This is a genomic window from Lentibacillus sp. L22, assembly GCF_040812445.1.
Lineage (GTDB): Bacteria > Bacillota > Bacilli > Bacillales > Amphibacillaceae > Lentibacillus_C > Lentibacillus_C daqui.
In genome coordinates, this window is record NZ_JBFNXI010000015.1 from 1 (window position 1) to 57671 (window position 57671).

At 40.0% G+C, this 57671-nt stretch carries 52 protein-coding genes and 1 pseudogene (1 of these 53 running past the window's edge); 18 read left to right on the forward strand and 35 right to left on the reverse strand.

Going from position 1 to position 57671, the window contains the following annotated elements:
- On the reverse strand, positions 1 to 594 hold a 594-nt coding region (locus tag ABRT01_RS08895; protein ID WP_367746851.1), incomplete at its 3' end, for an IS607 family transposase.
- 62 nt (positions 595 to 656) lie between these two features.
- Positions 657 to 1019: a nitrilase-related carbon-nitrogen hydrolase gene (locus ABRT01_RS08900; protein ID WP_367746852.1), complete on the reverse strand. Its 363-nt coding sequence runs from the start codon at positions 1017 to 1019 to the stop codon at positions 657 to 659.
- Between the two features lie 302 nt (positions 1020 to 1321).
- Here ABRT01_RS08900 and ABRT01_RS08905 point away from each other — a divergent pair, with 302 nt between their 5' ends.
- From ABRT01_RS08905 to ABRT01_RS08925, 5 genes are all read left to right on the forward strand, one after another.
- A complete protein-coding gene (locus ABRT01_RS08905) occupies positions 1322 to 1624 on the forward strand; it encodes a heterocycloanthracin/sonorensin family bacteriocin (protein WP_367746853.1) in 303 nt (100 codons plus the stop codon).
- A 198-nt stretch (positions 1625 to 1822) separates the two neighbouring features.
- Entirely contained in the window at positions 1823 to 3778 is a 1956-nt protein-coding gene (locus ABRT01_RS08910; RefSeq protein WP_367746854.1) for a putative thiazole-containing bacteriocin maturation protein, read from the forward strand.
- Positions 3778 to 5718 (forward strand): TOMM precursor leader peptide-binding protein, encoded by a 1941-nt coding sequence (locus ABRT01_RS08915; RefSeq protein ID WP_367746855.1) that lies wholly within the window; start codon positions 3778 to 3780, stop codon positions 5716 to 5718. The genes ABRT01_RS08910 and ABRT01_RS08915 overlap by 1 nt, the downstream gene beginning before the upstream one ends.
- A 22-nt stretch (positions 5719 to 5740) precedes the next feature.
- Entirely contained in the window at positions 5741 to 7324 is a 1584-nt protein-coding gene (locus tag ABRT01_RS08920) for a SagB family peptide dehydrogenase (protein WP_367746856.1), read from the forward strand.
- Between the two features lie 86 nt (positions 7325 to 7410).
- Complete coding sequence (locus ABRT01_RS08925; protein ID WP_269411477.1) at positions 7411 to 7536, forward strand: hypothetical protein; 126 nt, start codon at positions 7411 to 7413, stop codon at positions 7534 to 7536.
- Here the strand turns inward: ABRT01_RS08925 and ABRT01_RS08930 are convergent.
- The 14 genes from ABRT01_RS08930 to pcrB form a co-directional block, all read right to left on the reverse strand.
- A complete protein-coding gene (locus ABRT01_RS08930; RefSeq protein ID WP_269411476.1) occupies positions 7533 to 8441 on the reverse strand; it encodes a DMT family transporter in 909 nt (302 codons plus the stop codon). The two genes, ABRT01_RS08925 and ABRT01_RS08930, sit on opposite strands and share 4 nt — an antisense overlap.
- A 683-nt stretch (positions 8442 to 9124) precedes the next feature.
- A complete protein-coding gene (locus ABRT01_RS08935) occupies positions 9125 to 9703 on the reverse strand; it encodes a Uma2 family endonuclease (RefSeq protein WP_269411475.1) in 579 nt (192 codons plus the stop codon).
- 173 nt (positions 9704 to 9876) lie between these two features.
- A complete protein-coding gene (locus tag ABRT01_RS08940) occupies positions 9877 to 10311 on the reverse strand; it encodes a VOC family protein (RefSeq protein ID WP_269411474.1) in 435 nt (144 codons plus the stop codon).
- 679 nt (positions 10312 to 10990) lie between these two features.
- Positions 10991 to 12367 carry a 23S rRNA (uracil(1939)-C(5))-methyltransferase RlmD gene (rlmD, locus tag ABRT01_RS08945; protein ID WP_269411472.1) on the reverse strand — a complete coding sequence of 459 codons (1377 nt, stop codon included), beginning with the start codon at positions 12365 to 12367 and terminating at the stop codon, positions 10991 to 10993.
- 166 nt (positions 12368 to 12533) lie between these two features.
- Positions 12534 to 13439, reverse strand: a complete 906-nt coding sequence (locus tag ABRT01_RS08950) for a diacylglycerol kinase (RefSeq protein ID WP_269411471.1) — start codon at positions 13437 to 13439, stop codon at positions 12534 to 12536.
- Positions 13440 to 13759: 320 nt separating this feature from the next.
- The gene (gatB, locus tag ABRT01_RS08955) at positions 13760 to 15190 is read right to left on the reverse strand and encodes an Asp-tRNA(Asn)/Glu-tRNA(Gln) amidotransferase subunit GatB (protein WP_269411470.1); all 1431 of its coding nucleotides are present in this window, start codon (positions 15188 to 15190) and stop codon (positions 13760 to 13762) included.
- Positions 15187 to 16662 carry an Asp-tRNA(Asn)/Glu-tRNA(Gln) amidotransferase subunit GatA gene (gene gatA / locus ABRT01_RS08960; RefSeq protein WP_269411469.1) on the reverse strand — a complete coding sequence of 492 codons (1476 nt, stop codon included), beginning with the start codon at positions 16660 to 16662 and terminating at the stop codon, positions 15187 to 15189. Before gatA ends, gatB begins: the two co-directional genes overlap by 4 nt.
- Before the next feature lie 12 nt (positions 16663 to 16674).
- Positions 16675 to 16965, reverse strand: a complete 291-nt coding sequence (gene gatC / locus ABRT01_RS08965; RefSeq protein WP_269411468.1) for an Asp-tRNA(Asn)/Glu-tRNA(Gln) amidotransferase subunit GatC — start codon at positions 16963 to 16965, stop codon at positions 16675 to 16677.
- A gap of 291 nt (positions 16966 to 17256) precedes the next feature.
- Entirely contained in the window at positions 17257 to 17397 is a 141-nt protein-coding gene (locus ABRT01_RS08970) for a hypothetical protein (protein WP_269411467.1), read from the reverse strand.
- A gap of 13 nt (positions 17398 to 17410) precedes the next feature.
- Positions 17411 to 18676 carry a helix-turn-helix domain-containing protein gene (locus tag ABRT01_RS08975; RefSeq protein WP_269411466.1) on the reverse strand — a complete coding sequence of 422 codons (1266 nt, stop codon included), beginning with the start codon at positions 18674 to 18676 and terminating at the stop codon, positions 17411 to 17413.
- 434 nt (positions 18677 to 19110) lie between these two features.
- Positions 19111 to 20247: a CamS family sex pheromone protein gene (locus ABRT01_RS08980; RefSeq protein WP_367746871.1), complete on the reverse strand. Its 1137-nt coding sequence runs from the start codon at positions 20245 to 20247 to the stop codon at positions 19111 to 19113.
- A gap of 105 nt (positions 20248 to 20352) precedes the next feature.
- Positions 20353 to 22353, reverse strand: a complete 2001-nt coding sequence (gene ligA / locus ABRT01_RS08985) for an NAD-dependent DNA ligase LigA (RefSeq protein WP_269411464.1) — start codon at positions 22351 to 22353, stop codon at positions 20353 to 20355.
- A gap of 15 nt (positions 22354 to 22368) precedes the next feature.
- On the reverse strand, positions 22369 to 24591 hold the full coding sequence (gene pcrA, locus ABRT01_RS08990; RefSeq protein ID WP_269411463.1) for a DNA helicase PcrA: 2223 nt from the start codon (positions 24589 to 24591) through the stop codon (positions 22369 to 22371).
- A 101-nt stretch (positions 24592 to 24692) separates the two neighbouring features.
- Positions 24693 to 25367, reverse strand: a complete 675-nt coding sequence (pcrB, locus tag ABRT01_RS08995; protein WP_269412468.1) for a heptaprenylglyceryl phosphate synthase — start codon at positions 25365 to 25367, stop codon at positions 24693 to 24695.
- 330 nt (positions 25368 to 25697) lie between these two features.
- On the opposite strand from pcrB, the gene ABRT01_RS09000 reads away from it, so the two are divergent.
- Together ABRT01_RS09000 and ABRT01_RS09005 are read left to right on the forward strand one after the other, a co-directional pair.
- Positions 25698 to 26039, forward strand: coding sequence for a response regulator transcription factor (locus tag ABRT01_RS09000; RefSeq protein ID WP_367746857.1), 342 nt, complete (start codon positions 25698 to 25700; stop codon positions 26037 to 26039).
- A gap of 115 nt (positions 26040 to 26154) precedes the next feature.
- The gene (locus ABRT01_RS09005) at positions 26155 to 26379 is read left to right on the forward strand and encodes a winged helix-turn-helix domain-containing protein (protein WP_367746858.1); all 225 of its coding nucleotides are present in this window, start codon (positions 26155 to 26157) and stop codon (positions 26377 to 26379) included.
- A 137-nt stretch (positions 26380 to 26516) separates the two neighbouring features.
- Here ABRT01_RS09005 and ABRT01_RS09010 read toward each other — a convergent pair whose 3' ends face one another.
- Entirely contained in the window at positions 26517 to 26828 is a 312-nt protein-coding gene (locus tag ABRT01_RS09010) for a hypothetical protein (RefSeq protein WP_269411462.1), read from the reverse strand.
- A gap of 380 nt (positions 26829 to 27208) precedes the next feature.
- Positions 27209 to 28072 (reverse strand): annotated as a pseudogene (rocF, locus tag ABRT01_RS09015) (arginase).
- A gap of 379 nt (positions 28073 to 28451) precedes the next feature.
- Here rocF and ABRT01_RS09020 point away from each other — a divergent pair.
- From ABRT01_RS09020 to ABRT01_RS09060, 9 genes are all read left to right on the forward strand, one after another.
- A complete protein-coding gene (locus ABRT01_RS09020) occupies positions 28452 to 29774 on the forward strand; it encodes an aspartate aminotransferase family protein (protein WP_269411461.1) in 1323 nt (440 codons plus the stop codon).
- A gap of 41 nt (positions 29775 to 29815) precedes the next feature.
- The gene (nhaC, locus tag ABRT01_RS09025; RefSeq protein WP_269411460.1) at positions 29816 to 31303 is read left to right on the forward strand and encodes a Na+/H+ antiporter NhaC; all 1488 of its coding nucleotides are present in this window, start codon (positions 29816 to 29818) and stop codon (positions 31301 to 31303) included.
- Between the two features lie 13 nt (positions 31304 to 31316).
- The gene (locus ABRT01_RS09030) at positions 31317 to 32135 is read left to right on the forward strand and encodes a histidinol-phosphatase HisJ family protein (protein WP_269411459.1); all 819 of its coding nucleotides are present in this window, start codon (positions 31317 to 31319) and stop codon (positions 32133 to 32135) included.
- Between the two features lie 302 nt (positions 32136 to 32437).
- A complete protein-coding gene (locus ABRT01_RS09035; protein ID WP_269411458.1) occupies positions 32438 to 33850 on the forward strand; it encodes a YfcC family protein in 1413 nt (470 codons plus the stop codon).
- A gap of 56 nt (positions 33851 to 33906) precedes the next feature.
- Positions 33907 to 35058 (forward strand): M20 metallopeptidase family protein, encoded by a 1152-nt coding sequence (locus ABRT01_RS09040; RefSeq protein ID WP_269411457.1) that lies wholly within the window; start codon positions 33907 to 33909, stop codon positions 35056 to 35058.
- Positions 35059 to 35076: 18 nt separating this feature from the next.
- Positions 35077 to 35664 (forward strand): threonine ammonia-lyase, encoded by a 588-nt coding sequence (locus ABRT01_RS09045; protein ID WP_367746859.1) that lies wholly within the window; start codon positions 35077 to 35079, stop codon positions 35662 to 35664.
- Positions 35594 to 36064: a pyridoxal-phosphate dependent enzyme gene (locus tag ABRT01_RS09050; RefSeq protein ID WP_367746860.1), complete on the forward strand. Its 471-nt coding sequence runs from the start codon at positions 35594 to 35596 to the stop codon at positions 36062 to 36064. The genes ABRT01_RS09045 and ABRT01_RS09050 overlap by 71 nt, the downstream gene beginning before the upstream one ends.
- Complete coding sequence (locus ABRT01_RS09055) at positions 36054 to 37163, forward strand: mandelate racemase/muconate lactonizing enzyme family protein (RefSeq protein ID WP_269411455.1); 1110 nt, start codon at positions 36054 to 36056, stop codon at positions 37161 to 37163. The genes ABRT01_RS09050 and ABRT01_RS09055 overlap by 11 nt, the downstream gene beginning before the upstream one ends.
- 26 nt (positions 37164 to 37189) lie before the next feature.
- Positions 37190 to 38323, forward strand: coding sequence for an aminotransferase (locus tag ABRT01_RS09060; RefSeq protein ID WP_269411454.1), 1134 nt, complete (start codon positions 37190 to 37192; stop codon positions 38321 to 38323).
- A 331-nt stretch (positions 38324 to 38654) separates the two neighbouring features.
- On the opposite strand, the gene ABRT01_RS09065 is transcribed toward ABRT01_RS09060, so the two are convergent.
- Positions 38655 to 39530 (reverse strand): LysR family transcriptional regulator, encoded by an 876-nt coding sequence (locus ABRT01_RS09065; RefSeq protein ID WP_269411453.1) that lies wholly within the window; start codon positions 39528 to 39530, stop codon positions 38655 to 38657.
- Between the two features lie 273 nt (positions 39531 to 39803).
- Entirely contained in the window at positions 39804 to 40043 is a 240-nt protein-coding gene (locus ABRT01_RS09070) for a hypothetical protein (RefSeq protein ID WP_269411452.1), read from the reverse strand.
- Between the two features lie 70 nt (positions 40044 to 40113).
- Here ABRT01_RS09070 and ABRT01_RS09075 point away from each other — a divergent pair, with 70 nt between their 5' ends.
- Positions 40114 to 40635: a hypothetical protein gene (locus tag ABRT01_RS09075; RefSeq protein ID WP_269411451.1), complete on the forward strand. Its 522-nt coding sequence runs from the start codon at positions 40114 to 40116 to the stop codon at positions 40633 to 40635.
- Positions 40636 to 40649: 14 nt separating this feature from the next.
- A complete protein-coding gene (locus tag ABRT01_RS09080; protein ID WP_367746861.1) occupies positions 40650 to 40859 on the forward strand; it encodes a hypothetical protein in 210 nt (69 codons plus the stop codon).
- A 294-nt stretch (positions 40860 to 41153) separates the two neighbouring features.
- Here ABRT01_RS09080 and ABRT01_RS09085 read toward each other — a convergent pair whose 3' ends face one another.
- The 15 genes from ABRT01_RS09085 to purQ form a co-directional block, all read right to left on the reverse strand.
- The gene (locus ABRT01_RS09085) at positions 41154 to 41618 is read right to left on the reverse strand and encodes a regulatory YrvL family protein (protein ID WP_269411449.1); all 465 of its coding nucleotides are present in this window, start codon (positions 41616 to 41618) and stop codon (positions 41154 to 41156) included.
- A gap of 53 nt (positions 41619 to 41671) precedes the next feature.
- Complete coding sequence (locus tag ABRT01_RS09090; protein ID WP_269411448.1) at positions 41672 to 42142, reverse strand: GNAT family N-acetyltransferase; 471 nt, start codon at positions 42140 to 42142, stop codon at positions 41672 to 41674.
- 155 nt (positions 42143 to 42297) lie between these two features.
- Complete coding sequence (locus tag ABRT01_RS09095; RefSeq protein ID WP_269411447.1) at positions 42298 to 42801, reverse strand: DNA topology modulation protein; 504 nt, start codon at positions 42799 to 42801, stop codon at positions 42298 to 42300.
- A 388-nt stretch (positions 42802 to 43189) separates the two neighbouring features.
- Positions 43190 to 43984, reverse strand: coding sequence for an ABC transporter ATP-binding protein (locus ABRT01_RS09100; protein ID WP_269411446.1), 795 nt, complete (start codon positions 43982 to 43984; stop codon positions 43190 to 43192).
- A 3-nt stretch (positions 43985 to 43987) separates the two neighbouring features.
- Positions 43988 to 44968 (reverse strand): ABC transporter permease, encoded by a 981-nt coding sequence (locus tag ABRT01_RS09105; RefSeq protein ID WP_367746862.1) that lies wholly within the window; start codon positions 44966 to 44968, stop codon positions 43988 to 43990.
- 127 nt (positions 44969 to 45095) lie between these two features.
- Positions 45096 to 46094 (reverse strand): ABC transporter substrate-binding protein, encoded by a 999-nt coding sequence (locus tag ABRT01_RS09110; RefSeq protein WP_269411444.1) that lies wholly within the window; start codon positions 46092 to 46094, stop codon positions 45096 to 45098.
- Between the two features lie 481 nt (positions 46095 to 46575).
- A complete protein-coding gene (locus ABRT01_RS09115) occupies positions 46576 to 46881 on the reverse strand; it encodes a YerC/YecD family TrpR-related protein (protein ID WP_269411443.1) in 306 nt (101 codons plus the stop codon).
- Positions 46882 to 47052: 171 nt separating this feature from the next.
- Complete coding sequence (locus tag ABRT01_RS09120; protein WP_269411442.1) at positions 47053 to 48795, reverse strand: adenine deaminase C-terminal domain-containing protein; 1743 nt, start codon at positions 48793 to 48795, stop codon at positions 47053 to 47055.
- Between the two features lie 181 nt (positions 48796 to 48976).
- The gene (purD, locus tag ABRT01_RS09125) at positions 48977 to 50239 is read right to left on the reverse strand and encodes a phosphoribosylamine--glycine ligase (protein WP_269411441.1); all 1263 of its coding nucleotides are present in this window, start codon (positions 50237 to 50239) and stop codon (positions 48977 to 48979) included.
- A gap of 123 nt (positions 50240 to 50362) precedes the next feature.
- Complete coding sequence (gene purH / locus ABRT01_RS09130; RefSeq protein WP_269411440.1) at positions 50363 to 51886, reverse strand: bifunctional phosphoribosylaminoimidazolecarboxamide formyltransferase/IMP cyclohydrolase; 1524 nt, start codon at positions 51884 to 51886, stop codon at positions 50363 to 50365.
- A 191-nt stretch (positions 51887 to 52077) separates the two neighbouring features.
- Complete coding sequence (gene purN / locus ABRT01_RS09135; protein ID WP_269411439.1) at positions 52078 to 52656, reverse strand: phosphoribosylglycinamide formyltransferase; 579 nt, start codon at positions 52654 to 52656, stop codon at positions 52078 to 52080.
- On the reverse strand, positions 52644 to 53672 hold the full coding sequence (gene purM / locus ABRT01_RS09140; RefSeq protein ID WP_269411438.1) for a phosphoribosylformylglycinamidine cyclo-ligase: 1029 nt from the start codon (positions 53670 to 53672) through the stop codon (positions 52644 to 52646). The genes purN and purM overlap by 13 nt, the downstream gene beginning before the upstream one ends.
- A complete protein-coding gene (purF, locus tag ABRT01_RS09145; protein WP_367746863.1) occupies positions 53656 to 55077 on the reverse strand; it encodes an amidophosphoribosyltransferase in 1422 nt (473 codons plus the stop codon). Before purF ends, purM begins: the two co-directional genes overlap by 17 nt.
- Entirely contained in the window at positions 55053 to 57281 is a 2229-nt protein-coding gene (purL, locus tag ABRT01_RS09150; RefSeq protein ID WP_367746864.1) for a phosphoribosylformylglycinamidine synthase subunit PurL, read from the reverse strand. Before purL ends, purF begins: the two co-directional genes overlap by 25 nt.
- Positions 57265 to 57671: the 3' portion of a phosphoribosylformylglycinamidine synthase subunit PurQ gene (purQ, locus tag ABRT01_RS09155; protein WP_367746865.1), read on the reverse strand. It continues 277 nt past the right edge of the window; 407 of the gene's 684 nt are visible here — the last part of the coding sequence; the start codon falls outside the window, past its right edge — the gene reads right to left on this strand; the stop codon is at positions 57265 to 57267. The genes purL and purQ overlap by 17 nt, the downstream gene beginning before the upstream one ends.

Below are 57671 nucleotides of genomic sequence, written 5' to 3' on the forward strand. Positions count from 1 at the left end.
CTGTTTCACCGCTTGTTGCAGTTTCTTTCGCTTGTGACTTCTGCTTCCATACAAGCGGCTGCTGAAGACAGTAATAATGGAAAGCATATCCTCGACTAACTCCTGCTCATATGTTTTATCCTCTGTATGGTTGACGATTTCAATTTTCACATGATGGAAGGCACATATTTGTTCCAACAATTCATACCCAAAACGTAGTAACCTATCCTTGTAGTTGACGACAACTTTCTCCACCTGATTGCTTTGCGCCAGCCGGATTAATTCCTTTAGCCCCTTCTTATCGTCATTCAAACCACTTCCCAGATCTTTTATAATACGAAACTGATATCCATTTGCCGAACAATACTGCGAAACGGTATGGACCTGCCTTTTTAACTCTTCCTTTTGGTCCGATGATGATACACGGCAATACCCAATAACAATTTTGTCTTGAAGTGGTTTCAGATCATGCTTGATAGCACTAAGGTCTTCTACAGCATATCTTCTATGGCCACCGGTGGTTCGAGAGGATGTTATCTTCCCCTCTTTTTCCCACCTTCTTAATGTAGTGGGATGAACACCAAGTATGCTGGATGCTTCATCGATGGTATACATGTTAGCGATCCTCCTCATTTTATTTCTACTTACAAGGTTCGACATAAAATGCAAGAATCCTGCTAAAAAGTAATTAATTTTAAATAATTTAGATTAAACTGTTTTGGAACCCCAATTACGACGTATACCCCAGCTTTATTAACAACTTTGCCGATTTGTTCCGTCTCAGGTCCCGGAACCGTTATGGAGTTCGTCCAATACCTGGCAAAATCCTTTCTTCCTTCATCTGACCTGCTTCCTACTACCGCACCAAATGACATCCCACGTGGATAAGCTGGTATAAATGCTTCAGGGAAAACAATAATTTTTGCATGGTTCATAGCAGCCTCTTCTATTAATCTGATTGTTTTTTTGATACCTTTTTCCTTGTCCATTACTTCTGATCCAGCTTGTACGACTGCAACTTTGTAATTGTTTATTTTCATCAAAGGTTCATCCCTTTCTACAATTGTAACTTGGATTAGTCACTTAATGATTTCTATAGAACAGTTGAAATTCCCTTCCTTCATATATAGTAATTTTGCGAAGTATCAATTCATTGTTTTTGGATCATGACTGACTACATACCGTTTAGACCTGGTTTTGTGTTGTCTCCATCCAGGGTACTGCCAGCAAAAGGTTGAAAACATACGTTAAGGATCTATTCAAACACCATGAAATAGGCTCTTACATCAGTAACAACCACCTAAAAGGATCATATTGTGTTAAAGAGAGAAAAAGTTTTCATATGCAGAAGACAGCAATTGACTCTCTTGTTGCCAATTTACCAATAATTAATAAATATAAAGGGGAGGTACACATGCAGTACTATCAAAACGATTTGCAACAATTAGGAATGGATAATTATCATGTTAGTGAATTAGTTCCTATGGATCATATGAATCAAAATCAGGTTCAGGTTGACAGCAGGCTTTGTGGCGGTTGTGGTCGTTGCGGCGGTTGTGGCCGTTGTGGCGGTTGTTTTCGCTGTGGTGGTTTCCGCTGTGGCGGCTGCTTTGGCTGTTTTGGTTGCTTTGGATTTTTTATTTAGGTCAAAGAAAAAATGTTAGTTTTATAAAATGTCCCCCTGATAGCCAATGCAGGGGGATTTCTCTTCCTTTTAACCCTGTCTAGCTTCAGTGCTAAGTGAGTGCTTTCACTTTTATTTTTTATCATAGTGGACAGTCACGAGTACATAAAATGATAATGAATGAAGGATTCGTAACAATTAGAAACGAGGAGGAAATAAATGTTAAAGTTGAATTCATCCACTCGTCTAAAGGTGAAGAGGGATACATTTTTTCTCCCAGACGCAAAGGGCGGTGTATATTTCCGAAATAATTCCAGTTCATTTCGCATGGAAGGAACGACAATTTATCAATGGATTGAAAAATTGATACCGATGTTTAACGGCGAAAAAACATTAGGAGAATTAACTACGGGCTTAACGCCACCGTATCGTAACAGGGTTTATGAAATTGGAGAAACGTTATACAAGAATGGCTTTGTTCGGGACGCCAGTAAAGATATCCCCCATCAATTAAATCGTTCCATACTCGAAAAATATGCTTCACAAATTGAATTTATAGAGAGTTTCGTGGATTCCGGAGCGTATCGTTTCCAAAAATATCGCCAATCTAATGTTCTTGCTGTTGGCCCGGGTCCCTTTCTCATTTCATTGGCCTCCGCGTTAATCGAATCAGGGTTGCCTAAACTAAATGCCATGAATTTGGATCCAGATGATACAAATAGGCAACGTTTGAATGAATTGGTTCAAAGTGTCAGAGAGAGGGAGCCAGATGCTGAGGTAATGGAGGTAAACTTTCAGAAAGGAAAAGGTGGAGAATTTTGGAAACAGGTTATGCAAGACTATGATTGGATTTTATACGTCTCACAGTCCGGAGATGTAAATGAATTAAGGGAACTTAACTCCGTTTGCAGAGAGGAAAAGAAGTCATTTATCCCTGCCATATGTTTACAACAAGTGGGGCTTTCCGGTCCGTTATTTCATCCGGAATCTGATGGGTGCTGGGAGTCTGCATGGCTTAGAATTCATCGATCCGTATTGCATACAGAAGAACCGTGCTCTCAGCCGTTTTCGTCAACAACGGCATCCATTTTAGCGAATGTCGCCGTGTTTGAAATGTTTAAGAATGTTACCGGAATTGCTGATGCAAATCAAAGCAACCAAATTTACCTGCTTGATCTTGAAACGCTGGAAGGTGAATGGTTATCATTTATCACACATCCGTTAGTGACATCCAAAAGTTTTACGCCCAAACTTGTTGAAAATCTTGACGCAAGGCTCAACAAGGAAACGGTCAGAGATCATCAACCGAATGACCTTTTGGGATATTTCAGTCAATTAACTTCCGAGAAGACGGGAATTTTCCATACGTGGACGGAAAAAAGTTTGTCACAGCTTCCACTTGCACAGTGTTATGTTCAGGCGATTAATCCGATGTCAGAGGGCCCGGCAGAACTATTGCCAGAAGTTATCTGTGCGGACTTAACACATGAGGATGCAAGAAGAGAAGCTGGCCTGACTGGAATTGAAATGTACGTTACACAAATGATCGATTCCACGGAGTTCAAAAAAGGGAATCATCAGGTTGGCACAAACATAACTGAGGACGGTATTGGCGTCGGGGCGGGGGAAACCATTGAAGAGGCTATTTGCCGGGGACTGCAAGCTTATTTGAATGAAGCATTGGCAAAAAAAAACAGTGACCAACTGAATACGATTAATATGCCGGTAGAATTAATGAAAGATAGGCGATGCAAATATTATTATAATGCTCTGACTAGCTTAAACGGTTCACCGGCAATCGGTTTGAAAGAGAACTTGTTAGGCTTTCCCGTGATAGGGGTTAAATCAAATGGACGCTGGTATTCCAGTGTGGGTTTAAATACTACATTAGGCATGCGGCATGCATTGAAACAAGCGATTTTGGATACCCGCGGTCCTATGGATTCCATGATGAGAAAAGAAACGGATCCAGTAGTTTTTAGTAATAAAACGGAAACCAGACTTGAAATCCCCTCTTGTGATGAAGTGACACAATTGCAGTTATTACAATCCGCTATTCAGACTTTAAGACAAAACAGCAAACGGTTATTCGTTTATGATCTTACATTCGAACCTTTTATGAAACAGGAAATGGCCGGGGTGTTTGGTGTGCAGATACAGGAGGATGAGTCCTAATGGCTACTCATATTCTAATTAGCGGACACGGTTTATTAGCAAACTTTGTATACGATCAATTGTCCCATAGTTATTCCGTCAAGCGTCAAAACATTTTAGATGACGTTCCCGAAGACACAAAACTAGCTCTTGTGCTGCATGATGCCTGGTATCCATCTATTCATCAAAAAGCGGATGAAAGTTTCAGAACTGCACGTATCCCGTGGTTTCGAGGATTTGCATCGTTTGGGGAAGGAATCATCGGTCCATTCGTACGACCTGATTCACCGGGATGTTCTCGCTGCGCGGACATGCGCCGTATAATAGCTGGAGCTGATAGTCAGGAAATGTGGGAGTTTCAGATGAGAATGGCAGCAGAAGCAAGTCCGCGGCAAGATGTATGGGCATCACGAATGGGACTATCGCATATGGCAAATTTAATATGCAACGAAGTACAGAGGATTCTTCAAGGAATACCAAGCAATTTGGAAGAAAGGATTTTCATTACGAACCTGAAAACATTAACAAACTCCAGTCACTATTTCTTGCCCGACCCATCATGCCAAATATGCAGTCGTTTGCCTGATGATACAGCTGAACGAGCTCGAATCAAGTTGACATCTCGTCTGAAAACAAGCGGGAATGGTTATCGCTGCCGTTCGATAGATGAATTAAAAGCAGTTTTAGCCAGAGATTATCTTGATGAACGTACTGGTATTATGAATGGGAAAGTACAAGATTTAACGTTGCCTTTTGCGGATGTGATAGTCAACTTGCCTTTGTTTGGAGCAGATGAAGGAGTAGCAGGAAGGTCTAATTCTTATGAGATGAGTGAGCAAACTGCCATTTTGGAAGGTTTAGAGAGATATTGTGGAATCAGGCCTCGTGGAAAGCGGACAGTAGTACGTAATAGTTATCGTCAACTAGAGAATAACGCGATAAATCCTATACGAGTAGGTTTACATGAAAAGGAGCAATATGAAAAGTCAGAATTTCCCTTTAAACCGTTTCATCCTGATCGGCCAATGAATTGGGTCTGGGGCTATTCGTTTTTATCTGAACGCCCTATTTTGGTTCCAGAATTACTTGCTTATTACAGTTTGGGCTACAGCGAAGGATTGGTTTATGAAACTTCAAATGGATGTGCGCTGGGCGGAAGTTTAGAAGAAGCTATTTTTCATGGCATTATGGAGGTTGTTGAACGGGACGCCTTCTTGTTAACGTGGTATGCTTACCTTCCTCTTCCGCGTCTTAATCTTCGTTCTGCAGATGACAAAGAACTGCAGTTAATGGTCGACAGGTTATATGAAGTGACCGGATATGACCTTTATTTTTATAATTCAACGATGGAACATGGGATTCCGAGCGTTTTTGGTGTGGCAAAAAACAGAGAATCAAAGGGATTAAACCTCATTTGCGCAGCCGCAGCTAACCCTGATCCTATTAGTGCTGTAAAAAGCACGATCTATGAACTTGCAGGAACGATGGCCAGACAAGACGAAAAGCTTGAGGAAAACCGACAGAAATATGAAGCCATGCTACGGGATCCGTTTGCCGTGCATACGATGGAAGACCATGGCCTGCTTTACGGTCTGCCAGAAGCAGAGGAACGATTGCATTTCTTATTGGATGACCATCGTCCATTACGTACATTTTCCGAGGAATTTAAGCAGCCACATGCAAATATTGATTTGAAGGATGATCTTCAAGATATTCTTCAGAAATTCCGACAGTTAAACCTTGAGGTCATTGTAGTTGATCAAACAACACCTATCACGAAACGAAATGGGTTATACTGTGTAAAAGTATTGATTCCCGGAATGTTACCGATGACATTTGGACATCATCTTACCCGGGTGAAAGGGCTGAAGAGAGTACTTACGGTACCGATGGAACTAGGATTTACAAAGGCACCACTAACGTATGATCAGTTAAATCCAAATCCCCATCCGTTCCCATAATGGTAGAATAAGGAGGCTTAGGATGGATCCAGAAACGTTTCTACACGATCTGCATTTTGACACAGAAAAAGTCACTCCGCCGGATTGGCAAGTGGATTGGGAAGATGCACCGCTCCCCTATAAATTGTATCGCCGCTTACCAGTGGTTCCACTTTCCGCAGATGTGCCTTTAACACTTGGTAAAAGGGAAGCACATGTAAAGCCGAGCTTGGTGGAGCTTGGTCATTTCTTATGGTATGTTTATGGGCTCACTCAATACGCTCAATCCGCTTTAAACAGTGGAATGAATGAAAAAGATGTGAGCTTTATCCAATCGACTCGCAGGTTTGTTCCTTCAGGAGGGGCACTTTATCCCAATGAAATATATGTATATATAAATATTGAAAAAGCTCCACAAGGCATTTACCATTATGATGTGGCGCATCACCGCCTAGTATTGGTGCGAGAAGGAGATTATGATTTCTACTTAGCCAGAAGTCTTAAAAATGGTAATGATATTTCCAGTTGTTTTTGCACAATCTTTATTTCAACAGTTTTTTGGAAAAACTTTTATAAATATAACAACTTTTCTTATAGGCTCCAAGGGCTTGATGCAGGTGTATTAATTGGGCAAGCGTTAGAAGTGGCCAATCAGATGAGATTCTCTTCACGAGTATGCTACCAATTTCTTGATCGGGCGGTCAATCATTTACTTGGATTGTCCGAACAGGATGAAAGTGTATATGCGGCTATTTCATTATCTACTGATGATTCTATCCATTATGTTGACAAAGAAACAAACAGAAAAGAAACTGCTTCAGCCACTCAATTATGCCGGGAATTGCCACTTTTAAATCATATTTCCTATAACCGTTCAAAAAGAGTCATTCCTTACCCGATGCTGGAAAAAATTAATGAAATATCGATGTTTGAAACAACGAGGTCATTTGTGAAGCTGAAAAATAAGCATAGTGCGGAACATTCGTTAGATGCGGAAATGATCTTGCTTCCGTTTATGGAAGGCTTTTCGTACAATCTCGCATCTATTTGTAGGGAGAGACATTCACCTGATATCGACTTTATGATCGGAAAAGTGAGCCAAACGCAACTATCTACTTTGTTAAGGGAGACATTCTCTTTCTCCTATCAGAATGACCTCGACGAAACATATGGGAATATTGAGAGTCGTATGTCTTTGTATGGTAGCTTATGTAATGTAGAAGGGATCCCAAATGGTACCTGCTTATATGAAAGTAACACCCATGCCCTTCGAATGATAAACAAAGGGGATTACCGAGAGCTATTACAAAATGGATTAACAATGCCCAATGTGAATCTGTATCAGGTTCCACTTTGTCTACATGTCGTTGGGGAAAAAGATTATCTCAAAGAGGAATTGGGATATAGGGGATATCGCATCCAACAGATGGAGGCGGGCATTCTCGTACAACGACTGCTTTTAATTTCGTGTGCTTTAGGAATGGGAGGGCATCCATTACTAGGATTTGATGTGAACAACTGTGATCAGCTTTACAGGATTGATTCTAAAGGAAAAACCTGCTTGATCCAAATTCCGGTTGGACCATACCGTCCTCGTGCTTGGTTAAAAGGGAGTTTGCAAAGCTAGGGGAGACTGGGGTAGAATAGAATTTTGTTTTCTAAACCATGTATACCCCCTTTTGAAAATCCAAACTTCCTGAAAAGATAGAACGTATGAAGCATGAAGCCCCACACAACGGCGGGGCTTCTCATTATTTGGTGATTAGCAAATCATCAAATCAGCATGTAAAACTAAAAACACTGGCCGTTATTCGTGTAGTAGTCGCTATTAGCCATTAGCCCGTCTCTGCTGATTTAGAATGCTGTTTTGGGATAGGTTGTTTTGAGCCTCCCTGTAATCTTAAAAAGTAGAAGATACCCACTATAATTAAAACACCGCCAACCATTTCTACTGGTGTCAGCATCTCATTTAAAAGGATAATTGCTAAAACTGAAGCACCGACCGGTTCTCCCAGCGTGCTCATAGATACTGTTGTCGTATTAACATAGTTTAGTAACAAATTAAAAATAATATGTGCGCCCGTTGGGAAAATAGCGAGCATTAAAAAGACTAGCCAATCATTTGCACTATAGCCAGTAAATTGTATTCCACCAATAAGATTAAATACAGCAACGGTGAAACCAGCCACTAAAAAAACTAAAAAGCTGTATACCCAGTGATTAATTGACTTTACATTTCGTTGGCCGATCATTAAATAAAGCACAACAGATACAACAGCAAGAAAGGATAAAATATTTCCTAATAAAACGCCGCTTCCACTGCCTAAATTTCCTCCGCCAACAATAACAACACCTATAAAAGCAATCCCCATCGCTACCACTGTACGTATATCTAATTTTTCTTTAAAGAAAATCAGACCGCCAACTAAAGCAATTGCAGGCTGCAGCGCTAAAATTAAAGTAGAGCTTGCCACTGTCGTATGATTTAATGACTCAAACCACAATCCAAAATGACCTGCCAGAAAAATTCCGGCAAATACAATGGCTATCCACTCTTTTCTGTTTATTTTTAAAAATGATTTTCGATATTTAAAAACCATAGGAAAAATTAATACACATGCTAAAAACATCCGATACATCACCATAATGGTAGAAGGTGCATCGGACAATTTCACAAGTATTGCTGATAAGGATATGCAGATAATTGTGATAACTAATAGCAGGTTAATGGTTCCTTGTTTCAATTATTATCCCCTCCCCAGAGATTGAATTCTGTTTTGTTAAGAAGAGGTTCAAGCGTTTCTATTCCTAAATACCTCTTACATGAATAATATTTATAAAATCATTACCGGCTAATAATAGCATGCCGAATACATTTTTTACAACTATTCAACTCATGAGGATATGTACATATTTCTCGTTAAGGGAGTACACTAATAAAACCAGGAACGGTTCACAAAATGTTACCCGATATCACTTAACTAGCAGCCTCCAGCTAAAGTAATTGCACCGTTTTTACGGGAAGTGTGCAAGGGAACATGCATGATGGAAAAACGTTGGAGCCAACATTAAAAATATTCAAGGAGGAACATTCGAAAATAGCGGAGCAGCTGAACTGTATCCTAGCTGACGGAGTTTATCAAAACACCGGGTAATCAGGAAATAACAAAGGAAATACTGCAAGCAAAATTAGTGACACCAATTAATCCGCGAAATCATAAAGATCAACCAAGTGATGCGCAGGGAATTGAAAAAATCGATCGGTATGGCACGCCGGTTTGCATTAGTGATCACCAAATGGAATTGAGGGGATCCGGCCGGAAAAAAGAACGATATATTTTCACGTGTCCGGTTTTCCCTTCAAACGCCAAACAGGAAGATCTTACCTGTCCCCTTGCGAATCACATACGTAGAAATTCATGTAACTTTATTCAGACAACACCATTTTCAAATCAATGATACAGCCATCTAAAATGCCTACTTCTACCTCTTCCTGATCTGAATATAAATCCGGTCGGCCGTAGCGCCTGTTTTCTTGAAGCATAAACACACTAACAATTTTTTCCTTCGGTTCAACAATCCAATATTCCTTCACACCTGCTTGTTCATATTTATTAAATTTCATTATTTTATCACGTCTGGCTGTAGACGGAGAAATAATCTCCACAAGCATATCCGGTGTCCCTTTACACCCTGCATCATCCAATTTAGATGTGTCGCAAACAATCGTAATGTCCGGTTCAAAAATATTTTCCGCGTTTTCTACATCCTCGGATTGTTCGCCAATGTCCAATACGACATGGAAAGGTGCAGGATAGACCTCACAGTCTTTTCCAACTAAGAAATTGGCAAGTTGACGATGTAATTCCGACAGCACCTTTTGATGAGTTCTTGATGGTGCTGTAAGTAAATAGGGGGTACCATCAATAATCTCCGTTCTTGTATCCTCTGGCCACGACAAATAATCAGCATACGTATATTTTCGATCCTTTTTGGGTAATGTCACCTTTAATCAACTCCAGTTATCGTTATGGTAACAATGGTTTGATTATATTCTAGCATAATCCAATCAACATAGTACTCATTCCGCGTGTATTAGTGTTATTATTAGGATACAGTTTATTGACTTCGTTTATAATATCGGCTTTAATCGGTGTCTCTAAATGATATTACACACAGTTATTCAAAATCTTTACTTAAAATGTCAACGCGCTCTTCAAAAGATACTTCGCGGTGAATTTCATGTAACATCCATACATACCCGTAACTATCAGAAAACATGGCGTTTGAAATGCCCATTTCCTCCATTCTTGTGACAGGCTGAATTTCTGTTGCATGAGCGGCCATTGCTTTTTCATATGTTTCTTGAATGTTTGGAACCACGACATTGAACCAAAATGATTGCGTCTCCCCTTCTTTCGGAGCAAATAATTGATATTCAGGATTTTCATCAAGCATATGAAAACGCGTACCGTAAATTGTGAATACTGCTTCATTATTCCCTGTTTTAAAATTTGTTTCTTCTACTACTTCTACATCAAAAATAGACTTGTACTGCGCCAAAGCGGTTTTGCTATCTTTTACAACAAAATCAAATTCCACTCCGTTAATCATTTGACACTCTCCTATTCACAGCTTTTTAATTAATTAAACATATGGAACAACCATTGCAGGACACATGTTAACACACTTTAAGTGACCTCTGAAATCCATCCTACATTGAAAAATATCGTTCATTTCTATTTCTTCGTTTCTTGTCATCGAGATTTTTTATTGTCTCATTATATTTATCTTGATATGTTTCTTTATCTAGACTACCCTCTATACGCATATCAATCAACTTATTTTTCTTCTTCTCTAATGCTTCAATTTCTATCTCAATTTTAGAAAGCTTCTCATATGCTGTATTCAAACTGATTATTGCGGATAAATTGAGCCACTTATGCGGAGTTACGGAGTTTTGAGCCAGTCAACGCGGGAAAATGAGCCACCTTCTGCGGACTGGAGAGCCAGCACGATAAATAGAATAACCTCATGGAAACTTTCTTGGAGTTTTTAAAAGAAGTGTTGAAAGGAATTGTTTGTGCGATTAGTGCGTACCTATTCCATAAAACCTTTTTAAACAAAGAGAAAACCACCCACTGCCGTCGCAAGCGTGAAGGTGGTTTTCGCAAAAATTAAATTGTGACAACCACCGCCTGTACGGCTATGGCTGCAAAGAGAAGCGTAAACGCGCTTCTCTTTTACTATCTATATCCATTTTAACGTAAAAACATGCAAAAGTCAATGTGACTTATTCGTCAACCCGTGTTAACAACGCCACACACTCCACATGCTCCGTCATCGGAAACATATCGACCGGCTGCACTTCCTTTGTCTCATATCCACCATTTTCCAATACACGCAAATCTCTTGCCAAAGTACTAGGATTACATGACACATACACAATCCGTTTCGGCTGCATATCGATCATCGCCTTCAATAGTTCCTCATCACAGCCTTTGCGCGGCGGATCGACTACAATCACGTCCGGGTCCAGTCCTTGCATTTTCCACCAAGGCATGACTTTTTCCGCTTCTCCGACAAAAAATTCCGCATTGGTTATACCGTTCAACTTGGCATTTTTCTTGGCATCATCAATCGCCTCAGGTACTACTTCTACCCCATATACTTTCTTCGCCTGTTCGGCTAAAAATAAGGAGATGGTACCAATCCCGCAATAGGCATCAATAACGATATCCTTGGTACCAATTTGCGCGTATGCCAATGCTTTATCATATAATGTCTTGGTTTGTACCGGATTTACCTGATAAAATGATTTTGCGGAGATGGCAAATGTCAGGTCACCAATCCGATCATGAATATATTTCTCGCCCCACAGGAGTTTCGTTTTTTTGCCCATAATGACATTGGTCTGCTTATCATTCACATTTTGCATGATTGATTTCAAGTTCGGGTAGGTCTCGGTTAACTCCCTTACAAGTACGTCTTGCTTCGGCAGTTCTTCTGTCTTTGTTACCAGCACAACCATCATTTCATTCGTTGCTTGTCCTGTTCGTACCATAATATGTCGCAATACACCCGTATGTTTTTCCTCATTATACGCTGAAATACCGAGCCGATCAGCGATACTTCTGACAGACTTGACCACATCATTAATCACCACGTTATGAGTGACACATGTTTCCGTATTTTCAATAATACGATGGCTGCGTTTTTGATAAAATCCAGTAATCAGTTTGCCATCCTTTTCTCCCACTGGAATTTGCACTTTATTCCGGTAGTGCAGCGGATCATCCATGCCAATAATCGGATGGATCGGCACATGCTTCAGATGAGCAATCTTTTTCATCACGTTCTTCACCTGATTTTGCTTCATCTCCAGCTGCAATCGATAGCTCATATGTTGCAGGCCACAGCCATTACAGTGGACGTCACATACAGGTTCAACCCGATCCGGACTTTCTTTGATCAATTCCAGTAATTTGCCGAACCCGAAATTCTTATTTACTTTGATTACTTTTATTGTGGCCTTTTCCCCTGGTAACGCGTTTGGTACAAATAACGGATATCCATCAATTTTGCCCACGCCACTTCCTTCATGGGTCAAATCTTCAAATGTTAAGGTGACTGTCTCATTCTTTTTCACAGGTGCTGTCTGTTTCGCCATCGAATCTTCCTTTACATTCGTAAAAATGTATTCTCATCATACCATATCTTGTTCTCATTTAATTAAATACATTCCTTGATGCAAATACTTTTATTTAAAATATAACATTCAAAGCTCTACAATTCCATCTATCCCATGGCTCAATTAAAAAAATGACTGCGCTTCATCAGTCATTTTTCTCCGCAAATTCATCGGACACAAATAATTCAATATGCTGTTTTAAATTTCTAAACTCACCGGGTAATAACCCGCCAAATTCGCCGTCAATATTCAATTGCATTTTTTCAACGTTCTCTACTTTAATATACTTTGCCTGTGTATAAATCAAGTTCTTGTGATCCAAGTGGGCTCCCCTTAGTGCGAGTGTTGCAATATGGATAAATTCAGCCAGATTTGTCTTTTTCAAAATCAACAAATCAAAATAGCCATCATCCATTTTGGCATCCGGCGCCAACTTTTCAAAACCGCCAACTGAATTGGTATTGGATACCAAAAACAGCATAATTTCGTCTTCTAATACTTCATCATCATATTCAATCCGAACGCTTGTTGGCTTTACTGATGGAAGCATCTCCATCCCTTTCATATAATAAGCCAGCTGTCCGAGCATCGTTTTTAATTTACTTGGCACTTCATAGGTTAATTCCGTCAGCTTGCCACCACCGGCAATATTGACAAAATAACGTTCATTGACCTTACCAATATCAAGTGGCAGTGAACGATCGTTTAATATAATATCAACAGCCTTCATGATATTGCGGGGAATACCTAATGCACGGGCGAAGTCATTTGTCGTCCCTACAGGTATAATTCCAAGTTTGGGACGGTAATCCTGTTCAGCAAGCCCGTTTACAACTTCATTGACGGTTCCATCTCCCCCTGCTGCAACAACGACATCATATCCTCTGTCTACCGCTGTTTTTGCTGCCTCGATTGCGTCGCCTTCACCTGTAGTCGCATGGGCCGATGCTTCATATCCGGCTATTTCGAATCGTTCTAACACCTTTGCCAGTTCTTTTTTAAACGCTTCTCGCCCCGATGTCGGATTATAAATGATCCTGGCTCGTTTCATCGTCTCTTCCTCCTATTGCAATGACGGTTACTAGATCATGTAATGCGATTTTATTTATACATACAACCACTATCATAGACTTTTTTTCTCTATTTGAAAAGTCTAACCGCACTTTTTTGAGCTCAAAAAGGCGATAATCACCAAGAGGAAATTCTTGGTGAAATTGTTAAGAACCAAATAGTGAAGCTTCATTTCGTGGGGTTTCAGCATCTCACACGTGATTAATAAGTCGGGTATAATCCGGTAAATCCTCTTCACCATACAATAATTTTAAGAGGGCCATCCCAGAAATTAAATTCCGAGATGGCCTTCTCTTATGTTTACCGTTTATCCATTTCCTCTTTTAAAATCTTATTGACCATTGGCGGATTTGCCTGTCCTTTTGTTTGTTTCATAACTTGGCCAACCAGGAATCCTAATGCCCGATCTTTACCATTTTTGTAATCAATAATCGATTGTTCATTGGCATCCAGTATCGGCGTAATGATATCACGGAGTTGTCCCTCATCGGAAATCTGTACAAGCCCTTTCTCTTTGACAATCTTCTCGGGATCGCCACCTTTATCCACTAATTCGGCAAATACTTTTTTGGCGATTTTAGAAGAAATGGTGCCATCTTCAATTAACTGAATCATTTTACCGAGTGATTGTGGGGTAAGTGCCAAATCATGCAGCTCCTTCAGATGCTTGTTCATGTATCCGGATACTTCGCCCATTAACCAGTTGGATGCCTGTTTCACGTCAGCGCCACTTGCAACCGTTGCTTCAAAAAAGTCAGCCATTTCTTTAGAGCTGGTCAAATTCGCTGCATCGTATTCCGATAGCTCCAATTCATTGATAAACCGTGCTTTTCGCTTATCCGGAAGTTCCGGGATTTGCTGACGGATCCGCTCTTTCCATGCCTCATCAATGTATAATGGCACGAGATCTGGTTCCGGGAAGTATCGGTAGTCATCCGAGCCTTCCTTGACCCGCATTAAAATGGTTTCTTTCGTTTTTTCATCAAAACGACGGGTTTCCTGTAAAATCTCTCCACCAGAAAGTAACACTTTTTGCTGACGCTTTTCTTCAAATTCCAGCCCTTTTTGAACATAGGCGAAGGAGTTCAAGTTTTTCAACTCGGTTTTCACCCCGAATGCTTCTTGTCCAATTGGCCGGATCGACAAGTTCGCGTCACACCTTAATGAACCTTCTTCCATTTTACAATCGGAAACACCGGTATATTGAATAATGCTTTTCAATTTTTCCAAATATGCATAGGCCTCTTCCGGTGAACGCATATCAGGTTCAGACACGATTTCGATCAACGGTGTGCCTTGGCGGTTAAAGTCCACAAGTGAGTAACCATCGTCACCATGGGTTAGTTTACCGGCATCTTCCTCCAAGTGTAAGCGAGTGATACCGATCCGCTTCTTTTTCCCGCCGACTTCAATTTCCACCCAGCCATGTTCCCCAATCGGTTTATCGAACTGGGAAATCTGATAAGCTTTTGGGTTGTCCGGATAAAAGTAGTTTTTTCGGTCAAATTTCGTATCTGTCGCAATTTCGCAATTCAATGCCATTGCCGCTTTCATCGCAAAATTGACAGCTTCTTCGTTTAATACCGGCAAAACCCCAGGATAGGCCAAATCAATTGGGCTAATATTGGAATTCGGCTTGGCCCCAAAAGCATTCGGGCTGGGACTGAAAATTTTTGAGTCTGTTTTTAATTCTACGTGTACTTCGAGTCCAATGATTGTTTCAAAATTCATTTGCTCACACCCCCTAGCTCCGGACGCTTCGTATGATAATCGGTTGCTTGCTCAAAAGCATGTGCAGTTCGGTATACCGTGTTTTCATCAAAGTATTTGCCAATGATTTGCAAGCCATATGGCAATCCGTTTTCCGACATGCCACAAGGTACAGAAATCGCGGGAACACCAGCAAGGTTAACAGGAATGGTCAAAATATCGTTGGTATACATAGTCAAAGGATCATCGATATTTTCGCCAACTTTAAATGCCGGTGTTGGTGTTGTTGGTCCGATAACAACATCATAACTTTCAAATACGTGATCAAAATCTTGTTTAATTAATGTACGTACCTTTTGCGCTTTCTTATAAAATGCATCGTAATAGCCGGACGATAATGCATACGTTCCCAGCATAATCCGGCGTTTCACCTCATCACCAAAGCCTTCACTACGGGATAGTTTAAACATGTCCAGCATATCTTTGGCATTTTCCGAACGAACACCATAACGTACACCATCAAATCGTGCCAGGTTAGCAGACGCCTCGGATGAAGCAAGCAGGTAGTATGTTGCAACCGCGTATTTTGTATGTGGCAAGGAAACTTCTTCCCACTGGGCACCTAATGATTCATAGACAGCAAGCGCGTCCATTACCGATTTACGAACTTCTTCAGATACACCTTCACCAAGATATTCTTTTGGAACGGCAATCTTTAGTCCTTTTACATCACCGGTTAACCCTTCTGTAAATGCAGGCACTTCGACATTGGCACTAGTGGCATCCATTTTATCCTGACCGGAGATAACCTCTAATACCCGAGCATTATCGGCCACATTCCGGGTAATTGGGCCAATTTGGTCAAAGGAAGAAGCAAACGCTACTAAGCCAAAGCGTGATACCCGGCCATAGGTTGGTTTTAATCCAACAACCCCGCAAAAGGATGCAGGCTGGCGAATTGATCCACCTGTATCAGACCCTAAAGCATAAAAAACTTCACCAGAAGCAACCGCAGCCGCAGACCCGCCACTGGAACCACCTGGTACATAGTCGGTATTCCATGGGTTGCGTGTCGGGGTAAAACTTGAATTTTCATTCGAGGAACCCATAGCAAACTCGTCCATGTTTAATTTTCCGATCTTCACCGATTTCGCGTCATTCAATTTCTCAATGACCGTTGCATTGTATAGCGGATCGTCAAAGTTTCTCAGGAATTGACTGGCACAGGTCGTCCGCAGTGCCTTGGATACAATATTATCTTTAATCCCGGCAGGCATCCCGAACAATGGATGTTTCGCAAAATCCGGTGTTTCATTGTCTAACGCCTTTGCTTCATTACGGGCATTCTCTTCGTCCAATGTTAAAAATGCCTGTACCTGGTCATCCACTTCCGCGATTCGTTTATAGGACGTATCCACCAACTCTGTTACGGAAACTTCTTTATTATGTAATTTCACTTCCAGTTCTTTGATACTGTTATCAAACAATGACATGTCTTTCCCTCCCTACTCCAGGATCGATGGCACACGGAAATAATCACCTTTTGTATCTGGTGCGTTTTTCAGTGCATCTTCCTGGGTAATCCATTCTTTTGGTTCGTCTTTACGCAGGACATTTTTCAAATCCAGTACGTGTGTCATTGGCTCTACACCTGTCGTATCCAGTTCATTTAATTGCTCTGCATATTCCAGAATCGAGCTCAGTTGTTTCGTAAACATTTTAGCTTCTTCATCGGTTATCGCAAGTCGCGCCAGATTGGCAACATGTTTCACCTGATCCATTGAAATATCCGCCATATTTACACCTCCGATTAAGTCTCACAATACTATTGATAATAGCAGAATTAGACAGCTATTAGCAACTAATCGCGACACTGTTTGTTGTTTTTTCACATTTGAATCACGCGAATAACAACCACATTTTCTACAGTATCAATCGCTTACCCCACCTTTATCAACCGGAAAACCTAATATATCAACCAAATTATTATGTAGGAACAAAAAAAGTCCCGAAACGGGTTCCAATCCATTTCGGGAATCATCATCATAGTAATAGGGTAATAGACTAAAAACTTTGATACTTAGTGATTAAAATGAAGAGCCGTGACTGCTGATTGATAGAACACCAGGTTCTCTATCCATTGCCAGATCTGATGAATTATCTTGGGTGAACAAAAATCCTGTAGCCAATAGGGCACCCAAGGCTACTGTTGCGATAATCTTTTTCAACTTTATCCCCCCTTTAAATAATCGTAAATTGTTCATAAGCTAAATTAGCTTGCTTATAAAATTTGGTTGCTTCCTTGTACCTGCGTAACTGTTCATAATGTTTGCCCATAAGTTCTGCGTAGGTGACAAGGTTTGCATAGTCTTTATGTTTCTCCAAATATGGAATAAACTTATTAATCACTAAATCTTCAAATTCCTCCCTATCATTCTCAAGTGCATAATAATAGGTATAAGTTATATAATAAAATAATTTATACTGCTCAATATTAACAGCATTCTCCATCAAGTTCAGACTTAATTTAACACAATCCCTCGCCTTATCGTAATCATCAATATTGTAATATTCCCTAATTAAACATGTGATGGCAGCTAGTCTTTCTTCTATAGCTAATTGCTCATCATTCATTATTTTACTATAGAACTTGATTGCTTTACTTGTTTCACCTTTAGTTGAGTATAAACTTCCCAGATTTTGGTTTGTTAATTGAATCAGTTGATTATTTTCACTTAATTTTCCTAAGTGTGATGCCAAATTGTAATTCTTAATCGCTTTCTCATACATCATCAGTCGCCGATAAGAAATGCCCAACAAAATATGGCACTGTGCACATCTCATAAAATTATATTTTTTTTGGAATACATCCAATGCCTTATTTGCATATTCAATTGATTCAAGCGTATTTCGCAACTTACTATGTGTTACCGAAATCGTATACTGCAAGTCGGCAACTTCCTCTTCTGACAATTCCAGTTGGTTCAGCTTTTCTTCTGCAAGTTCATACATTCGCATCGCTTGAATAAATTCCCCTACAATTGAATTGTAGTTTCCTTTAAACTTATACCAATAAAATTGATGCAGGTTATCAAATGTGCTAAATAAATCTGCCAGACTATTCATTTGTGTCAGTGCCGTTTCGTAATCACCTAGAATAAGGAAGTAACGTATCTTATGTATCTCGAACATGACCAGATTCTCGGAATGTGTATCTTCCATTAGCTCCTCTAGTTCATTATACCGGCGAACAATTTCTTCTCTATCACTGACCTCGTACAGGCGACTGAACCACTCCTGGCATTTTTCCTTGATGGTCATTTCCTTTTCGTTATCCAGCTGTATGCCAAGACGTGAGCATAAAAGACTAATGATTTCCGGACTTGCCTCTGTTTTACCGTTTTCAATCTTGGATAAGTAGGCAAAGGATACAATTCCTTCTGCTAGCTCCGCCTGGGTCATTTCCTGTTTGATACGGTGTAATTTGATGTATGATCCTATTTCCATCTATGTACCCACCTCTCAGACCGGATTCGAAAATAAATTCATCAAGGTTTCTATATTTATATAATAGCATGAATTACCGAAAATTCATATTGGGAAAATTGAAGGGCTTTTAAGCAGATTATCGATCAAAATATATAATGACTTTCCTGAAATGGGGAAAGTTATGCAAAAATAGGACCTTCTTCTGCAATATTTTACCAAAACCGGCCTTGTTGTTATATTTTGTTTTTATATGTCTTATGCCCCGTCCTACGTTCATATTCTGTTGTTCTTTTTTGGAGTTAGGACATCTGCACCATCAAACAAAGATAATCTGTTCACATTGAAGAGGAGCTTGTGCACTTTGCATAAGCTCCTCTTCAATGTGATTTCTTCTGTCATTCTGCAATCCAGGTCGATATGTTATCGTGTTACAGAAATAACTTTACACCATTCTAATCAAAAATATGAACAGTTGGATCATCGTCCCCGGCACTGCGGTAAATCACACTTTCCACTTCATTATTGGCGGTGATTTTCACTTCTATATCATAGTAATCCGGAAACATTTCCTTGATCAGTCCATAAGCGTATTGTGTAAATCCAATGACTTCCCCTTTTCCGTAGAATTCAATCGGGATTTCCAAAGTAAGTTTTTTCAAGTCCCCATCAATATAGAAACCATCACCGATCACACCGACATAGTTGGGGAAGAAATCTTGAATTTCCTTGCCAAAATCCTCAATTAACTTGTTATCGTCAAAATACTTGTCCGCCGATTTATCGTCTGGGAATAGTACATGCTCTTCCTTGATATTGTCCCAATCATCAATGGTCGATTTCCCGGCTTTTACCGCTGTTTTGGCTACATAGTTTCCCGGAACTGGCGAACCTTCTTCTCCTTCACGATACAAAGCAATTAAAACTGGCACATCCTTTAATTCATCGATGCCACGGAGTTTCTTTAGCACCTTTTGCGCCATTTCTTCTCCTTGTTTCATCATTTCATCTTTACTAATCTTCTCGTAATGATACGGACCGCCTTCTTCTGCCTGAAACTTGTAAACCGACTTAAGGGCAAGCCCAATCGATATTCCTTCCAATTTTGCAGCATTCTTATCATTCTTGGTCAAATAATTTTGCTCCAGAATATGGGATAAATATCGTGGATGATCACGAAAATATTTTTCCCTCTCTTTTTTCCCTTTTTTATCTTTTGGATCCTTATCCGGGTTCAAGCCATCAATCAAATCGTAAACTGTTTCCTCATCCAAATACTGCCCTTCCTGGTAATAATATTTTTTCGGATCGTATACGGTTTTGGATTGTCGTCTTAATCCTTCTTCCATTTCATCTATATCCAGGCGGTTTCCCATTTGATCAAGGATAACTCCCCTGGCCGCACTTGTTTTATAAGGAAGGATCATCCGATAGGTTTCTTCTGATAATTGATAACTGGGCACAATTGATTTTTCCTTATTGGCTGTTTCATTCTTTTTTTGCACGACTTCCTCATCATCATTCATCCTTGGTGCACAGCTCGCCAATAATAATAGCGAACATAGGAGAACTACACATAATTTCTTCACCATTTCCACTCCCTGATCCTCAAACGTAAGATCCCGCACATACCATAGCATGTTCCGGGACTGCAGCCGGATATGGATCATCCTATCCGGCGGGGCTGTCTATCTCGATCATTCCAAAGCTTCTTTTAACTGTTCCTCATCCCAGATAGTCACGCCGAGTTTTTGTGCTTTGTCATATTTTGAGCCGGCATCGACTCCAGCAATCACGAAATCTGTTTTTTTACTAACACTACTGGTAACTGATCCGCCCAAATTCTCGATTAGCGTTTTAGCCTCTTGCCGGGTGTAGTTTTCCATTTTTCCCGTCAATACGAAGGTCTTTCCAGCAAAAATGGAATCACTCGTCCGTTCGGAACGTTTCACACCGGTGTATTCCATGTTAACGCCAAGTTCGCGTAATTCATTCAGGAGGTCGGTTACCTTTTGTTCGGAAAAATATTGGACAATAGAATCAGCCATTTTTTCCCCAATTTCATCAATTGCAATTAAATCTTCCATCGTAGCCTGTTGCAATTTTTCCATAGTTTCAAATTCCTCAGCCAGTGTCTTTGCTGCTTTAGCACCAACAAAGCGGATACCTAGCCCGAATAATAATCGCTCCAGTGAATTCGCTTTTGAAGCATCAATAGCTTTTAGCAAATTATCAACTGATTTTTCTCCCATACGCTCCAGGTTCAACAGTTCTTCCCGGTCCAACCTGTATATATCGGCAATTGTTTTGACTAAATTCTCCCGGAAAAGCTGCTGGATTACTTTTTCACCCAACCCATCGATATTCATTGCATTGCGGGAGACAAAATGGATCAGTCCCTCTTTTAACTGGGCCGGACAATTAGGATTGATGCAACGGAGTGCTACTTCTTCCTCCAACCGTACCAGTTCATTACCACATGCCGGGCATTCAGTTGGCATGTGAAATTCCTGTTCTTCCCCTGTCCGTTTTTCCTCGACAACACGGACAACTTCCGGAATAATATCACCGGCCTTTTTAATAATAACCTTATCGCCAATCCGAATATCTTTGGCCCGAATGAGGTCTTCATTATGCAGTGATGCCCGTTTTACCGTTGTACCAGCAACCCTTACCGCATCCAAAACAGCGGTTGGGGTGACAACACCAGTACGGCCGACACTTAGTTCAATATCCCTTAATGTAGTAAGCACCTCTTCAGCAGGAAATTTATAAGCAATCGCCCAGCGTGGATTTTTTGCCGTATAGCCCAGTTCTTCTTGTTGGTCTAAATTATCTACCTTGATAACAATCCCGTCAATTTCATAGCTTAAATTCGGACGTTCTTTCGTCCAATATTCCACATACTCCAGCACCTCGTCAATCGTTTGGCATTTGCGCCATTCGGGATTTGTTTTTAATCCCAGTTTCTGCAAATACTCCAGCCGTTCGCTATGACTTTCGATAGTTCCTGCCTGCCATTCGCCAACACCATATAAGAAGATATCCAGATTACGGCTTGCAGCAATTTTAGGATCGAGCTGCCGAAGTGATCCTGCCGCAGCATTACGGGGATTGGCAAACGGTTCTTCGCCATTTTCTTCTCGCTGTTTATTTAACGCCAGAAAAGATTTGTGTGGCATAAAGACTTCGCCACGCACTTCAATCGTTTCTGTATCTTTTATTGTTAATGGAATACTGCGCACCGTTCGCAAATTGGACGTGATATCCTCACCGGTTGTCCCATCTCCACGAGTCGCTCCACGGGTGAATTTGCCATTTTCATACAACAGGGAAACGGCCAGCCCATCAATTTTCAGTTCACAAACGTAGCTGATTGGCTGATCGCATCCTTCACGGGCACGGCGGTCAAAGTCACGCAAATCATTGACATTAAAGGCATTTCCCAGGCTTAGCATCGGGACATTATGCCGGACTTTTCGAAAAGCATCCAGCGGTTCCCCGCCAACACGCTGGGTCGGGGAGTCGGATGTAATCAGCTCCGGGAATTCAGCCTCTATTTTTTGTAACTCTTGCAGCTTTTGATCGTACTCCGAGTCAGGAACGCTTGGTTTATCCAGAACATAATATTCATAACTGTATTGATTTAATAATTCTTTCAGGGCAGTTATTTTTTCCTGAGCCTGCTCTTTATTCATCGACAAAACACCTTTCTACTGCTTCGTAATGGGTGCAAATTTTGCTAATAATCGTTTGATTCCTGTTGGTGCTGGAAACGCAATATCCAGTTCCATGGAATCACCTTCTCCTTCTACCTTGACGACCGTACCGACACCCCATTTTTTGTGCATTGCTTTGTCACCAGGCTTCCACGTTTGACTTTGTGCACCAGTAGTCTCTTGCATTTTTTGAGCCTTCCGTTTCAATGGTTGACTAACAGCCGCTTTTTCCTGTTTTGCAATACTGCCAAACATGGTTTGATGGACCTCTTCCATTCCGTCAATTAGTTCTTCCGGGATTTCATTGATAAACCGGCTGATTGGATTCATATTGGTTCTGCCATATAATGTGCGCATTTTTGCGTGCGTTAAATACAGTTCTTTTTCCGCGCGGGTAATACCCACATAGGCAAGACGACGCTCCTCTTCCATTTCATTATCATCGAACAGAGAACGGCTATGCGGAAAGACATTTTCTTCCATACCAATTAAAAAGACAACCGGAAATTCCAATCCTTTCGCTGCATGTAATGTCATAAGGGTGATTTTTTCTTCCTGGTCAGCGTCATCATCGTCAACCCGGTCAATATCAGCGATTAAAGCAAGATCTGTCAAAAAGGCGACAAGTGTCTTATCTTCACTGCTTGCTTCAAAGTCCTTCGTTACCGTCATGAATTCTTCCAAGTTTTCCAGGCGGCTTTGTGACTCAAGGGTGTTTTCGTTTTTTAACATGGTTTCATAGCCTGTCCGTTCCAACACAGCCTCTACCATATCGGTTGCAGTTAGAAATTCCTGTTGTTGTGATAATGTACGGATCAATGTCGTAAATTCCTCCATTGCTTTTGCCGCTTTCTTGGACACACCAGTCAAAGCAATGTCTTTTACCGCTTCGTAAAAGGATAAATCATGTTCTGTTGCATAGTCACGCAGGCGATCGATGGATGTTTTGCCGATGCCCCGCTTTGGAACATTGACGACCCGTTCAAAGCTGATATCATCATCCGGATTCGTAATTAGTCGCAAATATGCAGTCAAATCTTTAATTTCTTTTCGCTCATAGAATTTTTGACCGCCGACCATTTGATAAGGAATCGTTGACTTCATCAAGGTTGCCTCAATGGCTCGCGATTGGGCGTTCGTCCGATATAAAATAGCGATATCGCTTGGTGAGTAGCCTTGTTCATTTGTAAGTTCCTGGATCTTATCGGTCACAAACAAAGCCTCTTCCTGTTCCGTAGCCCCTTGGTAATATTTGATCTGTTTGCCTTCATCATTTTCGGTCCACAAATTTTTCGGTTTACGGCCGGGATTATTGCGAATGACCTGGTTGGCTGCATCCAAAATCGATTTGGTCGATCGGTAATTTTGTTCCAGGTAAATCGTTCGTGCAGTGGGATAATCTTGTTCAAATGACAGGATGTTTTGAATATCTGCACCGCGCCATGCATAAATGGATTGATCCGAATCACCGACAACACATAGATTCTGGAACCGATTGGCCAATTGTTTCACTAAATAGTATTGGGCATGGTTGGTATCCTGATACTCATCGACATGGATATACTGAAACCTCCGTTGATAGTATTCAAGGACTTCCGGAACCCGTTTAAATAAGTGGATCGTTTGCATAATTAAATCATCAAAGTCAAGGGACTGATTTTTTTGCAATATCTTTTGATAAGCTTGATAAATTTTTGCTACCTGCCGTTCATAAAAGTTGCCAACCTTATTACTGTATGCTTCCGGTGTAACCAGTTCATTTTTCGCGGAACTAATTTGTCCCAGCATTGCCCGCGGATCAAATTTTTTCGGATCGATGTTCAAATTCTTTAGGATCTGCTTGATAACGGATAGCTGATCACTACTGTCCAGAATTGTAAAGTTGCGATTATAACCAATCCGGTCAATATCACGGCGTAAAATCCGCACACACATGGAGTGGAAGGTAGATACCCAAATTTGTTCACTTCCTGCTCCAACCAGCTTACGGACACGTTCCTTCATTTCCCTGGCAGCTTTATTGGTAAAAGTGATCGCCAGTACATTTCGTGGCGCAACATCTTTTTCATGCAATAAATAAGCAATCCGATGGGTTAACACACGGGTTTTGCCACTGCCTGCCCCAGCCATAATCAATAATGGTCCATCCGTATGCTTAACAGCCGCACGCTGCTCTTTATTTAATCCGTTTAGTAAGTCATCTGTGGTTTGACTCACACTAACACCACCTTTAAGAGGTTGTTCAAAAACACCGGTTAAAATGAAACTTCAAGATAAAGAATCTCCTACTAATTACCGCCCGTTTTTGAACACGCAATTTAATTTTTCACTGCTTTTACTGTCTTTAGCGCTTGTTTCAAGTTTGTATATATACTATTTCCGACGATTACCACATCAGCATGTTCATGCATTTTTGCAGCCTGTTCTTTGGTTTCAATGCCACCACCATAAAATAGCATTGTCTCGTTCAACTCATTTTTCACCTGTTTGACGAGCTCAGGGTCTCCGTATGTGCCACTATATTCCATATAAAAGATTGGTAAATGAAAGACATGCTCAGCCATATAAGCATAGGCAATTACATCATCTGTATCAGGCAATTCGCAACTGGTTTTGCTGAATGCTTTTGCCTGTTCGTTTAAGATGCAATATCCCTCAACGAAAATTTCATTCCAATCCATGATGTCTTTATATTGTTTAATGGCCTGATGTTGGATATCCATCATCCACTTCTTATCCGTTGCATTGAATACCATCGGAATAAAATAATAATCAAATCCAGGTGTAATAGCCTCCATATTGGAAATCTCCAATAGACAAGGAACCGTATAACGGCGTATGCGTGATAATAAATCCAGCACACCATCCAATGTAACATGATCGGTTCCGCCAACCATGATGGCATCTGTTCCTGATTCACATATTTTCTCCAAGTTTTCATTGGAAATTTCCTTCGCCGGATCCAATTTAAATATGTGCTTCCATTCCTTCATTTCATTATACAATGATTTAATCCTCCATTATCGTAATCCATTCATCTATTATAGCAAAAAATAAGGGTGAAAATTAGTGTAAAGTGATGGTTTTTAGTTGGCTGTTTGATGAAAGATTTTTTCAAACTAAGACCGCCGTTGACATAGAATTCGGGTTTGAGTGGGTTTATGTTTTATCCGTACCGTGAAAAAGAATCAAAATAATTTCTTGTTCATTTTTAACATGCCACGCATTCATGCTCCGATTCTAGTATTACGGATTAAAAAACAAAAACACGCTATAATTGGTTATAATCAACAGTAATAGTTTTTCAAAGACAGGTGACGACTATGAATGAGGGTAAAAGGATTTTAATAGTTGAAGACGATCAAGAAATTGGTAGGCTACTAAGTGTAATTTTAACAAAATCAGGCATGGTTTCGGTTCTGGCTTATTCTGGTACAGAAGGGCTGTTACAGTTGCAAAATAATACATACGATTTAATTATATTGGACTTGATGTTACCAGGAGTAAGCGGGGAAGAATTAATAAACCATGTCAGGAAAGAGAGTTACATTCCAATTATTGTAATTTCAGCCAAGATTGATATAGAAGATAAAGTACAAGTATTGAAAATGGGGGCAGACGATTATATAACCAAGCCCTTTAATCAAGAAGAGGTTGTTGGCTAGAGTTGAAGTTCAATTACGTAAATCAATTGCTAATTCATCGCGAACGGCGGAGAAAGTATGACGTGGACTGAACATTAACCCGGGGAAACTATCTGTATCTTTAGAAAACAACGAGTTGCAATTAACGAATGCAGAATTTGATATTCTGTCCTTATTGGTAAATCATCCGGAGCATGCTTTTTCCAAAAAGGAGATTTATGAAAGAATCTGGAAAGGGACCTACTTAGGCGATGACAATACCATTAGTGTTCATGTCTCCAATCTTCGCAAAAAAATTGCTGAAATCACTTCTGATGAGTATATAAAAACAATTTGGGGAGTAGGCTTCATGCTGGTTTAATTTTCTTTAGATTTCTTTATGTTTTGCTTAAGGGAAATTAAAGATACCTAAGCTAAACTACTGGACAGTAAAAAGTTCTGAACACTAAGAAGCCAGTGAATCGTCCTCAAAATCAGGTATTTCCTGCTTACATTGAATTATTTGCGTATGGATAAATGCGGATTTTGGGCAAACAGGTAAAAAATAGACCGCTGCAAATAAGCCTTCACCGTAGCTTCGGAGATGACTGCTTTGGAGGGTGTCCGCAAGTAAAGAAAGAGCAGACCAGGGACACGATGGGAATAACGAATCGAAATCAGCTGTAACAGCCCCATGGCGATACAGCTGCACATCACGTATCCTTCGATGGCTTTGATGGCCAACTGGATGTTTTCTTTATCTTTTGCGTCCGTAATCTGCTCTAACGGATGCGCTTTGTCCTTTTTTAAATAACGGTTCAGCTTTGACATCAATTTACTCCAGAAATGATAACCGAAACCATTGATGACCTGTTTCATTTCTCGGAAAGTAGATTCGATTTTGAAGCGATGTCCATATAACTGGATGATCTTTTCCGGTAAGTTAGGCTATTAGATATATTCGCCAGAAAGGGTTATTTTCCTGCATTTTCTTGTTAGAACTCTTCACTGTCCAGTAAAAACAATAAAAATAAAAACGGTCACTTATGAAATGCAAATGACCGTTTTTATTTTTATCAAACTATTAGATTAATTCTTGTCTGTCATTAAAAAATCAATCAAAGAGGCACCGATTATTTAATTACTCCATAAAAAAATTTAATACATCAATTGATAGTTTTTATTGTAATGGTGTTTATCTATAGAATTAATTACAATGTTTCACTATTTATACGTCGATTTGTATAGGAGGGCTCTAACAATTTTTCACCAAATAAAGAACCGATAAGTGCTACAGCTACAGTAGCTGTTTTATTTCTTTCATCAAGAATTGGATTTACTTCAACGAATTCAGCTGAAGTAATTATTTTAGCATCTTCTAACATTCCATTGCTAGGTGACTCTCACGATAGCTAATGCCGCCTAATACTGGAGTTCTAACACCAGGACAATCAACGGGATCTAATCCATCCAAATCCAATGATAAATGTACACCATCTGTTTCTTTAAGATAATCAATAGTTTCTTGTATAACCTGAGTCATTCCTAATTTATCAATTTCGTGCATTGTATAAACCTTTATTCCAATTTCCTGAATAAATTCTTTTTCACCATCATCAAGGTCACGAGCACCAATGATAACTACATTTTTAGGTTTTATCTTAGGGATACTGCCACCAATATTGGTGAGAGAAGGATGTCCATACCCTAAAATAGCTGCGTGTGTCATACCATGAATATTCCCAGATGGAGAAGTATCAGGTACATTCAAATCTCCGTGTGCATCATACCAGATAACACCAAGGAATAATTCTGAGTTACTCCTGCCATTGTTCCGATTGCAATACTATGATCTCCTAAAATGAGCGGAAACTCATCTTTTTTGATAATTTCATCTACCTGTTCTTGTAATTTTAAATTAGTCTTTCTGATTGCATCTAAGTTTTTCAAGTTAGTGGACGGATTATCCTCCACACCTGTTTGAGCAATATCAATGTTCCCAAGGTCGTTCACAGAATGACCGATTTTTTTAACCGATCTGTTATCCCTGCATATCGAATTGTATCCGGGGCCATGTTTACTCCTCTCTTTGATTGTCCTAATATAATTACCTCCCAACTAAATATAAGAACATTTTAATTATTTGGACTATTTGTATCAACTTAACAAAAATTGTTTATAAATATACAGGAATAGTTTATTAAACTATGCGTTCGCGAAATAGAAAATTCCTTGAAAGTATGTAACCCTCTATCCTTTACGAAGATTAAAATAGATTATTTAATTAATTTTTGTATTATTATAAAATTATTAGTGAAATATACGAAATAACCTTTACCAAATCCATTCTTTTTTACTATAAAAATATTTTATAGATTGAGTTTGACTGAATAGTAACTCTATGGAAAAATCAAATCAAATATTTAAAATCTTTGAAAATGGGAGATGTGATTAATGATTGATTGGAAAACAATAGATGAAGAGGGACTGTTAGCACCAACAATGGCTAAAGATTTTCCCAATCTTCCCGTTAAAAGCTCTGAAGGGTTTTATTATATCGGTATAGATGGGCGTAAATATTTGGATTTCACTTCTGGAATTGCAACAGAAAATACGGGGCATAGACATCCAAAGGTTGTTGCAGCTATTAAAAACCAGGTGGATCATTTACTCCATGGTCCAATTGGTATTATTAATTATGAATCTATTCTTCAATTAGCAAAAAAGTTAAAAACTATTTTACCAGATTCGTTAGATTGTTTCTTCTTTGGTAATAGTGGTTCTGAAGCCGTTGAAGGAGCTGTTAAGTTAGCTAGACATGTGACGAAAAGGCCCTATGTTGTTTCATTCTTAGGAGGGTTTCATGGAAGAACAATGGGGGCGTTGAGCCTGACTTCTTCCAAAAGTAAGTATAGAAGAAATTTACCTGTTGGCGGTAATATGTCGTATCAATTGCCTTACGCACAGATTACAGAGACCCCTGCAGGAGAAGACCCAGAAGTTTATTGGTCCGAACATGTTGAAAAAGATTTTAATCGGTTATTTAGTCATCAAGTTGACCCGGAAGAAGTTGCGGCAGTTATTTTAGAGCCAGTATTGGGTGAAGGAGGGTATGTTATTCCTCCGCAAGCCTGGTTAAAGAAAATTCGTGGAATTTGCAATAAGCATGATATTTTATTGATATTTGATGAAATTCAAACAGGTTTTGGAAGGACCGGTGACTGGTTTGCGGCAAATAGATTTGGAGTAATTCCAGATATTATGGCAATCGCAAAAGGAATAGCCAGTGGGCTACCGTTGAGTGCTACAGTGGCTTCTAAAAAGCTGATGGAGCAATGGACAATTGGGAGTCATAGTACAACTTTTGGAGGAAATCCAGTTGCATGTGCAGCTGCATGTGTAACTATTGATGTATTAAAAGATGAAAATCTAATTAAAAATTCTAGAATTTTAGGGGCTTATGCATTGGAAAAGTTAGAAAAACTGAAAGAAAATCACCCAGTGATTGGTAATGTACGAGGGATTGGATTGATGTTAGGGGTTGAAATTATTCATCCAGTGACTGGTGAACCAAATGGAGAAGGATTAATGAAGATACTTAAAAAATGTCTTGATAAAGGAGTAATCCTCTACCTAAGTGGAAATAAAGGCGAGGTAATACGAATGATGCCACCACTAACGATAGATAAAAAACATTTGGAACAAGGTATTTCTATAATTGATGACGCGATATCGGAATATGAGTTAGAAATGAGTATAATCAATGCAAATAATTAAATAGGAATAAGAAACTACTTTTACACAAGGTGGAATCTATTATGAAAGAAAAAATAAAAAGAAAACCCTCATTAATGGAAGCGCTGTCATCAGTGATTGTGTTGTTAGTTATTTTCTTTTTTGGGACATTAGCAGATTTACCAGCGCCTGCATTAATTGCCATAGCAGTTGCTTATTTAATATTTATAGGTTGGAGATGTGGGTATACATGGAAAGAAATGGAGGAATATACTGCAGGTAAAATTAAATCAGCAATTCCCGCTATGTCAATTTTAATAGCAGTTGGATTTTTACTTGGTTCATGGATGTTTTCTGGAACGATTCCTATGTTTATTTATTATGGAGTACAATTAGTAAGTGAACAATGGATTTTAGCTTCTGCGTTCATATTATGTGCAGTTTTTTCTATGAGCACAGGTACTGCTTGGGGTTCAGCTGCTACAGCAGGAATTACTATGATGGGTATTGCTATGGGGATGCCAAATGTAAATGTTGCAGCAGTAGCAGGTGCATGTTATACGGGAGCAATATTTGGAGATAAGTTATCACCATTATCTGATACAACGATTTTAGCAGCATTATCCACAAAAAATGATATTTTCGATCATATTAAGCACATGACTAAAACCGTTATTCCAGCTGCAATATTAGGTTTAATTATATACATTGTTATGGGGATAAATGCTAGTGCAACCGGCCACGGATTACCTGATGAAACATTACATCTATTAGACACATTAAATACAGCTTATGACTGGAATATTGTTGTTTTAATCCCGTTATTTATTGTGATTTACGGTGCTATAAGAAAAAAACCGTCTACTGTAATGATGGTTTTATCATCCATTGTAGCAATATTAATTGGTATTTTCTATCAGGGATATGCGTTGGTAGATGGGGTTATTGCTCTTTATGATGGATTTGATTTAAGTATGATTGAAAGTGCAAACCCCGCATTTATAGCCTCTGATGCGGGCGCTGGAGCAACTGAATTATTGAATAGAGGCGGACTAGCTTCTATGTTGCAAGCATTTATCGTGATTTATATTTGTTTTTACTTTGCCGGAGTTATGGAACAAATAGGTGCTTTAGAAGTTTTGTTAGGGAAGTTATTTGAGTCTATAAAGACAAGATTTGGTTTGATATTTGCGACCTCAATTTCAGTAGTCTTTTTAGTGGCGGTAGGTGGAAGTTCGACTTTAGCATTAATACTTACTGGTGAAATGTATTCTGATAAGTTCAAAAAGATGGGATACTCAACTTTGAATTTATCTAGAACTATGGAGGACTTTGGGACTGGTTTTGCTGGTTTTGTACCATGGTCAGGTTCTGGTGTATACTATCCAGCTGTATTTGGAGTTCCTATTATATCCTATTTACCGTATGCTTTTATGAGTTATTTTATTTGGATAATAGCATACCTTTACGCATTTACAGGCATTAGTATAAAACCTTTGGAAAACAAAACAAATAAACATATTTTAGAAAATAAAATAGATGATCAGGATTTCAAAAGTAAAGTAAATTAATGGAGGTATCATAATGATTGTCGACATGCATAACCATACGTATTGGTCAAGTGATTCAAATACACCCTTAAAAGACAATATTGAAACTGCGATTAGTAAAGGCATGAGAAGTATATGTATTACAGACCATCAAGACTATGACGCAACACCTTTTCCGCCAGATTATTTTACGTTTTTACTTAATGATACGGGCGAAACGAAACCATACGTTAATGAAATTCTTAATTACAAAGAATTATATAAAGATAAAATAGAAGTTCTATTGGGTATTGAATTAGGAATACAACCGCATTTGGTAGAAATGCTTAATCAGTATGCTTCCGAATATCCTTTTGATTTTATTATTGGTTCGACACATCGATTTAATGAATTAGATGCTGAGGATAAAAAGCATTATGAATCTGTATCAATTCAGGAGGCTTGTGAGAGTTATTTTGAACAGGAACTGATTAATCTAAAGGGTTTTAAGAATTGTGATGTTGTAGGACATATGGACTTTGTATTAAGATACTGTCCCGGAGCTGTAGAATATTTTTCATATTTAAAATTTGCGGATGTACTTGATGAAATTTTAAAAGAGGTTATTAGTTCAGGAAGAGGACTTGAATGCAACACATCTAAGTTTGTTACTAAGAATATGATTAATCCACATTTAGATATTTTTAAAAGATATTTTGAATTAGGTGGAGAAATTGTAACTTTTGGTTCTGATGCACATACTCCAGATAGAATAGGTGAAGGCTTCAATGAAATAAGTGAAAAATTAAAGAGTATGGGTTTAAAATATTATGCAGTATACAGAAATCGTGAACCAGAATTTTTTAAAATATAATCGAATTAGTTTAAGTTATTAATACATGTTAAACATACAGGTATTTAGCTGGTAATAATCTCAACCGGAGGTTTAAAAAATAGATTTATAAACATTTAATAAAATGTTAGATATAGTGTTGTCATGTATATAATAGTGATTTTATAGAAATAAAATTGTGGTTGAAAGGATGATTACTTAAGATTTAAAGAAATATTGCAAAAAAGAACAGAAATGGCAGAATTACTGAGAATTATTCTGCAATCTGTAGAAAAAGTGATTTATTTGATATTGGTTTCACTCTAAAGGGAGGAGAAAATTATATGTCAGAACTTAATGAGAACTACGATGATTCACGTAAACATGGTAAATTTAAAGTTCCGCATGTTTATGTCATTATTTTCTCTTTAATTGTAATTGCTGCTATTTCGACATATTTTATTCCTGCAGGGGAATACGATCGTACAGAAATTGACGGAAGAGCTGTGGTTGTAGATGGATCTTACAAAGGTATCGAGTCTGAACCAGTTGGTTTTTTAGACATATTTCAATCTGTTCATCAAGGTATGGTAAATGGTGCGGAGATTATTTTTTTTATCTTTATTATAGGAGGAGCATTTGGTATTTTTCGAGCAACCGGAGCATTGGATAATGCGGTAACATCGATTACTCAAAAAATGAATGGGAAAGATATTTATCTGATTCCCGTTTTAATGGTGTTCTTTGCACTAGGAGGAGCAATTTTTGGAATGGCAGAGGAAACCATTCCGTATATAATGATAATAACTCCGCTTGCGTTGTTATTAGGGTATGACTCTATTGTTGGTGCAGCTATTGTGCTTGGTGGCGCCTCCGCTGGATTTTCCGCTGCTTTTATGAATCCATTTACAGTAGGAGTAGCCCAAAGCATTGCAGAGTTACCAATCTATTCAGGGTTTGTGCCAAGAATCATTTTCTGGTTTATTTTTGTTAGTGTGACGATTACTTATGTCATGTTATATGCACGTAAAATCAAAAAAGACCCGACAAAAAGTTTAATGTATGAAGAAGATAAGAAGAAAAAAGCGAGCATCAAACAAGTGGAAAGAAAAGATTTGACCAAAAGACAGATGATTATTATTGGAACTTTAATATTGACTATTTTCACATTAGCGTTTGGTGTTATGCAGTATGGATGGTTTATTAAAGAAATTGCCGGTTTATTTCTTTTAATGGGTATCATTATGGGGATAGTAGCTAAAATGCGTGTAAATGAAATCGCAGAGAGTTTTGTTAAAGGGTGTGAAGTATTAGTACTTGGCGCTCTCGTAGTTGGATTCGCTTATGGTATTTTAGCTGTTTTAGAAGATGGTATGATTATAGATACTATTTTATATGCAATTTCCAACGCGGTCAGTGGTCTTCCCGGCAGTTTAACAGCAATAGGGATGTATATTTCCCAGTCTTTGATAAATTTTATTGTTCCATCTGGAAGTGGACAAGCTGCTTTGACAATGCCTATTATGACACCGTTGGCAGACTTAGTTGGTGTTGATCGCCAAACAGCCGTTTTAGCTTTTCAATTTGGTGACGGTATTTCTAATATTTTTACACCAACCTCCGGGTACTTTATGGCAGGATTAGCTGCAGCAGGCATCGCTTGGACAAAGTGGGTGCGTTGGATATGGCCATTATTGTTAATTCATTATACATTAGGTGCTGTATTCGTAACCATTGCTCATTTATTCCTGTTTTAATAGATTATTTAATATTGGACAGTCGTATAAAATTCTTTCAGGAAAAGAGGAAAATTATGAATCTATCCATTATGGCCAAACTTACTGCAGAGGCAATTGAAGACCGCAGATATTTACACCAATATCCAGAATTGTCGTGGCAAGAATATGAAACAGCAAAGTATGTCAAACAGCGTTTAGAATCATTGAATATTGAATTGATGGATTATTCTCTTCCGCGAGTGATTGGTTATATAAAAGGGACACAGGACGAGGAGACAATTGCATTGCGGGCAGACATGGATGCGCTGCCAGTACAAGAAGAAGGAGAGAAAATATACCAATCGCAAAATGAAGGCGTTTCACATGCTTGTGGACACGATGGCCATATAGCTGTGTTGTTAGCTGCGGCAAAGTGGCTTTCTAAAAACAAAAAAGAGATTTCACCTAATATTGTATTGATTTTTCAGCCGTCTGAGGAAATTGAACCGAGTGGTGCAAATGATCTTATTGAGAAAGGTGTCCTTAAGAATGTTGATGCAGTTTATGGTTTTCACTTATGGCAAGGTTTAGAAAAAGGTAAAATTGGTCTTTCTCATGGTCCGATGATGGGATCTTCAGATGATTTTATTATTACCATTGAAGGGTCCGGTGGTCATGGTTCTATGCCACATGCAACAGTAGATCCAACTTATATTTGTTCACATGTTATTCAAGCATTGCAGTCCATCGTAAGCCGTAATACAGACCCCATTCAAACAAAAGTTATATCGATAGGCAGCATAGAAGCGGGAAAAACGTATAATATTATTCCAAATACAGTAACTATGAAAGGGACAGTACGTGGTTTTTCAATAGAGGTAGTCGACTATATTGAAAAACGGATGCGTGAAATAATCAGCGGGATTTGTCATTCCTTTCACGCAAAAGGAACATTGGAATATATAAAGGGAACACCACCATTAATCAATCATGTTGAGCAGAGTCGACGAGTAGAGCAGATTGTTCGACGGGAGTTTAAGGATGATGTATTTAAGGAAATTCCTCCTGTAATGAGTGCAGAAGATTTCTCGCATTATTTACTTCATCGACCTGGAGCTTTTACATTTGTGGGAATGGGTGGAGAAAACAGCAAATACCCTCACCATCATGCACGTTTTGAAATAGATGAGGAAGTTTTGGCAGATGCTATTGAACTGATTATTCAAATAGTTAGAGATTATCGATAAAAAAAGGGAGGAGCGAATATGGTACTTCATGTAACATATCAAGATGTATTAAAGGCATATAAAAGAGTAAAGGGACGTGTAAATCATACGCCATTAGTTGAATCAACCAAGCTATCTTCACAAACAGATGCAAATATATGGTTTAAATTAGAAAACTTTCAAAAGACTGGATCATTCAAAGTTAGAGGTGCATTAAATAAACTGAATGTATTAACTGAAAAAGAATTAAAAAATGGCGTAACAACTGCCTCAGCTGGAAACCATGCTCAAGGCCTGGCATATGCGGCTGCATTGAAAAATGTTTCAGCTAAAATTGTCGTTCCTGAAACAACACCTGAAGTAAAATTGGAAGGGATCCGCCAACTGGGCGGGGAAATCATTGTTAAAGGAAAAACATATGATGAAGCTGAGAAATATGCATATCAATTTGTAGAAGAATCCGGACGATTGTTTGTTGAAGCATTTGAAGATGATGATATTATTGCAGGTCAAGGAACAGCGGCTTTAGAATCATTTTTAAAGGAGCCGGATTTTGATGCAGTTGTCGTTCCAGCTGGCGGAGGGGGGATTAATTTGCGGAACTGCACTCGTTGCAAAAGCAATTAACCCGAATATAAAGGTAATAGGCGTACAGACACATGCTTCGCCTCCTTGGTACTATTCCTATAAATCCGGAAAAATTGTAGATGTAGAATATCAGGATTCTTATGCAGAAGGCTTGCATGGTGGAATTGGACAAGGAAATTTTGAGCTTGTGAAGAAGGTTGTGGATGAATTTGTATTAGTTGAAGAGGAGAGCGTAGCGAAAGCTGTCTATTGGTTAGCCAATGAACATCATTATATGATTGAAGGTTCAGGAGCTGTTGGGGTAGCAGCATTTCAAGAAGGCTTATTAGATCATCTGAAAGGGAAAAAGGTGCTTAATCTCATTTCTGGTGGCAATATTGATATGAAAAGGTTAGCAGAATTTATTAAGAAATTTGGTGAAGTGGAAAATGAAGATTAAAAAAGTAGAAATTTTTGGCTTGACAATGAATCTTATTAAACCCTTTATCATTTCTTATAACCATTTTGATGATATGCCAGTTATCTTGGTTCGAATGGAAACTGAAGATGGATATTTCGGCTGGGGAGAATCCGTTCCAGATCCCTATGTTACAGGAGAGACTTGGGAAAGTACACTGGAAATTATTAATCATGAATTAGCTCCTCTTGTAATTGATGATAGTCCGTTTAATCTGAATCTCATTCATCAAAAAATGAATGAAAGAATTTTTCATGTGCCAGCAGCAAAAGCAGCTATAGATTTAGCGTTGTACGACTTAGTGGGGAATATTTTAAGCCAACCTGTTTACCGGCTAATTGGTGGAAAAACTCATAGCCATTTAGATATTCCCAATGTGATTAGCATCCTGCCGCCGAAAAAAATGGCAAAAGAAGCCGCGGAACTTTTGAAAAAAGGGATTAGACATGTGAAAATCAAAGTGGGAACAGACGTTGAAACGGATATTGAGCGTATCCGTCAGGTCAGCCAAGTTCTTCCTAAAAAAGTCAAATTGCGCGTCGATGCTAATCAAGGCTGGACAGTGACTGAAGCTGTATATGTGATAGAGCAGACACGTGATTGTCGTGTTGAATGGTATGAGCAGCCGACAAAAGCTGGGGACCATAAGGCGATGGCAGAGGTTAGAAATGCTACACATGTTCAAATTATGGCTGATGAAAGTATTCATGATATATCTGATTTAATAGAATTGAACAAATATAGAGGTGCCGACTTTATTAATATTAAGCTGATGAAAACAGGCGGGATTTACCCAGCACTAAAATTAGCAAGTCTGGCTGAATCTTTAGGACTGTTCTGTCAAGTGGGTTCAATGGTTGAAACAGCAGTTGGAACAATGGCAGGTGCACACCTTTCACTATCACAGTACATTATTCGTTCTAATGAAATGGTTGGCCCATTGATGTTTAAAGATGATGTTGGCGAAACAGAATATCGTGATAGTAGAATAATTGTTAGTGATCGTTCTGGGTTTGGATTAAATGTAAATGAGGAGTTTGTAAGAAATAAAGCGGTAAAATATTATAATAAACATAGTTAAATAATATAAAAGTGAGGGGAATATTTATGAAAATCAATCATTTTAAAATTGAAGAATGGATGAATGAATACGAAGGCGGAGCAGTATATAACTTAGCAGAAACATGTGTAGATTCACTGACATTACGAGAGTTGATTGAACTTAATAATGATTCATACGAAACATTCTTTGAGAATCTTTCCGATAAGAAATTAACTTACGGACATATTGAAGGCTCTCCGGAATTTAGAAACGCAGTAGCTGGATTATATGATAATGTAAACCCGGAAAATGTATTAGCAATGAATGGAGCTATAGGATCGAATTTTCTTTTGTTGTATTCATTAGTAGAAAAAGGAGATGAAGTGGTAAGTGTTCACCCAACTTATCAGCAACTATATGACGTACCAGAATCCTTTGGTGCAGATGTGAAAAAATTAGAATTAAGAGCTGAAAATAAGTTTCTTCCAGATTTAGATGAACTGAGAGGACTTGTTAGTGGTAAAACAAAGCTTATTATAATCAATAATCCAAATAACCCATCAGGTGCGGTAATGGAAAGAGATCTGCTTCAAGAAATTGTTGAGATTGCAAAATCGGTTGATGCTTATGTACTATGCGATGAAGTTTATCGTAATTTGTTACAGAATCCTGATGCGGATGTTCCGTCAATTGTAGATATTTATGAAAAAGGAATTAGTACAAGCAGTATGTCAAAAGTATTGTCTTTAGCAGGGTTACGCCTTGGGTGGATAGCTGCAGGAGAAGATGTTATAGCGGAATGTATAAAACATCGCGATTATACAACAATCAGCTGTGGCATGTTAGATGATATATTAGCGGTTCATGCTATTAAGAATTACGAACATATAATGGACCGAAATTTGAAAATCATACATGATAATTTTGAAATACTAGATCAATGGATTCAACAAGAACCTAAAATGAGTTATGTTAAGCCACAAGCAGGAACAACTGCAATGATTCACTTTGATTATGACATGTCTTCTGTTGATTTTTGTATAGGGTTATATGAAATGAACGGAGCGTTTTTAGCACCAGGTAGCTGTTTTGACTTGGAGGGAACGGTAAGGATAGGATACGCATGCAGTACAGAAGTATTGAAAGGAGGATTGGAGAAGGTATCGGAATATTTGAGGGAGTTAGAAGTTGAGGGATAAGCTACAAATTTATTGACGAAACCAATATTTTATATAAAGCGAATTTAATCTATGATCAACACCAAAAACAATGGTTGAAACAGAAGTGAAAATAGTTGGAATCCATCAAAGAAAGAAATTATACTAGTCGGTTCTATTTGCCAGTGTTACTATTATCGAGCTGTTTCAGTTATTCGAAAAGACGCATTTCAACGCAGCATATATTTTATTCATAATCAAACAATTATAAAAAGCATATTTTTACAGAGTACAGCTAGAATATAGCTGTACTCTACTGATAACCATTGATTTTGATAAACTCCCTGTATTATAAGGGATCTCTATTTAATTACTAATACAAAGGCCATGTATTTTGTAATAAATCATTAAAGGTTTGGATATTCGGTTCATCAGAACGTATTTTTAAGTTAATAGAAGAAGTAATTATAGGATCTGATACTTTTTCCAAAATTATAATCGATCCGTCATTTAGTTCTTTTTTAATCACATTTTCACCTAAAATAGCATAACCTGTGCCGTTTAAAACTATTCGCTTGATTATTTCATCACTACCGCCGCAAACAATAGTTGATAGAGGTTGAGTACCACATTCTTTGAAATATTGGTTAATGATATCACTAAAACTGCAATCATCATTGTATGAAATAAATGGATAGTTAGCGAAAATCTCCTCCGATTGTTTTCCTTTACTAATTTCGGCTGAAGCAACTAGCAAAGCCTGTTCTTCTTCTAAAAAATTTTTATTGAAATCGTTTCCATCATCTTCACTTGCAATAATTGCAATATCCGCGATATAATTTCTAACACTTTGAATAGCATAACTGCTATTTAATGGGAGGAGATTTAATCTTACATTTGGATACATTTCTGTATATGTTTTCAGTAATAGTGAAAGATGACGTGTGCAATAGTATTCAGAAGCTGCTACTGTAAGAATGCCTGCCGGTCCATGTAGTTCTTGCATATCTTTTTCAATTTGATCAACATATGCTAATAAATTGTCAACATGAACTTTGAACTTTTTTCCAGCTGCTGTTAAAAAGGTCTTTTTTCCAACTCTGGTCAAGAGTTTATGATTAAGTTCTTGTTCTAATGCTTTTATTTGTAAAGAGACTGTGGGTTGAGTATATCTCAATTCTTCTGCAGCCAATGTTACATTTAGTTTTTCAGCTACAACTTGAAATGTTTTCAGATTTCTAATCTCCATTCCATCGCCCCTTTGCTGTTAACTATTAATTCTGATTCTTTAACCTTACTATACCATTTTGAATAAGCGATATCATCGATTAAGCTCATGTAGTTTATAGCAAGAAATAGATATTAATCCCAGATTCCGCGCAGGCACATTGCCCACAGGATTTTTTCATAATGCAACTGTCGTAGAAACAACTATTATTTGTTTTTACGACTTTTTTCTGCAACGGCTGACAATATCTTTTCTTATTCTACATGAAATGGGCAAAAAGTTTTCTTGCTGTCGTTATTTGCTTGTTTTTTCGACAGTTTTTATGCCTTGGGGCTGTGTGAAAACAACGTCCTTCATGCCCAATAATCCTAGAATTCGTTCCACCCGTGATTTTGCGTTATCCGGCAGTACTCTTATGATGGTTCCTTCCTGTTTAAAATGGACTATATCCACTGTGAATAAGGACATAGAATTATACCACCTTTGCCATATTTCTGGACCACTTGTGACATGATTTTGGACCACTACGGACATAAATGAACCACCTCCTATATAATGAATTTGCATACTAATGTGCAAATTCATTATATAGGAGGCCTTTTTTGTGATTAAATATCGTGAAATCCTTAGGCTTCGTGCCCAAGGAGTAAGTCAGAGGGGGATTGCTTCAAGTTGTTCCAATTCAAGGACAACCGTAAATGATGTCCTAAAAAGGGCGCGGAATTGTGGAATTTCTTGGCCCTTTGAAAAAGATATGTCGGATGCAGAGCTTCAAAGGTTTTTATATCCAGAAAGGAGTGTGGATTCTGGATTTAGGAGAATGCCAGATTGCGAGTATATTCATAAAGAATTGGCGAAAAGCGGGGTAACCCTTTCTCTTTTATGGGATGAATATTGCTTAAGTTGCAGGGCTAATAACGAAATATCTTATAGCTACCGTCAATTTTGTCGTTTTTATCATGCGTATGCCAACAAAACAAAGGCCACCATGCGAATCAAGCGAAAGCCAGGTGAATTATTAGAGGTAGACTGGGCGGGACAAACAATGTCTATAAAAGACAATATTACTGGTGAAGACATTCCTGCCTATGTGTTTGTTTCGGCACTTCCATGTATGCATACGTAAAGGCCTTCCTGTCCATGGAAACCGAGAATTGGATTACAGCGCATGTGCATGCCTTCCAGTTCTATGGTGGGGTTACAAGAATTATTGTGCCGGATAATCTGAAAACTGGTGTTGTGAAAGCCTCACGGAGTGAACCTATTATAAATCGTATTTATCAAGAAATGGCGGAACACTATAACACGACAATTATCCCGGCAAGAGTTCGTCACCCAAAAGAAGGATAAATCGAGCGCTGAAGGTATGGTGGGCAATATTTCAACTTGGATCATTGCTTCCCTCCGTAACCAGCAGTTTTTCTCTATAGAGGAGCTGAATCGGGCCATTCAGGAAAAATTAACAGAGTATAATACAAAACCTTTTCAAAAAAAGAAAGGAAACAGAGCTGACCGCTTTCGTGGAAGAAGAGAATTTAATAGTAACTAAATAACCCGATTGAAGCATAACCTTTCCTCCGCAAAAGCGCTCCGATGATTGAAGAACGTAATTGTTGCTGTTAAATGCGTAGTTCATTCAAATTTCTAAGTATCTTTTTTTCTTTGCTCTTTTTTGTTGTCAAATATAGGTTCCAATATAGCTAGTAGTAAAGCGACTATGGTCTTCGTTCCTAAAGAGAGGGTAATACTTTTCATAAATGCATCTACTGTTACAATGACGATCCAGTTCGCCACAAATGCAACAAGTACTTGAATGAAAAATGCTTTCATATTTCCACTTGTATTTTGGACAGACAGCTTTCTTATAGCGTCAAAAAATAAGTCAACCACAAACCCTAAAATAAAGAAACTAACAACAAAAATAAATAATGACCAGATCGATTGATAGTGAATACCAAGTAATTCAAAAACTCCTGCAAAGCCAAAAAAGAAAATACCTAAAACGAATGCGATTACCAATATAATAAAAAGCGTGAGTCCAATAATTGTTGCTGCTTTTTCTTTGACATTCATATTTTCAAATGAATCATCATTATTAACTTCAGTCACTTGGAACCCCCCGATATTCCATTACTGCACCTAGTTTCTTGAATAATCTAAAACTATTTAACAATTTTTTTATAAAATATAAGGGTTGTATTTTCGTCCAATTTCTTAATAACACCTGTTTTGATGTAGCCCATTTTTTCATATAGATAACAATTACGTTCTTCTTCTAAAATTGTAGCTAATTCCCAACTAGTAGCTTTGATAAACATTTTCTCAACTGAAATGATAGCTTTCTGCGCTATACCTTTACCTTGGTATTTAGGAAGAATAAACATTGGGCTTATCCAATGTACGCTCTCTTTCCTGATTACACAAATAGCACCTACAAGAATATTATCAACTAATATTTTGTAAAACCCACCATTAGGGTTATTTATTCTTTTAAAAACTCTATCAATGGTTTCGTTTGCAGGATTTGTATCATAATCCTTATATTTTTCTAACAGTGGCATAAAAGCCTTAACTTGCATATCAAAAATAGATTGTGCATCATCATTTGTAGCTTTCTCTAAAATTACGTCCATAAGGTACACCACCATATCATCTGATGAAGATAATATTCTGTAAAATCGCCTGAATCACCTTCTTGTACAATCCTCTTTTGAACAAATGGATTGTTATTAGAAAGTCCATCGTTATTCAATTCTTGCGCCCTTTTGTGGAATATGACACAAAATTATTATGCTTTTTCCAAGAACTTTTGAATTTGCTTAGGTGATCTTAAAATGATAATTTGTTTTTCAGTAGAAAATTGCTCTAGCTTTTTTAATACTTCTGGTCTTTTGGCTTTCGGATAATTCCATATCCATTTTAGAAAGCCGAAGTCAAACCTCTCTTCGCAGCCTTCTCCCATATCTGGTCTAGTTTTATTTCTGTACTGCAACATTCTTTTAAAAGCACGATAAACACAGATGGTTCGATGAACATCAAGGAAGATTATTGTATCTGCCGCATTAAGCCTAATATCCATCGTTCCACCATAATTTCCATCAATAATCCATTTTTCATTTTTGACTAACTCATTTTGTATCCCCCTTTGTTCATTCCTTGGAACACCTACCCAATTTGGCTTCCAAAATAGCGCATCTAAATGATATACCTTTAAATTTAGCTTGGCCCCCAACTGTCTGGCCAAAGTTGATTTCCCCGAGCCGCCCGAACCAATTAGGATAATTTTATTCATAAAACTCCGCCTCTCCTCTCAAAATGGCCCGATTGCTACATTGAGTAATATCTTTCACAATCATTTATCAAATAATCAAACATATTTCAAAGCTACGAGAGTTATCTGCATTGAGGCAGCGGTCCAGTGGGTCAGACAGGTTGCACCCTCTGTTTGCTGCAGACCGCTGAAAAAGATGATCGTATTTAGCATAGAGTTGATTCAAAACACATAAAAGTTAATCGAACCTAGCATGAAGTTGATCCAAAATACATGAAAGTTAATCGAACCTAGCATGAAGTTGATCCAAAACGCATAAAAGTTGATCGAATCTGGCATAAAGTTGATCTAAAGCACCTAAAAGTTGATCGAGTCTCAGGTCTCGTTAACTAGATGGTGAGAAAGTTATCTAGCCTAAAACAGCACGATCATTTTCAAATTGTGTCCCACGAATTCGCTGAAATTCATGTAACAGATCTTCAATCGTTAATTTCTGTTTTTCTTCTCCACTTACTTCTAAAATGATCTGCCCTTTATCCATCATTATTAATCGGTTACCCAGATCAAGCGCCTGTTGCATGTTATGGGTAACCATTAATGTTGTTAATCTGGCACTTTGGACAACCTCTTCGGTCAAATCTGTAATTAATGCTGCGCGGGATGGGTCCAGTGCTGCAGTATGTTCATCAAGCAAGAGAATATCTGGTTCAGTAAAAGTCGTCATTAACAACGAAAGTGCCTGTCGCTCCCCACCGGAAAGCAACCCAACCTTTGCTGTTAACCGATCTTCCAATCCCAAGTTTAATGTTTGCAAATATTCTTTAAACACCGTTCTTCGCTTCTTCGTTACACCGATTCTTAGTTTCCGTTTTTTGTTCCGGGAATAAGCCATCGCCAAATTTTCCTCTATCGTCATGGAAGGCGCTGTTCCTGCCATGGGATCTTGAAACACACGACCAATCATTGCGGATCGCTTATATTCTGGCAAATGACCGACCGGTTTCCCATTAATCACCACATCGCCTGCTTCCGGAATAAGCACACCGGAAATCACATTCATTAACGTCGATTTTCCCGCACCATTACTGCCAATAACAGTAACAAAGTCGCCCTTTTCCAAATTTAAATCAAATGATTGCAGTGCCTTCTTTTCATCTGGTGTCCCTTCACTGAATGTCATGGAAATATTACTTAATTTTAGCATTCTTTACGCCACCTCTTCATGATGGAGTGTCTTTCGTTTTTGTAAACGGTGCTTCTTTTCTCTTCTTGTTTGCAACAATTTTGGGGTAACCAATGCGATAACAACAATAAAGGCCGTAATTAATTTCATATCACCTGTATCCAGGAATTCAACCTGTAGTGCCAAGGTGACAATGATTCGGTAAATTACCGCACCACCAATGACTGCCAATGTTGTTCTGGAAATGGTTTTAGTGCCAAATAATGCTTCCCCAATGATGACGGAGGCAAGGCCAATGACAATCATCCCGATTCCCATATTCACATCGGCAAACCCGCCAAGCTGTGCATACAGTCCGCCAGATAATGCAACAAGCCCATTGGAAAGGCCAACACCGAAAATTGTCAATGAATCGGTATTTGCGGATAAACTGCGGATCATTTTTTTATTATCCCCGATCGCCCTTAATGCAAGACCCACCTCTGTCTTTAAATAGAAATCCGTTATTAATTTTATGCCAAGTGTCACAACGATCATCACTAAAATAATAGCCCATGTTGCCGGAAATTTGGTCATTCCCAACATGGATAATATGCCATTTAAAAAATCATCGATACCTGTTCCGTCCCATACTGATTTCAATTGGGTGAAAATCGTTGTTTCATTTAACATGGACAGGGTTGGCTGCTTCATAATCCGTAAGTTAATCGAATATAATGCGGTCATCATCAGGATTCCGGATAATAGTGCATTAATTTTTCCCTTTGTATGCAATATGCCGGTGATACATCCAGCAATAAGGCCGGCAATAACGGCAAAAATAGTTGCCAGAATTGGCGGGATACCATTCATAATCGAGACAGCTGCAACAGACGCACCGGTAACAAAACTTCCATCAACCGTTAAATCGGGAAAATCAAGCACCCGAAACGTCAAATATACCCCTAATGCCATTATTGCATAGATGACACCGGATTCAACAGCACCAAACATGGATATAATCATCGTTTTCTTCCTTTCATTCTCTGGGAGTTAACCTGGCTCTTTCCATAAGTTTGTCACGCATTCGTTCGGGCCCGCCCCATAATGGTCAACTAACATTTAGTGGGGAAGAACACCCCACTAAATGAAGTTATTTCGTCTCAACAAATTCTGCTGCATCGTCCCATTTGTCGTTCCATTTTACACCTTGTTCTTCTGCTGCTTGCTTATTAATGAACAGTTGAATTTCCGGTGGGTATTCAACAGGAAAATCGCTTGCTTCCTTTTTCCCGGTTAAAATATCCGCAGCCATTTCGCCTGAGCGGTAACCAATCGTGTGATAATCAATACCGAACGTCGCAAATCCCCCTTTTTCCAATGAATCGGGTTCACCAACAAATAGTGGGATATCCTGATCGTTTGCAACTCCAACAACACTGTCCAATGCGGAAACAACGGTATTGTCGGTAATGATATAGAACACATCTGCCTCATCAACCAGCGTTGTAGCGGCCTGCTGTACTTCTGAAGAGTTGGCTACTGTTCGCTCCACAATGCTAAGCCCGGTGTCTTTTGCTGCTTTTTTGACTGCCTTAATTTGGGCAACCGAGTTCTGTTCTCCGGCATTATAGATCATGCCTACTTTTGCATCCGAAAAATTGTCACTGATAAACTTCACCGTCTCTTTAATGGCATCCGGATGAAGGTCGACAACTCCGGTAATATTTCCTTCATGTTCGTCCATTGATTTTACCAGCCCGGCATCTACAGCATCCGTTACCGATGTAAACACAATTGGAATATCGCTTGTCGCTTGCAGTGCTCCAAGGGCGCTTGGTGTTGAATTGGCAAAAATCAGATCGACATTATCTGCAACAAAACCATCTGAAATCGGTTTGACATTATTTTGGTCATTCTGGGCGCTTTGAAAATCATATTCTACGTTCAGCCCGGCATCGGCAAGCGCATCCTTAAATCCTTTGTATGCCTCATCAAGAGACGGATGTTCAACAATTTGCGTTGCACCAACCGTATATGTTTTCTCTCCATCAGATCCAGCTTTTCCTTCACTTCCCGCAGAATCATCACTACTACAGGCTGCCAAACCAATCATACCAATCATTGCAATCAACAACAGCAATCGCTTCATTCACGTTTCCCCCATCCATATGTAAAAATTCTCAAAATAGTTAAGCGGATTATATCATACTATTAGTCTATTTTCCAGCGAGACATTGGGGCGGTTCGTCTGGCCAACTTTACAATGGAACTGAGGATTATGCTGACAGACCAAGGGGGAGTGGATGGAGATAACATTAAAATAAAATGGCTATGACAACGGTCACGCTTATGGGTTGATATTGTTTCAATTTTTGTTGATAGCTTCGTTTTAAGGTTGATATTTTGCCGGATTTGGTTGATATGACCGCTTCAGGGTCGATACTTTACCCGATTTGGTTGATATGCTCGATCCACGGTCGATATTGTACGGGGTGGGTTGATGCAGCCTTCATCTCCTTTCCCTTGCAGCCCACACTCAGCATAAATTCCAGCTTTTGGTGTGGGACAAGGTGCCTATCCCCTCGTCCAATAAAAAAATGCCGCTCCCTTCATAGGGTAACGACATTTTCCTAGTCTTCGTTTGTTTTACCTGATGTTCGATCCAGCACCATTTTATAGCCGTCATTGCCAAAGTTAATGCACCTTCGTACCCGGGAAATGGTGGCTGTTGATGCTTTTGTTTCCTTTTCTATCACATGATAAGTCTGCCCTTCTATCAGCATTTTGGCAACTTGCAAGCGCTGGGCAATCGAGTGGATTTCTGACATTGTTGCGATGTCGTCAAAAAAGCGGTAGCATTCTTCGCGATCTTGCAGCGACAAAATCGCATCAAATAATTGATCTAACTGTTCCCCGCGTAATTTATCAATTTGCACGTTGACTGCAACCCCCTGTCATTTATTCGTTTGAAATGTCAACTGTCTTTTAATTCGGGAATTATAGTAAAATACCTTCTACACTCATTATAACACGTAATGGGAAATGCATAGGGATAATTGCCGCGGCCAAAATCCAGCCAGGTTAAAAAATCTTCCAGCAATCATCCATCAACGCATGATTGCCGGAAAAAGTACCTCCCGTTTTTTCACATCAACAATGCCACGCTGTGTTATCCGAATATACGGCAAATGGGTTGCGGATAGGAAAAGGATGGAATACACAGGATCGTCATATGGATAGCCGAATTCCTTTAAATGTTTTTTCAGCTGTTTTTCCTTCTCAATTAAATCCTCCATTTTGCCATCGAACATGATTCCTCCAAGGGCCAGTGGCAATTCAAACAAAATTTCTCCTTGGTGGACAAGCACAATTCCTCCGCCTATTTTTTTCAAACGATTCCAGGCTGTAAGCATATCTTGTTTACTTTTACCAATACATACAATATCACCAGTTGTAGAATAGGAACTTACGATAGCTCCCAATTTGTTGGTAAATCCTCTTAAGGCAGTGTTTACCCGCCATTTCCCATTCCGGTCGATCAGTAATAGAAATGAATCATTACAGCGATCAGGAATTGTATCAAGGGTAACATCTGTTTCAATCGCGTATGGTTTGATAATGACGTCATTTACCATATCCAGTCCAATTGGGATGGAAAACTGCAGGTCACTCATTTGCAAATTCCAATCCAGGTTTAACGGACCAACGTTGTATTTTTCCCAGTCGAATCGGGGAGCTATTGTTTCCCCATCTGACTTCCGCCTAATCCATTGACCCTTGGCTAATACCCCGACCGGATGCGGGTTGTCTTTCTTTGCTAAAATATTGATATGGGCGAGCCTTCCTGGTGCAATACAGCCCAATTCATCTGTTAAACGATAATGCATTGCCACATTATGAGAGACCATACTGTACGCTTCTTCCGGTGCAACGCCTTTCTGAATTGCAATTTCCAGGCATACATTCATCATCCCATTTTCGTAAAATGCTGGTGTGGCCCCGTCCGTCGTCATGGTCACATGTTCAAATGACGGTATGTTTTCGGCAAGCATTTCTTCCAAAAGTCTTGGCAAATCAGGCCTGATCGAGGAATGTCTTAGCCCCACCTGGAACCCTAATTGCAACCGATTGATCGCCTCTGCTCCTGTCATTGCTTCATGATCTGCCGCAACCCCCAGCAGCTTCATTTTGGTGAGCGTTTTTTCTGAAGCCCCAGGGAAATGCCCTTCTACGGGTTTCCCATTCCGATTAGCTTCCTGTATCCAATATAGCAGTCTATCGTCACCAGCTAACAGATTTGGCCAGGAAGTTAATTCCCCCCCTTGAATAACCGCTGGGTGTGATAGCCAATCAAGCACATCTTCACTATTGAAAAAGACCTCTTCATCCTGCAAAGCCGTTTGTGAATCAAAACGAGCCCACCAGTACATGGAAACAGGCAGTTTATTAAACTCATCCAACAAGGAAAACGCTTTCTTTTTGTCCAACAAGAAATTCCACATCAGATTATCATTGATCAATGTTGTCGTACCGAACTTCGCCACATGATTAGCCAGCTTATCAGGACTATATAATTGAAATGGGTGTGCATGTGGTTCAATATAACCTGGTACAAGATAGTAATCACTGCAATCAATGATTTCCGTTTTCGTTTGTTTTTCCGGAAGCTTCTCCCCAACATAAACAATCCGGTCATCCAAAATCCAAATATTTGCCTGTAACCACTGTTTGGTAAATGTATTTAAATACGTTGCATTTGTTAACACAAGATTTGGTGCCACTTTCCCCTCGATTACAGCAACATGTTTACGCATTTCCCGATTTCTCCAATAATAACCATTTTCCAGCATGTAACAACTCTCCATTTATCTGTTTCCTCTATTTTACCATATAATCCGCTTTCATAATGTAAAGTTTTATTAAATACAGTGAACATTTTATGACAGTTTCATTGTCTAAAAAACAAATGAAGGGCTGATCCCAAATCTCAGCCCCCCCTCACTATAGGATATTGGTGTCTGGCATACCAAATCAAATTGTCCGAGTTGTTAACTTACCAATGTCGCTTCGATAAAAAAATTGATCAGACAAGTTCGTTGTTGTCAGGGTGTGATATACGTGATTCGCAGCACCATCAAGTGTTTCCTGTTTACTGCCGACAAGCAATACCCGGCCACCATCTGATTGGTACGAACCTGCAGCAAGTTTTGTGCCTGCATGCACGACAAATACATGTTCATCAGTGACAATGTCGGGCAAGGTGATACCTTTTTCATAGCTGTCCGGGTAACCCTGGGCAGCAACCACAACCCCGGCACAGAAATTTTCTTCCCATGTTAACGTTGGATTCCGTCCATGTATGACATCCAGTATAACTTGCAAGAGATCATTCTTCAATAAGGGCAAGACGACTTGTGTCTCCGGGTCTCCAAACCGAGTGTTAAATTCAATGACTTTAGGGCCGTCAGCAGTCATCATCAAACCAGCATATAAAATTCCGGTAAATGGACGTCTTTCATTCACTAATCCGTCAGCTGTTTTCTTTAATATTTCCCGATATGTATACGCAAGATCCTCATCTGTGACATCAGGAACCGGTGCATAAGCGCCCATCCCGCCTGTATTCGGCCCTTTGTCATGATCAAAGGCACGTTTATGATCACGGGCGGGAAGCATGGGGTAGACATTTCCTTCATGAACAAACGCCATCAGTGAGAACTCTTTTCCGACAAGGCATTCCTCGATGACAAGCGTGGCTCCTGCTTCGGCGAACGTCCGCGAAATGAGCATATCATCGACAGCCTTTATTGCCTGCGCTTCTGTCTCAGCAACCACCACACCTTTACCAGCAGCAAGTCCATCCGCTTTGACCACAATTGGTGCTCCCTGTTCGATAATGTATTGTTTCGCTTGTTTTGCATCGGCAAATGTAGCATGTGCGGCCGTAGGAATGTTGTATTTCCCCATAAATTGTTTGGCAAACTGTTTGCTGCCTTCTAATAATGCAGCTTCTTTTGTCGGTGCAAAGATCGCTAAACCCACTTCTTGAAATCGATTGGCAATTCCAGCGTTAAGCGGATTTTCCGGGCCAACAATCGTTAAATCAATCTGCTTATCCCTGGCAAACATGATCAACCGGTCGATATCCATTTCATCAATGTCCACACACGTTGCTTGTTGTGCGATACCACCATTTCCGGGAGCTGCATAAAGGTTAGTCACTTGTTCGCTTGCAGCCAATTTCATCACAATGGAATGCTCTCGTCCACCACGGCCGACTACTAATATATTCATCTGAACGCTCCCTTTTTCTTGGATTAACTCTGACCTTTTCCCGATCAACTTTGGTCCTTGCCCGATCAACTTCCTCTTGTTTTCGATCAACTTTAATCCTTGCCCGATCAACTCCTGCGCTCATTAATGTTTGAAATGGCGCATTCCTGTGTAAACCATGGCAATTCCGTGTTTGTTGCACACATCAACCGAATCTTGATCCCGTTTTGATCCACCCGGTTGTATGATTGCTGTAATGCCTGCCTCTGCTGCCGCTTCTACTGTATCTGGCATGGGGAAAAAGGCATCCGAAGCCATGACCGCGCCGTTAGTCTTTTCTCCCGCTTGTTCAATCGCGATTTTCGCAGCACCAACCCGGTTCATTTGTCCTGCACCAACGCCAATCGTCTGATTATCCTTTGCCAGTACAATTGCATTGGATTTGACATGCTTAACGGCTTTTTCGGCAAACAGTAATTGCTTTAATTCTGATTCGGTCGGCTTTCGGTCTGTTGCAAAAGTAAGATCACCTGCACTTACAACGCCACGATCATAATCCTGCAGCAATACGCCACCCATCACACTAGTAATCTTCTGCTTGTTCACCGCTCCATCTGCCAGGTCCAGCTCCAGCAAGCGAATATTCTTCTTCCTTGTCAACATTTCAAGCGCATCTTCACTAAATCCAGGAGCAATGACAATTTCCAAAAAAATCTTGCTTAATGGTTCAGCAACCTTCGCATCAATGGCACGATTACAAACAACAATCCCGCCAAATATCGAGACTGGATCCGCATCATACGCTTTGGCAAATGCTGTTTCGATCGTTTCACCAATACCAATTCCGCATGGGTTCATATGCTTCACCGCTACAGCCGCCGGTTCATCATAATCAGCAATAATTTCCAATGCTGCATTCGCATCTTGAATGTTATTGTAGGATAATTCCTTTCCATGCAACTGTTTTGCGCCGGCAAGTGTTCCTGCTGTTTGGTGGACATCCTTGTAAAAAGCCGCCGTTTGGTGTGGATTTTCACCGTACCTTAATGATTGCACCTTTTCATAGGTCTTGGTCAGCACATCTGGATAAGGCTCATTTGTAAAATAATCGGCAATCATCGCATCATAATTGGCTGTGTAGCGGAATACTTTGGCGGCCAACTGTTTACGCTTTGTTTCATCTAAGGCATTCATCTTGATTGCTTGTAATACATCCTCATAGTCATTCGGATCAACCACGACAGCGACATTTGCCATATTTTTCGCTGCTGCCCGTAACATGGATGGTCCGCCAATATCGATATTTTCGATAATCTCTGCTTCGGTAACACCCACCCGCTCCAACGTTTGTTTAAATGGATACAGATTAACCGCAACCAAATCAATTGGCCTAATCGCTAGTTCTTCAAGCTGGTTTTGATGATCAGCATTGTCCCGTTTAGCTAATAAGCCTGCATGAATCAACGGATGTAATGTTTTGACCCGACCATCGAGAATTTCCGGGAAACCAGTAATTTCTTCTACAGCGGTTGCTTCTATCCCGGCTTGATGAAGGGTACGTAAGGTTCCTCCGGTTGAAATAATTTCATAGTCCTGTTCCACTAGCCCTTTCGCAAAGGCTTCGATGTTTTCTTTGTTCGATACACTTATTAACGCTCGCTTTTTCATCCAATAACGCCCCACTTTACGATAAAATTTATTGCATGTACCCGCCCAGCTTCTTTACAAATGTAGCCAATTCGTTTATCAGCGATTTTGGTGGTTCTATCAGCGACTTTGGTCCATATATCAGCGATTCTGATGGTTCTATCAGCGTTTTTCCATGGTATATCAGCGATTTCACCACTTTTAATAAATTTTTATACCCCCTTACTTACAAGTGCATTAATCACCTTTGGGTACAATGTATGTTCCACCTGCTGGATACGCTGCTTTAATGTTTCTACTGTATCATTCTCGTAAACTCTTACCGATTCCTGCTTGATAATCGGACCTGTGTCCATTCCCGCATCAATAAAATGCACCGTTACACCAGTTGTCTCAACCTTTGCCTTATACGCCTGCTCGATTGCATCTTTACCCGGAAATGCTGGTAAAAACGATGGATGAATATTGACAATACGCGCCGGATAAGTATCAAGCAGTGTTGAACCAATCATTCGCATATACCCAGCAAGGAAAATCCAGTCAACCTGTAATGTTCGCAGCTTGTTCTTAATTTCCTGTTCGTATAAGGCTTTACCAGGATAGTTCTTGGGGGTAAAAACAAATACTGGTATCCCATATTCCTGCGCCAAACGGACGACCTTTGCCCCTGGTTTATCACAAACGAGCAGCACAATTTCATAGGATAGCTTATTTGCAATTGACTGCTCTACTATCGCTTGGAAATTACTGCCCGTTCCTGAAGCAAACACTGCCGCCTTCACTTTACACATGGTTCAAACTGCACTCCTTTTTGATCCGTCACCCGGCCAATCCATGATGCGCACTCACCTTGCTCACGTAGCATCTTAATTGCCGTTGCTGCTTCATCCTCACTGACCACCATTGCCATGCCAATACCCATATTGAAGATCCCATACATGTCACGGTCATCCAGCTCTCCCAACTCTTGCAAAAAGGAAAAAATCGCTGGCTGCTCCCATGTCTTGGGATCGATCGTAGCGCCTAAGTCGGCAGGAAGCATCCTGGGAATATTTTCGAAAAATCCACCCCCGGTCATATGGGATAGTCCTTTTATTTCCACCTTTTGCATAAGGGTTTTTACCTGCTTGGCATAAATCCGTGTTGGTTCGATCAGGACATCTCTTAATGGCTTGGTCATTCCGGCATATGTTTTGGCAAGATCCAGATCCTCCACAAGTTTTCGCACCAGGGAGAACCCGTTTGCATGAATGCCGCTTGATGGCAATCCGATAATACAATCCCCTTGCTGGATCGACTGGCCGGTGATCAGTTGGGATTTTTCCGCAATCCCAACGGCAAAACCAGCCAGATCATACTCATCCGCTTCATACATTCCTGGCATTTCCGCTGTTTCCCCGCCAATAAGAGCCGCCTCTGCCCGGACACAACCTGCTGCGACACCGGAGACAATTTGTTCAATCATGTCCGGATCATTTTTACCACAGGCAATATAATCGAGGAAAAACAGTGGCTGGGCACCTTGGGCGACAATATCGTTCACACACATGGCAACTAAATCCTGCCCCACAGTATGGTGAATGCCAAGTTGATGGGCAAGTTTCAGTTTGGTGCCAACCCCGTCCGTACCAGAAACCAGTACAGGCTCGTGATACGAAAAACCGCTCAGGTCAAACAAACCGGCGAATGCCCCGATATCACCAAGCACCTCTTTACGCTTCGTTTTGGCAATATGTTTCTTCATTAGCTCAACCGCCTGATACCCCTTTTCTACATCGACTCCGGCGTCCTTATAATTTATCGGCAATTGGCGCCACTCCTTCTTTTTTCGAATGACCCTTTTTAACTGGATAAACTCCACTCATGCAAGCCGTACAAATTCCCTGGTTAATCGTCTTATCTTTGACAATTGCTTTTTTCAGACCACTTTCGGCCAGGTAGGCAATGCTGTCTGCTCCGATAATGTCACCTATTTCCTCAGGCGCGTGGCTCGCAGCAATGAGTTCGTCTTTTGTTGACATATCAATCCCGTAATGGCATGGATGCTGAATCGGAGGTGAGGCGATGCGGACATGGACCTCCCTGGCGCCAGCTTCTTTCAACATCCGGACAATCCGTTTACTTGTCGTCCCTCTGACAACGGAATCGTCAATCATCACAATCCGCTTGCCTGCTACAATTCCCCGGACCGGAGCCAATTTCATTTTCACGCCTTGTTCCCGTAATTCCTGGGATGGCTGAATAAACGTCCGGCCAACATAGCGATTCTTGATAATCCCCATTTCATACGGCAATCCACTTTCTTCTGCATAGCCAATCGCAGCGGAAATGCTGGAATCCGGTACGCCAATCACCATATCAGCATTAGCTGGTGCTTCTTTGGCCAACTCTCTTCCCATCCGTTTTCGGGAAGCATGCACATTCACACGATTCACATTGCTATCTGGCCGTGATAAATATACATATTCCATGGCACACAAGGTTCGTTGTTCACGGGTGGCAAAACGCTCTGATTCCACGCCATCATCACTAATCGTAACAAGTTCACCCGGCAACACCTCGCGTTCAAAGCTGGCACCAATTTGATCAAAAGCACATGTTTCCGAGGCGATTACATAAGCATCACCAAGCTTCCCGATCGATAATGGGCGAATACCGCTCGGATCAAGGGCTGCAAACATTTTATCCTCGTTAAGAAAGACAAACGCATAGGCACCAACAATCTGGTTCAATGCATTGGCAATCGTTGCCGTTGTCTGGTACGAACCGTCCCTTTTCATTAAGTGCGCCAACACCTCGGTATCCGATGTTGTTTGCAGGATACTGCCCATATCCTCCAACTGACCACGAAGTTCGCGGGCGTTCATAATATTGCCATTATGGGCAAGCGCCAGGCTATTGGATTGTGAACGAAGCAATAATGGCTGAACATTTTCGATTCCGCCATCTCCCTGGGTTGAATAACGCACATGACCAATTGCTGCCATTCCGGAAAGTCTGGAAAAATCCACATCTTTAAACACCTCATTAACAAGCCCCAGGCCCTTGTGTGCTGTTAATGCGGTCCCGTCATTCACGACTACACCGGCACCTTCCTGCCCGCGATGTTGCAGCGAATGCAGTCCATAGTACGTGAGCCCTGCTGCCTTTTCATGTCCCCAAATCCCAAAAACGCCACATTCTTCGTTTATACCCTTGATTTCAGCAGACATGGAATAGCTCCTTTCCAACAATCACATAATGTTTCCACATCCGCTTCCATTACCTGTTTGCCATTGCCAATGACGTTGAATGTTTGATCCCCCGTTACCACACCAATTTGCACCGCATCTTCAACCAGTTCGTTGAAACGTTCCTTATCCTCCTGCTTCACCGACACCAAAAATCGGGATTGACTCTCACTAAAAAGTTCAACCGTCATGTCGCCTGTCAAATACACATTGGCACCTAACCCTTCTCCGGTAAAACAACTTTCGGCAAGGGCAACCGCTAACCCACCTTCTGCCAGATCAGTGGCGGATTGAACGATACCAGCTTGAATCGCATCAAGCAATTGGGATTGGCGTTTCGCTTCCATGACTAAATCAATCGTTGGCGCTTTTCCGGAATAACCCCGTTTTAATACCTGTTGTAATTCACTGCCGCCAAATTCAGCCTTGGTATCCCCAATCAGAAAAATCGTGTCTTCCCGCTGTTGAAACCGGCTAGGTGTGATATAGTTCAACGATTCAATGAGCCCAACCATGCCGACCACTGGAGTAGGAAAAATAGCCTTTCCATTCGATTGATTATATAACGAGACATTTCCACTAATAACAGGTGTTTTTAAGGTACGGCATGCTTGACTCATACCAGCAACACTCTGTTCCATCTGCCAGTAGATTTCCGGTTTGGTCGGATTGCCAAAATTCAACCCATCGGTGATTCCTAACGGCTTGGCACCAGAGCAAACAATGTTACGAGCCGCCTCCGCAACCGCAATTTTTCCGCCAGTATTTGGATCTAAATAAATATACCGGGAATTACAGTCTGTTGTAATCGCCAAGGCTTTGTCCGTGCCTTTAATACGAATAACTGCCGCACCTGACCCCGGCGTTACAACCGTATTGGTCTGTACCATCGAATCATATTGATCATATACCCATTCCTTACTGGCGATGGTTGGCTGACTGAGCAGACGCTTCAACATCGCCGCATAATCAGCGACCGCAGGAATTTCATTGGTCATTTGCTGGGATTCCTTAAAATACGCCGGAACATCAGAAGGCATATGATACACGGGAGCTTCCTCAGCCAAGGCGTCAACCGGGATATCCGCTACTATTTCCCCATGTTGGGTCAGTCGAAATGTTTTTTCCGCAAGCACCTGCCCAACTGCAACAGCTTGTAATCCATATTTTGCAAAGATATCGATAATTTCTTGTTCACGCCCCTGTTTGACAACGAGCAGCATGCGTTCTTGTGATTCCGATAGCATTAATTCATACGCAGTCATATTTAATTCGCGCTGTGGAACGAGATCGAGATTCATTTCCATCCCGGTACCTGCTTTACTGGCCATTTCGCTCGCTGATGAGGTTAAACCTGCAGCCCCCATATCCTGCATTCCAACCAAAGCATCGGACTGAATCACTTCCAAACATGCTTCAATCAGCAGTTTTTCCATAAATGGGTCACCAACTTGTACGGCTGGTCGATCTTTATTTGCATCTTCTACCAGATCATCTGAGGCAAACGTTGCGCCATGGATACCATCACGTCCGGTTGCGGCACCAGCGTAGATGACTGTGTTTCCGATACCTTTAGCAACACCTTTTTGCATATCATCATGATCAATGAGACCAACACACATGGCATTAACCAGCGGATTTCCCTCATAACAATCATCAAATTGAATTTCCCCGCCAACCGTTGGCACCCCGACACAGTTTCCATACCCGGCAATTCCGCGTACTACTTCCCGGAACGAATATTTCCCTCGATCTGTTCGCAAGTTACCAAATCTGAGGGAGTTCATCAGTGCAATCGGACGCGCGCCCATGGAAAAAATATCGCGAAGAATCCCGCCAACGCCTGTTGCAGCACCTTGATACGGTTCAACGGCCGATGGATGATTATGACTTTCTACCTTGAATACAACCGCTTGATTATCCCCAATATCAATAACTCCTGCACCTTCACCCGGTCCTTGTAACACATGCGCCGCCTTGGTTGGGAATCGCTTTAACAACGGTTTGGATGTTTTATAACTGCAATGTTCCGACCACATCACCGAGAAAATACCCGTTTCCGTAAAATTGGGCCGACGCTTTAAGATCGCTTTGACCATGTTATATTCCTGTTCACTAAGTCCCATTTCCAGGTAAAGCTTATCGATTTCCAATTGTTCGGGACTGATCTCAGACATTTGCAACATAGGGTACCCTCCCATTCATGATCATCGACTGAAAAACTTTTAATCCGTCATCACTGCCAAGCAAAGCCTCTACAGCCCGCTCCGGATGAGGCATCATTCCCAGGACATTCCCCTGTTTATTAAGGATTCCTGCAATATCGGCAGCCGACCCATTCGGGTTATTTTGATACGTAAACGCGATTTGGTTATTTTGCTTTAATTGGTTGAGCGTTACACCATCACAGAAATAATTTCCTTCCCCATGTGCAATCGGGAATTGAACGATTTCATTTTTCTCGTATTGATTGGTAAACATACTTGTGTGATTGGCGACAGATAATTTTTCCTGATGGCACATGAAGGCAAGATGTTGATTGGGAAGCATGGCACCCGGCAGCAACCCCGCTTCCA

Excerpts from the sequence above, each read along its gene's own strand:
- ABRT01_RS08900 (WP_367746852.1), bottom strand. The coding sequence starts at position 1,019 with ATGAAAATAAACAATTACAAAGTTGCAGTCGTACAAGCTGGATCAGAA.
- ABRT01_RS08905 (WP_367746853.1), top strand. The coding sequence starts at position 1,322 with ATGCAGAAGACAGCAATTGACTCTCTTGTTGCCAATTTACCAATAATT.
- ABRT01_RS08910 (WP_367746854.1), top strand. The coding sequence starts at position 1,823 with ATGTTAAAGTTGAATTCATCCACTCGTCTAAAGGTGAAGAGGGATACA.
- ABRT01_RS08915 (WP_367746855.1), top strand. The coding sequence starts at position 3,778 with ATGGCTACTCATATTCTAATTAGCGGACACGGTTTATTAGCAAACTTT.
- ABRT01_RS08920 (WP_367746856.1), top strand. The coding sequence starts at position 5,741 with ATGGATCCAGAAACGTTTCTACACGATCTGCATTTTGACACAGAAAAA.
- ABRT01_RS08925 (WP_269411477.1), top strand. The coding sequence starts at position 7,411 with ATGAAGCATGAAGCCCCACACAACGGCGGGGCTTCTCATTATTTGGTG.
- ABRT01_RS08940 (WP_269411474.1), bottom strand. The coding sequence starts at position 10,311 with ATGATTAACGGAGTGGAATTTGATTTTGTTGTAAAAGATAGCAAAACC.
- rlmD (WP_269411472.1), bottom strand. The coding sequence starts at position 12,367 with ATGGCGAAACAGACAGCACCTGTGAAAAAGAATGAGACAGTCACCTTA.
- ABRT01_RS08950 (WP_269411471.1), bottom strand. The coding sequence starts at position 13,439 with ATGAAACGAGCCAGGATCATTTATAATCCGACATCGGGGCGAGAAGCG.
- gatB (WP_269411470.1), bottom strand. The coding sequence starts at position 15,190 with ATGAATTTTGAAACAATCATTGGACTCGAAGTACACGTAGAATTAAAA.
- gatA (WP_269411469.1), bottom strand. The coding sequence starts at position 16,662 with ATGTCATTGTTTGATAACAGTATCAAAGAACTGGAAGTGAAATTACAT.
- gatC (WP_269411468.1), bottom strand. The coding sequence starts at position 16,965 with ATGGCGGATATTTCAATGGATCAGGTGAAACATGTTGCCAATCTGGCG.
- ABRT01_RS08975 (WP_269411466.1), bottom strand. The coding sequence starts at position 18,676 with ATGGAAATAGGATCATACATCAAATTACACCGTATCAAACAGGAAATG.
- ABRT01_RS08980 (WP_367746871.1), bottom strand. The coding sequence starts at position 20,247 with ATGGTGAAGAAATTATGTGTAGTTCTCCTATGTTCGCTATTATTATTG.
- ligA (WP_269411464.1), bottom strand. The coding sequence starts at position 22,353 with ATGAATAAAGAGCAGGCTCAGGAAAAAATAACTGCCCTGAAAGAATTA.
- pcrB (WP_269412468.1), bottom strand. The coding sequence starts at position 25,367 with ATGAAGGAATGGAAGCACATATTTAAATTGGATCCGGCGAAGGAAATT.
- ABRT01_RS09000 (WP_367746857.1), top strand. The coding sequence starts at position 25,698 with ATGAATGAGGGTAAAAGGATTTTAATAGTTGAAGACGATCAAGAAATT.
- ABRT01_RS09010 (WP_269411462.1), bottom strand. The coding sequence starts at position 26,828 with ATGTCAAAGCTGAACCGTTATTTAAAAAAGGACAAAGCGCATCCGTTA.
- ABRT01_RS09020 (WP_269411461.1), top strand. The coding sequence starts at position 28,452 with ATGATTGATTGGAAAACAATAGATGAAGAGGGACTGTTAGCACCAACA.
- nhaC (WP_269411460.1), top strand. The coding sequence starts at position 29,816 with ATGAAAGAAAAAATAAAAAGAAAACCCTCATTAATGGAAGCGCTGTCA.
- ABRT01_RS09030 (WP_269411459.1), top strand. The coding sequence starts at position 31,317 with ATGATTGTCGACATGCATAACCATACGTATTGGTCAAGTGATTCAAAT.
- ABRT01_RS09035 (WP_269411458.1), top strand. The coding sequence starts at position 32,438 with ATGTCAGAACTTAATGAGAACTACGATGATTCACGTAAACATGGTAAA.
- ABRT01_RS09040 (WP_269411457.1), top strand. The coding sequence starts at position 33,907 with ATGAATCTATCCATTATGGCCAAACTTACTGCAGAGGCAATTGAAGAC.
- ABRT01_RS09045 (WP_367746859.1), top strand. The coding sequence starts at position 35,077 with ATGGTACTTCATGTAACATATCAAGATGTATTAAAGGCATATAAAAGA.
- ABRT01_RS09050 (WP_367746860.1), top strand. The coding sequence starts at position 35,594 with ATGCAGTTGTCGTTCCAGCTGGCGGAGGGGGGATTAATTTGCGGAACT.
- ABRT01_RS09055 (WP_269411455.1), top strand. The coding sequence starts at position 36,054 with ATGAAGATTAAAAAAGTAGAAATTTTTGGCTTGACAATGAATCTTATT.
- ABRT01_RS09060 (WP_269411454.1), top strand. The coding sequence starts at position 37,190 with ATGAAAATCAATCATTTTAAAATTGAAGAATGGATGAATGAATACGAA.
- ABRT01_RS09065 (WP_269411453.1), bottom strand. The coding sequence starts at position 39,530 with ATGGAGATTAGAAATCTGAAAACATTTCAAGTTGTAGCTGAAAAACTA.
- ABRT01_RS09070 (WP_269411452.1), bottom strand. The coding sequence starts at position 40,043 with ATGTCCGTAGTGGTCCAAAATCATGTCACAAGTGGTCCAGAAATATGG.
- ABRT01_RS09080 (WP_367746861.1), top strand. The coding sequence starts at position 40,650 with ATGGAAACCGAGAATTGGATTACAGCGCATGTGCATGCCTTCCAGTTC.
- ABRT01_RS09090 (WP_269411448.1), bottom strand. The coding sequence starts at position 42,142 with ATGGACGTAATTTTAGAGAAAGCTACAAATGATGATGCACAATCTATT.
- ABRT01_RS09095 (WP_269411447.1), bottom strand. The coding sequence starts at position 42,801 with ATGAATAAAATTATCCTAATTGGTTCGGGCGGCTCGGGGAAATCAACT.
- ABRT01_RS09100 (WP_269411446.1), bottom strand. The coding sequence starts at position 43,984 with ATGCTAAAATTAAGTAATATTTCCATGACATTCAGTGAAGGGACACCA.
- ABRT01_RS09105 (WP_367746862.1), bottom strand. The coding sequence starts at position 44,968 with ATGATTATATCCATGTTTGGTGCTGTTGAATCCGGTGTCATCTATGCA.
- ABRT01_RS09110 (WP_269411444.1), bottom strand. The coding sequence starts at position 46,094 with ATGAAGCGATTGCTGTTGTTGATTGCAATGATTGGTATGATTGGTTTG.
- ABRT01_RS09120 (WP_269411442.1), bottom strand. The coding sequence starts at position 48,795 with ATGCTGGAAAATGGTTATTATTGGAGAAATCGGGAAATGCGTAAACAT.
- purD (WP_269411441.1), bottom strand. The coding sequence starts at position 50,239 with ATGAATATATTAGTAGTCGGCCGTGGTGGACGAGAGCATTCCATTGTG.
- purH (WP_269411440.1), bottom strand. The coding sequence starts at position 51,886 with ATGAAAAAGCGAGCGTTAATAAGTGTATCGAACAAAGAAAACATCGAA.
- purN (WP_269411439.1), bottom strand. The coding sequence starts at position 52,656 with ATGTGTAAAGTGAAGGCGGCAGTGTTTGCTTCAGGAACGGGCAGTAAT.
- purF (WP_367746863.1), bottom strand. The coding sequence starts at position 55,077 with ATGTCTGCTGAAATCAAGGGTATAAACGAAGAATGTGGCGTTTTTGGG.
- purL (WP_367746864.1), bottom strand. The coding sequence starts at position 57,281 with ATGTTGCAAATGTCTGAGATCAGTCCCGAACAATTGGAAATCGATAAG.